Source organism: Aeromonas sp. WP2-W18-CRE-05 (assembly GCF_014168615.1).
Taxonomy (GTDB): Bacteria; Pseudomonadota; Gammaproteobacteria; order Enterobacterales; family Aeromonadaceae; genus Aeromonas; species Aeromonas caviae.
Genome location: NZ_AP021917.1, coordinates 777501 through 835171, shown reverse-complemented (window position 1 = coordinate 835171; position 57671 = coordinate 777501). Strand labels below are relative to the sequence as shown.

Below are 57671 nucleotides of genomic sequence, written 5' to 3'. Positions count from 1 at the left end.
CTCATAGGGCTCCACCAGGGTATAGGTCGGACTCTTGACCTTGCCCTCATGACCCAGTCCCTGCACCCAGCCTCGGGTCAGGGTGGTTTTGCCGGCCCCGAGGGCACCGTGCAGAAATACCGTGGTGGCCTGTTGGCACGCCTTTGCCAGACGGCCACCCAGCGCCACTGTTGCTGCCTCGTCCGGCAGTGTCATCATCAAGGTTTTTGCCATGTTCTTCTTGTTACTTGTTACTGTGTCGGATTGACCAGACGACGGATCCAGGGCAGCAGATCCGATGCCAGCATGCCCCTCTCACCCTCGGCAGCGGCCAGATCGGCGGCCTCTGCGTGGATCACGGCCCCGAGTCGGGTGGCCATGCCCGCAGACCAGCCCTGAGCCAGAAGGGCGGCGATTATACCAGACAAGAGGTCACCCATGCCGCCACTGGCCATGCCGGGGTTGCCCTCGTCGCACAGGGAAATGCGCCTGCCGTCGCAGATGAGCGACCCCGCCCCCTTGAGCAGCACCACGCCACCGTAGCGCTGTTGCAGCCGCGAGACGGCCGCAAACCTGTCCCCCTCGACCTCGGCGATGGTGCAGCCCAGCAGGCGAGCCGCCTCCCCGGGGTGGGGCGTGAGCACCCAATTATCCTGATGACGGGGGACCTGCGCCAGCCAATTCAATCCATCGGCGTCCAATACCAGTGGCACGGCGGCTCCGATGCCCTGTTCGAACCGGGCCCGGCCCCACTCATCCTGACCGAGCCCGGGGCCCAGTACCTGCACCGATGCCCACCCTTCATCCATGTCCGCCGGGCATCCCATCAGCTCGGGTTGAACCAGGCTGGCCGCCGGGCAATCCGGGTGCTGGCGCAGGCGTACCAATCCCGCTCCCGCCCGCAGACAGGCCTGACCCGCCAGCAGGATGGCTCCCTGCATGCCGAGGTTCCCCCCCGTCAGCAGTACCTTGCCGCTGTGTCCCTTGTGAGCCGAGCGCCTGCGCGGGGTCAGCAACCCCTTGAGGCTGGGATAATCGATCCGCTCGGCAGCGGGAACCCATTCCTCCCCCGGCGTCACTCCCAGGGGATCCCGGTCGAGGTGGCCGACTCCGTCTACCCCGTCGGCGGTGAGCATGCCCTGCTTGATGCCGATGAAAGTGAGGGTGCGGGTGGCACGCACCAGTGCGCCCATGGCGCGGCCGGTGTCGGCATTGAGACCGGAGGGGAGATCCACCGCCAGCACGGGCGCGTTCAAGCCATTGATTGTTGCGACGATCTTTGTCATTGACGAGGAGAGGGGAAGCTGGACGCCGGTACCGAGCAGTGCGTCTATGACCAGATCCGGCGGCGGCAGCGTGGCGGGCAGCAGATCCTCGGCCATGGTCACGCTCCCCCCCGATGCGAGCCACTCTTCGGCAGCCCGCCTGGCATCTCCCCTCAGCAGGCCGGGAGCCCGGGCGGCAATCACCAGAGGCTCGAGGCCGATGCGCCGGGCAAGGCGGGCCAGCACGTAGCCATCCCCACCGTTGTTGCCAGGGCCGACGAAGATCCACCACTGACGGCTGTCGGGCCAGTGGTGACAGGCATAGTTGCACAGCGCACTCCCGGCCCGCTCCATCAGCACATAGAGGGGAAGCCCCTCCTGCTCGGCCCAGCGCCGTTCCATGCTGCGGATCTGCTCGGCCCGCCACAGGGGTTGTGCTAGACTCTCCCACTCATTTTTGCGGATAGCGTCCCCGAACACCTCTACCATGACGGTCCCCACGTTTCATCATCCCATGACCCGGCAACTGGCACGCCATATTGCCGCCCTGCGCCTGCCACACTCCTGCAGGCAGAGGGGGGATGCTGCATGACGGCTGCCGAACTTGCGCAACTGGCCCACGATATCAAGCTCTGGGCAAGGGAGCTAGGATTTGACCAGGTCGGCATCGCCGACACCGACCTCACCCTGGAAGAGCCAAGGTTGCAGGCCTGGCTGGATGCCGGTTATCACGGGACCATGGACTACATGGCGCGCCACGGCATGATGAGGGCCCGCCCCCACGAGCTGTTGCCGGGCACCTTGCGGGTCATCTCGGTGCGGATGAACTACCTCCCGTTCGAGGCGGGCTTTGCCGCCACCCTGCGCGATCCCACCCTCGGCTACATCAGCCGCTATGCCCTCGGCCGCGACTACCACAAGGTGCTGCGCAATCGGCTCAAACAGTTGGGGGAGCGCATCGAGCTGCGGTGCGACACCCTGTTGCAGGCGGCGGGACAAACCCTGGGCGAGTGGCGCCCCTTCGTCGACTCGGCCCCTATTCTGGAAAGGCCGCTGGCGGCCAAGGCGGGCCTTGGCTGGGTGGGCAAGCACTCGCTGCTGATCAACGAGTCCGCCGGCTCCTTCTTCTTTCTGGGAGAATTGCTCATCGCCCTGCCGCTGCCCGTGGATACCCCGGTGGAGAAGGAGCTGTGTGGCAAGTGCGTAGCCTGCATCAATATCTGCCCCACCGGTGCCATCATCGCCCCCTATGTGGTAGACGGACGGCGCTGCATCTCCTATCTCACCATCGAGAATGACGGCCCCATTCCCGAGGAGTTCAGGCCGCTCATGGGCAATCGCATCTATGGCTGTGACGACTGCCAGCTCATCTGCCCCTGGAACCGCTATGCCGATGCCAGCCCGGAGCCCGACTTCAGCCCGCGCCCCAATCTGCACCGCCCGCCCCTCTTGACCTTGTGGGGCTGGAGCGAGGCCGAATTTCTCAAGCACACGGAAGGCAGCCCCATCCGCCGCATCGGCTATCAGCGCTGGCGCCGCAACCTGGCGGTGGCCCTTGGCAACGGACCGGCCAGCAGCGAGGTCCTGGCCGCCCTGCAACAGGCGCTGCCTGAGGCGGCGCCCATGGTGGCCGAGCATATCGAGTGGGCGCTGGCGACCCTGGCCAGGCGTCAGCAGGAAGAGAATAAAAAGACGCGATTGCTGATCCGCTGCATCGAAAAAGGTCTGCCGGATCACGCATAAGTGATCTGGCACTTGCCGGATCGCAGCCATTTTTTCATGCTCTGCCGACCATTGAACATCGGCACAATAAAAGGAAGATTCTGATGCAGATGCTGGGAGTAGATATTGGGGGGTCCGGGATCAAGGGCTGCCTGGTCGACACCGAAACCGGGGAGCTGATTGGCGAACGCCACCGCATCGCCACACCGCAACCGGCAACCCCGGCCGCCGTGGCACACACCCTCAAGGCGCTGGTCGAGCACTTCCAATGGAAGGGTCCCGTGGGGTGCGGTTTTCCCGCCACCATCCACAACGGCATCGCCAAGAATGCCTCCAACATCGACAAGAGCTGGATTGAGACCGATGCAGCCCACCTGTTTGCCGATGTGACCGGCCTGCCCTGCCATGTCCTGAACGACGCCGATGCGGCCGGTCTGGCGGAGATGCGCTTTGGCACCGGGCAGGATCGCCAGGGGGTCATCATTCTCATCACCGTCGGCACCGGCATCGGTACCGCCGTCTTCGTCAATGGCCAGTTGCTGCCCAATACCGAGCTGGGCCACCTGATGCTGGAAGGCATGGTGGCCGAACACTATTGCTCCGATGCGGTGCGCAAGCGCGAGGATCTTTCCTGGGGCCGCTGGGGCAAACGTTTCAACAAATACCTGGCTCGCCTGGAGTTTCTGTTCTCCCCCGACCTCTTCATCCTGGGGGGCGGCAGCGCCGCCAAGCTCGACAAGTTCATCGACAAGATTGAGACCCGGGCTCCCCTGGTGGCGGCCGCGAACCTCAACCAGGCCGGCATCATAGGCGCCGCCCTCTATGGCGCGGCCCGGCAAGGGGGCTGACCGCCAGCAACATCAAAAGACCCGGCCCGTGCCGGGTCTCTCCCATCCGGGCTCAGAGATCGTCGAGGCGATGAGCACCGTGTACCAGACGGGTCAGGCGGGATTGGGCCATGGAGGCCAGGGCTTTCAGCAGCGCCGCCGTATCGGGCGTGGGGCACTCCCGGGCCAGACGTTCCAGCTCGCCGATGAGCCTCTCCTCCTGGCGTGACACCAGGGCCACTATCTCCGCGGGCAGGGTTGTGGCGGGCAGCGCCAGACGATCCCCCTCGGCCAGCAGATCCTCCCCAAACCCCTGATCCAGCCAGGTCTCCTTCACCGCGCTTCCCATCTGCTCGCGATAATCGTGCAGATGGGCCGCCGCGGCATCCTCCCGCCCTTGCAGATAGGCCAGCAACATCCTGCTGCGCTCAGCATCCACCCGGGGGATCTGGCGCCCGTAAATGCGCCCTTGCCGATGATGAAGCTCCTCGAGATAGAGCATCAGGTCCTTGATCTGTTGGAATCGCATCTCGCCTCCCTCCTGGCATCCACCTGCAGCCAGTATAGGGAGCTGGCATGTCGACACGGCCACGAACTGGTCATTTATTGTTCTGCATCAAGGAGATGGAAAAGAAAGCAGAAAAAGAGACAGCAGGAGGAAGGGGAAACCGGCAGCGAGGCTGCCCGGACAACCGGGCACCTTGCCCGAAGGGAGGCATCAAATCGACGACATAAAAGATATTTACCAGCTTATATTCGGACTAGAGTCATCAAATCGGAATCTAATATTGATGCTGGTGGTTATACCTCCACACTATAGTCAAATGGCGGGAATCCTTATCCATTTTTTAGACGTCTAGACGTAAAAACATGCGTTGACACAGCCATCCGGACATCTTAGCATCATCCTCCATGATGACAGAGCTACCCAGTGAAACCTCTGCCCAATTTACCCGCCTGTAGCGCCCTGTGCTTTAAGGCTGTTAGCACGGAAGAATCCATGATTAAGTTGATCGGTCTCAACAAAGTCTACGGTAAAGGCAGTGATGCCGTGCACGCCCTGCGTGACGTGAGCCTGCATGTGCCCCAAGGCAAGATCTTCGGGGTGATCGGTGCCTCCGGTGCCGGCAAGAGTACCCTCATCCGCTGCGTCAACCTGCTGGAGCGCCCCACCGAGGGGCAGGTCATCGTCGATGGCCAGGACCTGGTCGCCCTCAGCGAGCGGGATCTGACTCAGGCTCGCCGCCAGATCGGCATGATCTTCCAGCACTTCAACCTGCTGGCCTCTCGCACCGTCTCCGCCAACATCGCCTTCCCGCTGGAGCTGGCGGGCTGGAGCAAGGACAAGATCCAGAGCCGGGTCAGCGAACTGCTGGCCCTGGTCGGGCTGGAAGCCCGTGCCCACGCCTATCCGTCCGAGCTCTCCGGCGGGCAGAAGCAGCGCGTCGCCATCGCCCGTGCCCTGGCACCGGCTCCCAAGGTCCTGCTGTGTGACGAGGCAACCTCGGCCCTCGACCCCCAGACCACCCGCTCGATCCTGACCCTGCTCAAGGAGATCAACGTCAAGCTGGGGCTCACCATCCTGCTCATCACCCACGAAATGGACGTGGTGAAGGGGATCTGCGACGAAGTGGCCATCATCAGCGACGGCCGTCTCATCGAGCAGGGGGAAGTGGCCTGGTTCTTCAGCAATGCCAAGACCCAGCTGGCCCGGGATTTCATCCACTCCACCATCCACCTGGAAGTGCCCCAGGAGTATCAGGATCGGATGAGTAGCGACCGGGTGCCCGGCAGCTATCCCCTGGTGAAGCTCGGCTTTACCGGGACCACGGTGGATTCGCCGCTGATTTCCGAGGCGAGCCGCCGTTTCAACATCGACATCAGCATCCTGAGCGCAGACATCGAATACGCCGGTGGCGTCAAGTTCGGCTTCCTGCTGGCGGAACTGTTCGGGGACGAGGCCCAGTGCGAGGCCACCCAACAGTTCCTCATCGACAACCACATTCAGCTGGAGGTAATGGGTTATGTCCGAAGCAATGATTAATCTGCTGATTTCGGCTCTGGGCGACACCCTCATCATGGTGTTTGCCTCCGCCCTGTTCGGCTGCCTGCTCGGCCTGCCGCTCGGCGTGGCGCTGCACGTGACCAAGGCGGGGCAGATCCTGGCCAATCCGCTGCTCAACAAGGTCCTGGGCGTCATCGTCAACGTCGGTCGCTCGGTGCCCTTCATCATTCTGCTGGTCGCCATCATTCCGTTGACCCGCTTCATCGTCGGCACCAGCATCGGCACCATCGCCGCCATCGTGCCGCTGACCGTGGGCTGCATTCCCTTCATCGCCCGCCTGGTGGAAGGGGCCCTGATGGAGGTGCCTGACGGCCTGCTGGAAGCGGCCAAGGCCATGGGGGCCAAGCCCCTGCAAATCATCGCCAAGGTGCTGCTGCCCGAGGCCCTGCCGGGGATCCTCAACAGCGTCATCATCACCCTCGTCACCCTGGTGAACTACTCCGCCATGGCAGGTGCCATCGGAGGCGGTGGTCTCGGTGATGTGGGTATTCGCTACGGCTACCAGCGTTTCGATCCCACCGTCATGCTGGTCACCGTGGTCATTCTGGTGGTGCTGGTTCAACTCATCCAGAGCGCGGGTGAGCGCCTGGTCAAACAATGTGATCATCGTTAATCGTCGATTTCTGACAGGAGGTTTTTATGAAATTGGGCATCAAATCCGCAGCAGCTGCGCTGCTGGCAACCCTGGTACTGGTCGGCTGCGGCCAGAAGGAAGAGAACAAGACCCTGAAGGTGGGCGCCATCGCCGGTCCCGAGACCGAGCTGGTTGAGACCGCGGCCAAGGTGGCCAAGGAAAAATACGGCCTGACCGTCGAAGTGGTCACCTTCTCCGACTATGTCACCCCGAACGTGGCCCTGAACGACGGCAGCGTCGACGTCAACGCCTTCCAGCACAAGCCCTACCTGGATGCCCAGATCCGTGATCGCGGCTTCAAGCTGGTGCCGGTCGGCAACACCTTCGTCTACCCGATCGCCGGTTACTCCAAGAAGGTCAAGGCCCTGTCCGAGCTGAAAGACGGTGCCCAGATCGCGGTGCCGAACGATCCGACCAACCTGGGTCGTTCCCTGATCCTGCTGGAGAAGCAGGGCCTGCTGAAGCTGAAAGAGGGTGCCGGTCTGGAAGCGACTGTACTGGACATCGCCAGCAACCCGCGCAACTTCAAGATCGTCGAGCTGGAAGCCGCACAACTGCCGCGCTCCCTGGAAGACGTGGACTTGGCCATCATCAACAACACCTTCGCTGGTCAGATTGGTCTGACCCCGACCGAGAATGGCCTGTTTGTCGAAGACAAGGAGTCCCCCTACGTCAACCTGATCGTTGCTCGCGAGAACAACAAGGACGACGAGAAGGTCAAGGAGTTCGTCCAGTCCTTCCAGACCGACGAGGTCTTCAAGAAGGGAACCGAACTGTTCAAGGGCGGTCTGGTGAAAGGTTGGTAATCACTCACTCTGGAAAAAAGGCCACGTCAAGCGTGGCCTTTTTTTTTACCCCCGTTATGATAGCCGCAAGCACGGCAACACGAAAAACAGAGCAACAATGAAGAAATGGTATCTGGCCTACTGCAAACCCAAGGAAGAAGCCCGCGCCCGCGCCCATCTGGCAGCCCAGGGCGTTGAATCCTATTACCCCATGGTCGAGATTGAAAAACTGCGGCGAGGCAAGCGCGTGCCCCAGCGCGAGCCCATGTTCCCCAACTACCTCTTCATCTACGTGGATCTGGAAGAGGTCACCCCGGTCACCCTGAAATCGACCCGGGGCATCAGTCGCATCATCCACTTCGGCAAGGAGTGGACCCCCGTCAGCAGCCAGCTGATCTACCGGCTCATGAGCCGGGACGACAGCGACGAGGCGCGCGCCAGCTATGCCCGTCTGCCGACCCAGGGAGACAAGGTACTTATCGAATCCGGCCCCCTCGCCGGGTTTGAAGCCATCTATCTGGAGCCGGATGGCGAAAAGCGGGCCATCCTGCTGGTCAACCTGCTCAACCAGGAGACCTGCAGCAGCTTCGAAAACCAGGCCTTCCGCCGCCTGGAGTGACCCGTACTGCCGGCAGAAAGAGCCACAGGGCAGTACACAAGACACCATCCCCCTGCTCCCGAACGGTCAGGACCGCACCTGCGTCGTGCATTCTTCCACCACCAGGTTGTCGGGCCGAAAAAAACGGGGCAGACCCAGAGGTCTGCCCCGTTTTTCTCTCCCTTGCGTCAGGCATCCAGTTCGAATCGGCTGATGGCCGATGTCAGTCTCCCCGTCTCCCGGGTCAGGCGGGCGGCGATCTGCTCCCCCTGCTGGCCATGCTCGCTGGACTGATGGCTGAGCCCGGCAATCTCCTCCACCGTGCCCGCCACCTCCTGCGCCGCCCTTGACTGCTGCTCGGTGGCGGTGGCGATGGCGGCAAGCTGGCCGCTGAGATCCTGCACCAGCGTCGCCATCGACTCCAGGGTCTCGGTCACCGAGGCCACGGCACCGCGCCCCTGCTCCACCAGCAGGGTGCCGCTGCCCACGGTATCCGCGGTCTCCCGGGTCTGCTGCTGGATGCTGGCAATGGTCTGGTTGATCTCCATGGTCGATGCGCTGGTGCGGCTGGCCAACTGCCTCACTTCATCGGCCACCACGGCAAATCCCCGTCCCTGCTCACCGGCTCGCGCCGCCTCGATGGCCGCATTGAGTGCCAGCAGATTGGTCTGCTCGGCGATGGTGGCGATCACTTCGGTGACCCTCCCCACCTGCTCGCTCTGGCTGCTGAGCTGCGTCATCGCCTGGTTTGCCTGGGCAATCATGGCACCAATCTGCGCCATGGTGGTCCCCATGCGGGCGAGGGCCTGCTCCCCCTCCCTTGCCTGTTGCTCGGTCTGGCGAGCCGCTCCCGCCGCGTCCGCAATGTTGCCCGCCACATCCCGGGTACTGACCGACATCTGCTCGATGGCGGCTGCCACCGCATCGAGCCGCTGATTCTGGCTTGCCAGATCATCCACGATGGCATTGGTGGTCTGGCCCACCTCGCGGCCAGCCCCTTCCACCTGACCGACCGCCCCCTGGATCTCCCCCACCAGCTCGCGCAACTGTGCCGACATCCGGTTGATGGAGCCCGTGAGCCCTCCCAGCTCATCCTGACGAAGCACGGGCAAGGGGGTGACGGGGAGGCGGCCATCGGCCACCAGGCCCGCCCGTTTCACCAGGCTGGCGACGTCCCGGGTCAGGCGCCGGCTGAACAGCAGGGCCACCAGGGTGCCCAGCAGGATGACGCTGGTGGTGGCGAGCAGCAGGGTGCGGTGAATGGTCTGACTGGCGGCCGCCATCTCCCCCGCCATCTTGTCCACCTCGGCACGGGTATGGGTCACCTGGGTCGCCAGCTGATCCGCCAGCCGGGTCAGGGCGGGCTCTATCTCGGTGGCCATCAGGTGGTTGGCCCTGTCCCAGTCCGGGGCCTGGCGCTTCTCGATCACCTGGCCGACCAGCTCGGCAAAGGGGGCTGACATCTCTTCAAAGAGCGTCCAGAGCCCCTTTTGTGCCTCGGTGAAGTTGGCCTCCTGCTGTTTCAGCTCGGCCACCCGCTGCTGGTGAAACTGGTAGTAGTCCCGGTACTTGTCCAGGTACTCCTTCTCCCCCGAGATGAGGAAATCCCGCAGGGCGGAGAGCGCATTGCCCAGGCTGTTGTAGGCATCCCCCACCTGCTTGAGCAGCAGGCGCCTGTCACCGGGCAACGTCGCCTGGGGCGTCGCCACCTCTTCATTGGCAAAAGACTGCAACTGATCGAGGGCCGACTCCGCCAGGGGGCCGGCCTCCAGCAGCATCAGGGTGTGGGCGGGCAGGTTCTCTTCGGTGTGAGCCAGGGCCCACACCTGTGACTGTGCCCCCTTGAAATCCTTGAGTGCCCGGGTCAGGTCGGGGGTGAAACGCTGGCGATCGATGGCGTGCCAGGCCTCTTCCCACTCCTGCTTGATGCGATCACCCTGTGCCGGATCCTTGCCGAGGATGAGATAGGCCCGCAGGGATGAAACGGTGGCAATCAGGGCTTTCTGGCTCGCCTCGTCCCGCTGCAGGGCGGGCAGGGCCTGGGCCAGCAAGGCATCTTGCGAGCCTTCAATCCGGCCGAGCTGATGATAGACAAGGGCGGAGGAGAGAATGATGAGCAGGTTGATAAAACAGAAGCTCAACAACAACTTGCTTGATATTTTCATGGCCATCCTTGGAATTCGTCGGGCATCCTGCCCGGGATTAGCGTCTGATGAGTGCGGGCAAACGAGCCTGCCAACCCTGATGCCACCCCATCAGCTCCTCGCGGGGCATGGGGCGGGCGGAGAAGAAGCCCTGGCATTGATCGCACCCCAGCTTCGCCAGCAATTGCCAGGTCGCCTCATCTTCGACCCCCTCGGCCACCGATTTCAAGCCCAACTTGCGAGCCAGCTCGATGCTGGACTCGATGATGGCTAGGCGAGAGGGATCTTCATAGCAGCGATCCACGAAGGATCTGTCCAGTTTCAACTCGGTAAAGGGGAGCAGGGCGAGCTGCTGCATGGAGGAGTAGCCGGTCCCGAAATCATCGATGGAGAGACCAAAACCGTGCATCCGCAAGCGGGTCAGCACCTCCAGCGACTTGCCGAGATCCTTGACGAAGGCGCTCTCGGTCACTTCGAGGGTGATGAGCTCGGGGTTGATGCTCCAGCGCTGGCAGTGGCTGAGCAGGGTGTTGCACAGATCCCCCTCGATGAGGGAGGTGGTGGAGAGGTTCATCGACAGGTTCAGGGAGAGCCCGGTCTTCTCCCACAGGTGGCCGTCCCGCAGCGCCTTGCCGATGATCACCTCGGTGAGCGGGTCGATGAGCCCGTTGTGCTCCGCCAGCGGGATGAAACGGGCCGGCGAGATGAGGCCATATTCTGGGTGCTGCCAGCGGGCAAGCGCCTCCATGCCGAGCCACTCCCCGTTGTGAAAACCCACCTTGGGTTGATACCAGGGCAGCAACTGGTCCTGATCCAGCGCCCGGCGCAGCTCATCCAGGGTCAGGTGATAACCATCCTCCTCCTGGCTGCGTACCTGCTGGGGCCGCCAGGCACCGATGAGCTGCGCGATCTGCTGGGGAGACGCGGGTTTCTCGATGCGCCCCAGCACCTGCAGGCCATAGGCCCGGCTCATGCGCAGCACGGCATCGACCACGTCATCCTCCAGGGCGCTGCACAGCACAATGCCGCCGCGGAACCCGCCAAGGGAGAGGCGGCGCAGCAGCGCCATGCCATCCATGCCCGGCATGCGCAGATCACAGAACAGGATGTCGACCCTGTGGTGCTGGCACTGTGCAAGCGCCTCCTCCCCGTCCTGCGCCTCCAGCAGGTTGCCGTAGCCCAGTCCGCGGATCTGGTGCATCAGGGCCTTGCGCTGGAAGTTGTGATCCTCCACCACCATGATCGCCAACTCATGCCGTGCGCTATTCATCGAGCCATAACCCCGTTTCACCTCTGATAGAGTCCATCAATGCCTGTACCGCCCTGGCCAGGTCATCGAGCTTGTCCAGTTGTTTCAATCTGGCCGCCGCCTCCAGCCGGGCCGCCTCCTCTGCCAATGCCTGCTGTCCTACCATGCGCGCGGCCCCCTTGATGCGATGTGCCGTCTCCACCAGCGCCTGGGTATCCTGGCTGGCCAGCGCCAGCCTCATGTCCTCGCCATCCTGCTCGTTGGCTTCCAGGTATTCGCTGGCCATGCTGCGTGCCACCGCCTCATCCCCGAACAGGGTCAACCAGCTTATGCCTGGCAGCTGAACCCTGGCTTGCCGGGGCGCCTCCGAGGCGAGCTGTTCTTCCTGAGTCGGCAACCAGCGTCCCAGGGTCTGGCTCAGGGCATCCAGGCTGTAGGGCTTGAACAGCATGTCGTTCATGCCGGCATCACGCATCTGTTGGCTCGCCTCCTCAGAGGTATCGGCCGTCACCCCGATAATGGGAGCACTGTCCCCGGCATCCCGCAAGGCTCGCGTGAGGGCATAGCCATCCATCACCGGCATGTGGCAGTCGGTCAGCAGCAGGGCGAAGTCCTGCCCCTGCCAGGCGCGCAGCGCCTCCTCGCCATCTTCCACCACCTCGGACTCGAGCCCCAGGATAGCGAGCTGCCTCGTCAGCAATGCCCGGTTGACGGGGTGATCATCGGCCACCAGCACCCGCCCCCTGAGCTTCTCCCCCTCCATCCCCATCGACTGGCTCGCCTGCTGGTTGAACAGTGACTGGCAGGTTTCCAGCAACAGATCGGGGTAGAGGGGCGATTGTCCCAGTCGCCACCAGGCGTTGCCCCCCATGCGCCCCCGCAGGGCCTCATGGGGAGAGAGTACTATGCCCTTGAGGTTCGAACGCTGCAAACAGGCCAGCCAGTCACTGCCAAGGGCCTGCTCCAGGTGATTCTCCTGCGCCAGCAGATGCCCCTCGAGGGGCTGCTGCCAATGGTGTGTCTCCATGCGTACCAGTCTGGCGCCCAGCCTGGCCATCACCGATTCCAGCCCCTCATCCTCCCCAAACCACCACCATACCTGACCGGTCAGGGGCGGCGCTTCCCACTGGCACTCGGCCAGGGGCAGCGTGAAGGTCACGCAGGTGCCCATTCCAGGGGTACTTTCCAGGGTCAGGCTCCCCCCCATTTTCTGGGTGAGTTGATGACAGATGGCAAGCCCGAGCCCGGTGCCGCCAAACCGGCGGTTGGTGTCGGACTCCACCTGCTTGAACGGGATGAAGAGGGTGCGCTGCTGCTCCAGGGCGATGCCTATCCCGGTATCCCGGACCCGGAAGGCCAGCCGGTCGTCTTCATAATCCACCTGGATGGCGATCGCCCCCGCCTCGGTGAACTTCACCGCGTTGTTCAACAGATTGGAGATCACCTGCCCCACCCTTATCCCGTCGATGCAGGCCAGATCCGGCACCGTCTTTCCCCACCGCAGCGTCACGTTGAGCCCTTTGCCATAGGCCAGGGCCGCATGTCCCCGGATGACATCGCAAATCACCGAGGTCAGGCGGCAGTGATGGGGGTGCAGTTGCAACTGCCCGGCTTCCATCTTGGAGAAGTCCAGGATGTCGTTCACCAGATAGAGCAGGTGGTTGGTGGAGGTCGAGATATTGCGCAACATGTAGCGCTGATCGTCATCCAGCGGGCTCATTTGCAGCAGCTCCAGCATGCCGTGCATGCCGGAGATGGGAGTGCGAAGCTCATGACTCATGGTGGCGAGGAAGCGGCTGCGCGCCTGGGTCGCCTCCTCCGCCACCCGCCTGGCCTGGCGCAGCTCCAGCTCCTGGCGCTTGAGCTTGGTGATGTCCTGCACCACGCCGTTCAATATGACCCCTTCAAGCCCCTCCTGGTGAACGAAATGACCACGGATCTGCAAATAGCCCGCCTCCCCCTGGCGCCGGATCTCCACCTCGAGATCCAGCGGCTGCATGCTCAGGGCATGACGATCCACCGTGGCCACGAAGTCCTGGTGCGCCTTGCCTGTCAGCCCCAGGATGGAGGCACCGGTGACCGCCATGCCGACCAGGTCCTCTTCCACCCCCACCATCTCCCTGACCCCTTGCGAGGTGTAGAGGAAGTGCCCCTTGCCCGGCCCAAGCCAGTGATACTGATAGACCAGACCCGGCATGCTGTCGGTGATCTGGGTCAGCCGGGTCTGCGCCTCCTGGGCCGCAAACCGCGCCTGCTCCAGCTCGGTCACGTCGGTCAGCACGGTCAGGATCCCGAGCCGCTTGTCATCGGGCCCCGCAAAGAGCCGCTTGGTGTAGATCATCTGGTGCAGGCGATCGTCATCAAACCGGATCTCGCCCCGTCCATGAAGCTCCTCTCCGCTCTCCCAGACGCTGGCATCCTCCTCCATCACCCTGGCACGGATCGACTCGGGCAATCGATCCTGGAGCAACCGCTCATAGGAGCCCGTCAGGTTCTCCCCGCCGAGAAACATCTGCCGGTACGCCCGGTTCGTCATTGCCACTTCATAGCGCTCGTTGGTCAGCACCACCTGGTTGGGCAGGGCATCCAGCATCATCTGGACAAACATCAACTGCTCTTCGAGCCGCCGCTCGGCCTCCCGCCGCTGGCTGATCTGGCGGCGCAACGTCCGGTTCCAGCCCATGAACAGCAAGAGGCAGAGCAGGAAAATGCCGCCGCCAAGGGAGGACCAGAGCAGCACCGTCTTCGGATCCAGTCCCGTCTGTATGGTCAGGGAGAGCCACTTTTTCTCCAGGGCGGAGAGCTCGTCGGGGGGAATGGCGATCAACACCTTGGTGAGGATCTGCTGCAGCATGGGGTCCTGCAACTGGGTCGCCATGGCGATGGGTACCCGCAGGTCGCTGCCGGAGAAGACCACCTGGTAGCGGTCGCTGAATCCCTTTTGCAGCGACTGCTCCAGGGTGGTGGTGCTCATCAGCACATAGTCGACCTTCTGCTGGTCCAGCAGGGGCAGCAATTCGGCATCGCTGGCCACCGGCACGGCGATGGCCCCCACCTCGCTCAGCAAGACCTGCTCCACCGAGCCCCCCACCATGCCCACCCTGTGCCCTTTCAGTGCCCTGGCGGCGGTGAGCTCGGCCATCCCCTGCCTCGCCACGACCACCCGGTTGATCGACGCGTAGTTGGGGGTAAACCGGGCAAACTGCTGACGCTCCGCGGTGGGAGTCATGGCCGGGATGAGATCCAGCTTGCGATCCTGGAAGAGCGCCATGCTCTGGGCCCAGCTCCGGGTCGGCACCAGGGTGAACTGGAGCCCGGCACGCTGGCTCATCAGTGTCAGCAGATCGGCAATGAGCCCCTTGAGCCGCCCCCTGTCGTCCACCTCGCTCATCCCGGGCCAATCCGGGGCAACCCCGTAGCGGATGACCGGATGTGCTTGCAACCACGCCTGCTCCTGCGGATTGAAGACGATCTCCCTGCTCCTTTTCACCAGGGCATAGTCGAGGATATCCCCCGCCTCCAGAATGGCGCGACGCTCCAAGGGAGAGATATCCTCGAGGGCCCGCTCCAGCAGTCCCTGCAAGACATCATTCCCGGGCGCCACGGCCATGGCGAGGGAGGTATCCCTCATCCAGTCGATCCTGGCCAGCGCCATGCCCGCCATGGCTTGCAGCCTGTTCAGCATGGGCAGCTCGGCCAGATAGGCATCCGCCTTGCCCTCCTTGAGCATGAAGATCGCCTCGTCCCGGCTGTCGGCCGTGATCAGATTCGAGATCCCCAGGCGCAGCAGCTCATCGCAGGCGCTGACACCGAAGACGCAGACCCAGCGCACCCCATAGGCCTCCTCCAGAGAGAGGCTCTCCCGTCCCCCCGTCAACAGCACGGCCCGGGGCAGTGCCATCAGCTCGGAGGTAAATTGCATCTGCAGGGTGCGGGTCGGGCTCGGAGCCACCCCGATCAACATGTCGACCTTGCCATCCAGCAAGGCCTGCTGGACCGCCGCATTGTTGGCATAGGCACGGTAGCGAAGGCTCACCCCCAGCCTGGCTGCAATCTGGGAGGCGAACTCATCCAGGGGGCCGGTGAAGTTGCCGCGCCCATCGGTATAGACATAGGGTGGCCAGGCCGCCGAAGGCATGCCGACGACCAGTTCATCATGGGTGGCAAGCCAGTGCAGTTCGTCCAGGGTGAAGTTGCTCTGGTCCAGTTGCGCCGGCGCAGCCGCAACCATCAGGCTCCAGAAAGCCAGACCACATAGCAGGATGAGACGACAGCAGCGGCGGAACATTATCAACTCCCATACGAAACGGAGGGGGATCATAGAGTGTTTGGCGCAATGTGCGACAACTAAATTGAGACAATGCTCATCAGGAAAGAAAAATGGCAGGCCCAGGCCTGCCATCCACCAGGTCGGGGGCCATGCCCCCTCCCATCAGGTTATTCGGTTCCCGAGCCGGAAACCGGTTTGAAACTCCCGCTCACGGATGTGGGCGATCTGCACATTTTGCCCTTCCAGCCCGATGTCTTTGAGCAGGGCTGGCGAAAGGTGCAGGTAGCTGACGCGACGCTCCAGCCGGGTGATCCTTTTTTGAACCAGGGTCTCTACGTGGCGCAGCAGGGCGAGTTCGATAGACATAATATTCTCCAGTTGAACGTGCGGTTCCCCCGGAGAGAGGTGATCACCCTGCGGGACAACCGCGGGTGATGAAAAAAGCAGGTGTTACCTGTCCCCTCCACGCGGCAAATAAAGAGCACGAGTCTTCGCGCTGCCAGAGCAGCGATCGAACGCAACGTTGAACATGGAATGTTGCATGGTCGTCTCCTTACCGTGTGAAAGTTGAACAAGTTGCCGCAGTGTAAAAAAACACCGAATTTTACGCAATATCTCTCCCACCCATATGGGTGGAATGCGGCCAAAAAGAGGTTCAGTCAAATCCCTGACAACAGCCGGAACTCCTCCAGCGCATAGGTATCCGTCATGCCGCTCACATAGTCGAGCAGCAGCCGCACCCGGTAGTACCACTCCTGCTCGCTCTCCTTTTCGAAACGGGGATCCCGGCTCGCCACCGCCAGTCGATACGCCTTGAGGTGGCGGGCAGAGAGGCGGTGGAACAGCCGTCGGGCAAAGAAGAGCTCGCTCCCGCCGTTGCCTGCGAGCAGCCGCTCGAACTGGCTGGCGGGCAGGGCCAGCAGGCAGGCGTAGGTGGAGAGCACTCCGCGCAGGGCGGCATAGCCTTCCAGCTCCAGCGCCTCCACCTCCGGGCGCATGAACACCAGCTCGCGAGCCACCCGCTTGAGGGTATCGAGTACCCGGGCTGCCGGAGCCTGGCCGTGCAGCAGCGCCTGGGGATAGGCCCCGCTCAGGATCTGATCGTGCTCGGCCACATAGGTATGGGCGGCCAGCGCCACCAGATCCCGGGTCAGATGCTGGCGAAAATGGGGGAAGAACCCCCGACCGGAGGCAAGCGCCTCATCGAGCAGGTCGGCCATGTAACCGCCCTCGTCCGCCTCGCGCAGGGCTGCCAGCAGTTCGCTCTGGGTGAGGATGTGCCTGTCCACCGCATCCTCGAGATCGGCGATGCAGTAGGAGATGTCGTCCGCCGCCTCCATGATGTAGACCAGCGGATGACGGCACCCCTCGGCCAGCCCCAGGCTCTGGCCGAGGGCACGATAGAGGGGTTGTTCGCTGAAGAAGATGCCGCGCTTGCTGGTCCAGCCGTGGTGCTGACCATAGCCCTGGGGATGGTGCAGGCCCGGCAGGGGCTGCTGCGGGTATTTGCACAGCGCCGCCAGTTGCCCCAGGGTGAGGTTCAGCTCATGGAGGCTGTGCACCAGTCGCAGGCTCTGGGCATTGCCGTCAAACACCAGCAGATCCTGGCGAAGGGTTGCCCACTGGGGGCTCGGCAACTGGTCGTGGGCACGGGAGAAGAGGCCGTCCAGCTCCTGGGCAAGCCACTGACTCATCACCTGCTCGCCGAAATGGCCAAACGGCGGGTTGCCGACATCGTGCAACAGGCAGGACATCTCCACCAGATTGATGAAGGCCCCCTCGCACACCACTCCGGCTGGCAACGCCGCCAGGATGCGGCGACTGATCTGGCGACCGGTCTCCTGCACCTCCAACGAATGGGTGAGACGGCTGCGCACCGAGGCTTTCACATCGAGCGGGAAGACCTGGGTCTTCTGCTGCAACCGACGCACCGGCGCCGCCTGCACGATGCGGGTGCGGTCCTGCTCCGTCGCCTCCAGCAGGTCTTCGTCTCCCCAGGGGTGAATGCGCTCGGGGGGGATCAAACGGTCATACATGTCGTGGCTCCTTGCCTGAGGCGTCGTGTCTACGAGAGCAGCCAGCGCCGCAGGCGGGCGATGTCACCCGGGTATTCCCGGCGCAGGGTTTCAATCCAGTCTTCCACGTTCTCCCACCAGGCGGGGTGATCCGGGCTCTGGATAAGCTGGGCCGTCTGCTGCAACCGGCGCAGGCCGATTGAGCCCGCCGCCCCCTTGATCTTGTGGGCCTCCTCCACCACACCGGCCTGATCCCTGGCAATCATGTTGGAGTCGAGCACCGCCATGTAGTCCGGCATCATCTTCTCGAACAGCTCGACGCTGGAGAGCAGCACCGGCTTGCCGACCGTACTGGCGTAATCGGTGAGGAAGGGCAGATCCAGCAGGGCATCCTGATGGTGGACATCGTCCTGCTCGTCCGCCTCGTCCCCGGCGAGATCCGCAAACAGGTGGCCTATCACCTCCCGCACCGCCTTGGAGCCCAGCGGCTTGTTGATCACATCCTGCATGCCGTGATCCCGGTAGTACTGGCGATCGCCGGTGGCATTGGCGGTGAGCGCCACCATGGGGGGCAGGCTGTCGCCGTAGCGCGCGAGCAGTTGCTCCGCCACATCGAACCCCGTCATGTCCGGCAGCTGGATGTCGAGCAGGATCAAGTCGAAATCATCCGGGTTGGCCATGGCCAGCGCCTCTGCACCATCCCGCGCCACCTTGACCTGATGGCCGAGCTTGTTCAGCAGGGCGCAGGCCACAGTCACGTTGAGCTCCACATCCTCCACCAGCAGGATGTCGAGGGAGGGCATCTCGGGCTCCGGGGCCGCGGCCTTGGGCTCGACGCAGTCCACCTCCAGCTCGGCGGTGAAGCAGGCGCCTTCGCCCGGGTCGCTGTCCACATAGAGTTGACCGCCCATGGCCTGCACCAGTTGGCGGGAGACCGCAAGACCGATGCCGGTGCCGGTGGCGTGCTTCTTGCCCTGCACCTGATAGTACATGGCGAAGATCTTCTCCTGCTGGGCACGGGGAATGCCCACCCCGGTGTCTTCCACCTCGAAGTGCAGCGCCAGCTTGCCCGGTTCATCAGCGGCGTGGGCGAGACAGCGTATGGTGACGCCCCCTTCATCGGTGAACTTGACCGCATTGCCCACCAGGTTCCACAGCACCTGACGCAGCCGGGTGCCGTCCGCCATCACGAACTGGGGCATGTCGCCGTCCCGGTCGAAGTGCAGGTAGAGCCCCTTCTGCTCCGCCTGGATGCGCGACAGCGTCTCCAGCTCGTCGAGGAAGGCGGGCAAATCCAGCGGAGCCGGCGCAATCTCCAGCCGACGACGGTCGAGCTTGTCCAGATCGATGATGTCGTTGAAGATGTTGCCGAGCGTCACCGCGCTCAGGTGGATGGTCTTGAGCTGCTGCTGCTGTCTGGCATCGAGGGGCGTATCCATCAGCATCCGGCTTAAGCCGACGATGCCATTGAGCGGGGTGCGCAGCTCGTGGCTGATGGTGGAAATGAAGGTGGTCTTGTCCCGACTCGCCTTCTCCAGCTTGTCCTGGTACTGCTTGCGCTCGGTGATGTCGCGACCAAAGCCGAGCAGGCCGAGCCGCTTGCCGAAGCGGTCGAAGAAGGGCACCTTGCGCAGCTCGAAGTAGGCCTTGCGGCCATCGGGATACTCCAGCCACTGCTCATAGGTGAGCGGCTCGTTCTGGGCGAAGACCTGCTTGTCGGTCTCCACCACCTTGCTGGCGATGTCGTGCTTGTAGACATCGAACGGGGTCAGGCCGATGAGTTCCGCTTCCACCTTGCCGGTGAGCTCCTCCATGGCGCGGTTGCAACCGGAGAACTGCTCGTCCTCGTTGCGGTAATAGACCAGATCGGGGGAGCAGTCGATGAAGGAGCGCAAGAGGGCGGTACGCTCCCCCAGATGCAGCTGGGCCTTCTCCCGCTGGAACACTTCGTTCTCGAGATCCTCGATGGCTTGCTGGCGCAGGGTCTCGGCCCGGTTGGTCTCGGCGATCTGGGCGTTGAGCCGGCTGATGTTCTCCTGCAACTGGCTGTTGAGCTCGAGATCCCGCTCGCGCATGTCTTGCAACTTGCGCACCATCCGGGTCAGCCGTTGGCGGGAGTCCTCCAGCTGATCCACCACGATGGAGAGAAAATAGACGGCCCAGGGGGTCACCAGCAGACCGAAGAAGACAGAGCGCACCAGGTCGACAATGTCCACGGTGCCGCGCAAAAACAGGGTCACCCCCATCTGGATCGACACGGCCAGCACTATGATGGCGGTGGCCAGGAACATGCTGAAGCGCACCAGTCCCAGCTTGGTCATCAGGTCGACGTAATATTGCGCCCAGGATTTGATCTGCTTCATCTCGTTGTTTTCTCCCCTTTTCTTGCGCAAACAGGATACCAGTACGGCGCCATGAACTCTTGTCCGTCGCGTATTCAATTATTGATTAACGTCACACTCCGGCTGGGGTAGCATGCCTGCCATGCCTCAGTCAGCACCGGTTCCACCGGGATACCGGGGCGCACTGTCACCCTTCTCATTCGTTATGTCAGGAGCATACCCGATGCGAAATCATGTTCTGTTGAGCCTTGGCCTGCTGGTCGCCACCACCGCCCACGCCGATCTGGGGGAGATCCCCCGCCAGACCGGCTGGTCCGGTTTTCTGCTGGGCGGGGTCAATGCCGGCAGCCACAAGTCCAACTTCTATGCCGGTGACGACAGCAACAGCCGTATCGATGATCTGGGCTCCCCCGGCCGCGAAAGCGGTCTGAGCCCGCTGCTCAATGCCGATATCCGCTACACCTTCGCCGATACCCGCACCCAGGTCTTCCTCGGCAACCTCATCCAGGACGCGGTGCGCTTCGACTTTACCCAGCAATTCGGTCTGCGCCAGGAGATGGGTGACAAGGGTATCGTCGCCACCTCCCTGGTGTTCAACCTCATGCCGGTGGAAGTGTGGAGCGATCCCTTCGCCACCGGCGTGGATCGCAGCGCCACCGATCTCACCTCGAAAGGGGTGCGCTTTGCCTGGGACAGGATCTGGGGCAGCAACGTCTACGCCACCCTGACCAGCCGGGAAGTGGAGCTCGACGAGGAGCGCAGTGGCCAGCAATATGACCTGACCCACGGCACCCACTACGCCTCCATGCTGAGCCGCAATGGCAAGGTCCACGACCTGGCACTCTCCTACCAGTACCACTTCGGCGGCGACCAGTTGCTGGAGCCCGCCTTCCTCTACAAGGAGGCCCGCCTGGACGGGAGTGCGGAGAGCTTCAAGAACACCGGTCTGCAGCTGACCTATGCCAAGCGTGCCTCCCAGTGGTCCATCGTGAGCAACCTCTACGCCGGCAAGCGCAAGTATGACGAGGCGAATCCCCTGTTCGGCCAGCGCGCCGATGCCAGCGAGTTCGCCCTCAATGGCACCTTCTTCTGGCACAACCTGTTCGGCATCAAACCCCTTGCCGCCACCTTCACCGCGGCCTACTCCAGCGCCGACTCCGACATCGACTTCTACGATGCCGAGGCGCTTCGCTTCAGTACCGGGCTGCTTTACAACTTCTGACCCGTACCAAGCAAGGAGGCCACCCCCGGGGTGGCCTCTTCATTTGCACAACCCTCGACCATCAGATGCCGAGGGAATCCAGCAGATCGTCGTGCTCGTTGCTCGCCGGCGCGGCCGCCGGTGCCGGTTTGGCTGACTGCTTGGCCTGAGCGATCAGCTCGTCGGGATCCACCTCCTCCTGCACGCCGCCATCATGGATCCGGATAAACTCCGTCTTGTCCATGGCCAGCTCCAGATAGAAGATGTTGTTGCTGGCGGTGAAGAAGGTCACCCGGCGGGTCTCGGGATTGTCGAGGTTGGTGTCGACGCTCAGCATCACCTGCTTGTTGAGCGCCAGCATCTTGGGCTGGTTCTGGGTGATGTGGGTCTGCAGCTCGCGCCCCACCTTGGTGGTGAAGCTGCCGACAATCTGGTTCATCAGCTCGCCCATGACGTTGCTCACCTCGTCCGAGGTGTGGGAGATGGCGAGATCCTCCTTGGAGAGCCCCATGCTCAGCATGTAGCTCTGGTAGAGCTCCATGGCCGCGGCGGCGGAGAAGTTGATCACCACCAGCCCGGAGAAGCCGCCGTCAAACAGCACGAAACAGCCGATGTCAGGCTTGAGGCAGGTCTTGCTGATCCGCTGCACCATGCCGGAGAAGCGCACCTGGGTCTGGGTCGCCGCACTCAATACGCTCGTCACCGAATTGCACAGGCTCAGCAGTACGTCCTCTGTGGTCAATACGGCATCATCCTCGGATCTTGTCACTATCATGGAACCTTCCTGCTGATCGAAATAATGGGGCTGTCACTCGTGTCGCCCATGTCACCATGCACCGACGCGATACGCTAACAGATTGCGTGATCCCGGTGCCCAAAGCGCGAGCCACCTCTCACTTGACTGGATTATCAGTCAGAAATGGCTGAAATCCATCCAGGGTAGCCAGACGGGTTTGCCAACTGGCAGCCGCCCCTTGCAAGGCCTGCTCCTCATAGGGAATGGCGGGACAGGCACCCCAGATGGGACCGGGCCAGGCCGCATCCGAGCTGAAGCGGGCCACGTGGTGCAGGTGCAGCTGAGGCACCAGATTGCCGAGGGCCGCCACGTTGATCTTGTCCGGGCCGAGTGCCCGCTCCATCAGGGTGGCGACGGCGCAGGACTCCTGCATCAACTGCTGTTGCTGCTCGGGGGCCAGATGATGGATCTCCCGCAGGTTGGCGACCCGGGGCACCAGAATCAGCCAGGGATACTGGCTGTCTTTGGCCAGCAGGACGCGGCACAGGGGCAGATCCCCGAGTATCCGGGTATCCGCCTGAAGGCGGGGGTGCAATTCAAACATGGGGGCCTCGCTGATCAACATGGGCACATCGGGAATCAAAGATGTGCCCACGTTACTGCAACGGGGAGCAAACTTAAAGGCGCGGCACGGCCCAACCGATGAAGCGCTTGCGAAGCGCGGGGTCCGCCTGCAGGAAAAGCTGTTGCAACTGCCCTTCCAGGGCGCTGGCAGGCACGGAGGAGGCCCGGGGCGTCGCCACGGCGGCCGCTGCCACATCCGCCGCACCGGCGAGCACGGCAGGCCCCTCGCCACGGTTGTACTCCATCAGCCTGGCATGCCAGTCCATGCCGATCTGCATCCCCTGCACCATCATCGTATCCTGGCGCACCTCGAGGGGCTGCCCCCCCGCCACCAGGCCCAGGACAGGGGCCCTGGAGTAGCGTTCCATCCCGGCCTCGTCCGCAGGCACGGGAGCCTGCAGGCGCACCGACTGCCCGCGTGCCTCATAGCGAAGCACCTGGGGCTCGGAGCGAACCTGGCGATCGTTGTCGCTGCTGTTGCGACTCGGGATCACCCCCTCGTAGCGCACCAGCAGTTGCTGCTCTCCGTCGGCCAGCACGGCATGCTGCTCGTCCTGCACCTTGCCTGCGCTCACCGCCAGGATCTGGAAATCCCGGGGCACCTCGACCCTGACCTCGGCCTGCACACCGCCGCAGCACAGCAGCGCAACCCCTGCCCAACCCTGATGACGCTTCATTCCCTGACTCTCCTTTCGCGATGAAGGGCGCAGGGTAGCAGCCCCAGATGACAGAAAAATAACGGGATGCAGGCTCACCCCAGCAGATAATGGGGCCGCTCGGCAAACCACTGGGCCAGCACCTGCTTGAACAGCCGGATCTTGCGCGGCACCCGGCGCTGCTGGGCGTGCAGCACATGGATCGGGTGCAGGCCGGTCTGCCACTCCGTCAGCACGGCCACCAGCTCCCCTCGGGCCAGGCTGGCCTCCACCAGCATCAGTGGACACTTGGCAAAGCCCATGCCCGCCCGGGCCAGTTGCAGCAGGGTGCTGTAGTGGTTGGCCCGCACTCGCCCCTGCACCAGGATGTGCGCCTCCTCCTCCCCCTGGCGAAAGTGCCACTGCTCCCAGTCCGGGTTGTGGCCCTGCAGCAGGCAGGAGCGACCCCCCAGTTCATAGGGAGTGGCGGGGATCCCCTCCCGCGCCAGCAGGGCGGGGCTTGCCACCACCACATCCTTGAGCCTGCCGAGCGACAGGGCCACCAGGTTGTCGGGGATCAGCTCCATGGCCCGCAGGGCGATGTCATTCTCCCCCTGGCTCATGTCGATCATGGCATTGGTGAAGTTGAGCTCGACCTGGACGCCGGGGCACAGCTCGGCAAAACGGGCGAGCAGCTCGCTCACCATGCGGTCCCCCGTGCTGACCGGGCAGGTGAAGCGCAGGCGGCCGCTGTCCTCCTCGGTCAGGGCGCGGATCCCCTCCTCCGCCTCCCGGGCCAGGGCGAAGATCTCGCCGGCCTGCTGGTGAAGCACCCGCCCCGCCTCGGTCAGGCTGAGTCTGCGGGTCGTGCGCTGGAGCAGCTGGGCATTGAGGGCGGACTCCAGGGCGCTGACATGGCGACTCAGCATCCCCTTGCTCACCCCCAGGGCATCGGCAGCGGCGGAGAAACTGCCCCGTTGCACCACTTCATAGAAACTGGCCAGGTGGGTGATATCCATCATTAGCACCAATATGGAAACAATGGGTTCATCATAAGCGCTTTTTCTCCCTTTTTATCCCGCTATCATCAACTCATCTCAACCAGGAGCGATAGATATGAAGATTGTGATTGTGGGTGCCTCCGGCACCATTGGCGCCGCCGTCAGCGAACTGCTTGCCCAGGATCACCAGGTGATCCGGGTCGGTCACAGCCAGGGGGATGCCAGAGTGGACATGCGCGACCCCGCCTCCATCCGGGCGCTCTTCGAGCAGATTGGATCCTTCGATGCCCTGGTGGTCGCCAGCGGCAGCGTCGCCTTCAATGCCCTGACCGAGATGACGGACGAGCAGTGGCAGGTGGGGCTTCAGAGCAAGCTGATGGGCCAGATCAACCTGACCCGGGCCGCCATTGCCCACCTGAGCGACCGTGGCTCCATCACCCTCATCAGCGGCATTCTGAGCGAGGAGCCCATCCACTGGGGGGTGAGCGCCACCACCATCAACGGTGCCATCGAGCACTTCGTGAAAGGTGCCGCCTGCGAGCTGCCAAGGGGCATTCGCATCAACGTGGTCAGCCCCACCGTGCTGGAAGAGTCCATGGGCAAGTATGCCGACTTCTTCCCGGGCTTCGTGCCGGTACCCGCCGCCCGGGTGGCCCAGGCCTACAAGAAATCGGTACTGGGGGTACAGACCGGTCAGATCTTCCGGGTCAATGGCTGAGCGCTCCGGACAACCCAATGAAAACGGGCCCCGTCATGGGGCCCGTTTTGTCATCTGCGTTGCAAGCGCCTCCCCTGCCACCGGCAAACGTTTGTTCACCTGCGGCAAAAAAAGCGGTCGGCCTCAGTCGATCAGGCCGTACTGCTCCCGCAGTACCTCGATGATCTCCTGCTTCGGATTGGCACTGCGTACCAGCGGCTGACCGATGATCTTCTCGGCGATCCCCACATAGGTGCGGGAGATATCCATCATCACCTCGGTGGGCAGCTTGTTGTCACGGGCCAGGGCGAAGCGCTCGGGCATGCGGTTCTTGTTGAGCAGGATGTCCGGATCCGGGAAGTGGTTCAGCAGCCACTGGCGGAAGCCCTCTTTGGACTTCTCGATGATCTCGCCGCCGCGAAGGGCTGCGCCGTCCCAGATGCGGGAGCTGTCGGGGGTGCCCACTTCATCCATGTAGATGAGTTTCTCGCGACCGGCGGCATCGGTCACGTAACCGAACTCGAACTTGGTGTCGACGAAGACCTGATCCAGGGCAGCCAGCGCCTCGCTGATGACGTTGAAGCCCTCTTTGAGCAGCGCCTCGTAGCGGTCGATGTCCGCCGGGGAGCGGAAGCCGAAGGCCTGATGGTGGCGCTCGATGTCGCCGCGGGAGACGTTGACGTCGTCCGCTTCCGGCACGCCATCCAGCCCCTTGAGGATCCCCTTGGTGGACGGGGTAATGAGGATCTCGGGCAGCTTCTGATCCTTCTTGAGCCCTTCCGGCAGGGTGATGCCGCAGAATTCCCGCTCACCATCCTTGTAGGCACGCCACATGGAGCCGGTGATGTACTGGCGGGCGATGGCCTCGATCATCACGGGACGCGCCTTTTGCACGATCCAGACGAAGGGGTGCGGGATGTCCAGGATGTGGCTGTCCGCCAGTCCCTTCTCCTTGAACAGCTTGAACCAGTGGCTGGAGATGGCGTTGAGCGCCGCGCCCTTGCCCGGGACGCCGTTCAGCCCGTCCACCCCTTGCCAGATGCAGTCGAAGGCCGAGATGCGGTCGCTGATCACCATGAGGGCGAGGGGCGTATCGGCCGGCACATCATAGCCTTTCTCTTTGATGAGTCGGGCACTGTCTGCGGGGGTCAACCAGTAGACGCTGCGCACTTTGCCGGAATGGACAGGTTTATCGGTACGGATCGGCAAATCGTCGTTCACCGCCAATACTTGATCTGCAAGACTCATGGCTAATAACACTTCCTGTTGTGGGACTAGTAAGACAGGCGCACAGGCCCCTGTCTGTGGGGGATTCACATCATCAAGCCCGAAGGCTCCTTGCCATCGGCCCGACACGCAGGCCCTGCGGCGAGCCGGGCATAACAAAACAGGGGCGCGAGGCCCCTGTTTTCATGCTTATTTTGTTCCCTGATCGGCCAAGCCCTTGGCAAAGGCCTCGGACAGGCTGATGTACATCTGGGAGATGACACCGGATGCGACAGGTTTCTTGTCCTTGTCGAACAGGGTGATGGAGGTCTTGCCGCCCGTCATCTCGCCGAGCTGGAAGCGATACTTGTCTTCCTCGAGCTTGAAGGGCTCCGCTCCCTTGGCCTTCCAGAACTCGCTGTCCGGCTCGTCGTACTCCACGTCGATCCAGCCCAGAGACTGCTGGGTGTCCTTGATGGTGAAACCATAGGCAGGCAGCACCTGATTGAGGCGACGCCACACCTGGTCAAACGACCCTTCGGCAATCCAGGCGCTCAGCTCGTTGTTGTCCAGACCCAGCTCCAGCCCCATGCCATCGCTGGACTTGTGCTGTTCACGGGCCTTGAGCTGCTTGTCGTAATAGAGGGAGAACTGGTTCAGGGCGCGGGTAGCATAACGCTGGGCGTCCGCCGGCGTCAGCACAGTGCTGGTCTCGCCGTCGATGGTCTCTTCGTGATCCAGCACCCGTACCGACATCTTGATGGCGTGGCGCTGCACATCGTTGCGCAGGGTGAACTGGTAACGCTGACGGATCTTGAAGTCATCGTCATCTTCCGCCCAGCCATCGAGCACCGCCGAGTTGTCAAACCAGCCGGTCTGCAAGACGCCGTCCTGTTGATCCAGCTTCTCGGTGGTGACCTTGTGTTCGGCCAGGAAGTTCATCAGGAAGGCCCAGGTATCGCGCTCCACGCTCTGGGAGGTGCTGAGGGCATAGAAGGCGACGGTCGGCTCGCTGGCATTGGCCACCACCTGGCTGCCGGGCACCACGGTGAGCAACTGGGCAGGCGGACGCACGTCCACCTTGGCCCCGAGGGCGCCCTCACGGCTGCTCTCGGGCAGGGCCGGAATGTCGAAATTGCTGTTAAAGGCGGGGGTACTCAACCCGGCGGGCACAAGGAAGGCGCGGCCTTCGAGGCGGCTCTCTTCATACTCGAAGCCACGGTTGGCCATTTTGCGTTCCTGGGGTGAGCTGCAGGCAGCCAGCACGGCCACCGTCGCGACACTCAGTACCAGGCGCACTGCATTTCCCTTTCCATTTGCTTTAAACACTCGCCATCAACTCCGCAGTCGTCAGTGCTCGCGTCATCGCCGCTTCCCCCTCGGGGGTGAGATCGGTCAGGGGCAGACGCAAGGTCGCCGTCGCCATCAATCCCAGCCGGGCACAGGCCCATTTCACCGGGATGGGACTCGGTTCACAGAACAGAGTCTGATGCAACGGCATCAATCGATTGTTGATGTCATGAGCCTGCCCGGCATCACCGGCCAGGGCAGCACGACACATGTCGGCCATCTGGGGCGCCGCAATATTGGTGGTGACCGAAATGACACCATCGCCCCCTTGCAGCATAAAATCACATCCGCTGGCGTCATCGCCACTATAAAGCGCAAAATCCGGCCCGCACAGTTCGCGCAGCAGCGGGGTACGGCCAAGATCGCCAGTCGCTTCTTTCAAACCTATGATGCCGGGCACCTTGGCCAGACGGGCCACCGTCTCGGGTTTGAGGTCACAGCAGGTGCGACCGGGCACATTATAGAGAATTTGAGGCAGACCACTAGCCTCGGCGATCGCACAATAGTGACGATAGAGGCCTTCCTGGGTGGGTTTGTTGTAATAGGGGGTCACCGAGAGACCCGCCACCACGCCCATGGTGGCGAAACGCCGGGAGAGGGCGATGGCGTGAGCAGTATTGTTGGAGCCGCAGCCCGCGATGACGGGAATGCGTCCGGCGGCGTATTCCACCGTCTTCTCAACCACGGCGATATGTTCCTGCTCGCTCAGGGTGACCGACTCTCCCGTGGTTCCCACGGCGACAATGGCGCTGGTCCCGGCATCCACATGATATTCCACCAGCGCTGCCAGACTGACCCAATCGATGTCGCCCGAGGGCAGCATGGGGGTAACGAGCGCAACAATACTACCGCGTAACATGGATAATTCTCCCGATTTTCAGGGGCGTAATGGTAAAGCTGCCCCTTTTGAAAAACAAGGGAGGCACGGGACAAGCCGTGTTACCATCCGGCACAAAACGTATGAATGCACGAGCGCACAAGAGGCCTCACGGCAGGGTGCCGGCACCCGCGGTCAACGCATTCTCAATAATGGACGAGAGACGATTTATGACTCACTACCTGGTCGTAACGGCCATCGGCACGGACAGGCCTGGCATCGTCAATGAGGTGACCCGTCACGTCAGTGGCTGCGGTTGCAACATTGTCGACAGCCGTCTTGGCATCTTCGGCAACGAATTCACCTTCATCATGCTGCTGTCCGGTGACTGGAACAGCCTGATGCAACTGGAAATCAGCCTCCCACTGCGCAGCCAGGAGTGGGATCTCATCACCATGATGAAACGCACCGAGCGCCACCACTCCCTGCAATATGACATCAGCGCCAGCGCAGAGGTGCTGATCCGGGATCAGCCGGGCATCGTAAGTCAGTGCACCCAGTTCTTCAGCGATCACGGCTGGGACATCCAGGCCATGCAGACCATCACCTTGGAACAGCAGCCCTTCAACCTGCTCAAGGCGAACTTTCAGTTGAATCTCTCCAAGCAGGGAGAAGAGCCTGGCTCGAAGACAGCCTTCGCCGATTTCTGTCGTGGACTGGGCGCCGAGTCGTTCGAATTCATCGTCAATCACAAGTACGCCTGACGGCGTTTATCCGAGGAGACCCCATGTCACCACTAGAAGCTGGTACCCAGGCCCCCGATTTCTCCCTCTCCGATCAGGACGGCAATCAGGTTCGCCTCGCCGACCTGCGCGGCAAGAAGGTGCTGATCTATTTCTACCCCAAGGCGATGACCCCGGGTTGCACCACCCAGGCCTGCGGTCTGCGCGACGTCAATAGCGAGCTGGCTGCCCTCAATGTGGTGGTGCTCGGCATCAGCCCGGACAGCGCCAAGCGCCTGAAAAAGTTCGAGGAGCGCGACAACCTCAACTTCCGCCTGCTGGCCGATGAGGATCACGCGGTGGCCGATGCCTTTGGCGTCTGGGGCCCGAAGAAGTTCATGGGCAAGGAGTATGACGGCATCCATCGCCTGAGTTTCCTCATCGACGAAGAGGGCAAGGTTGCCCATCGCTTCGACAAGTTCAAGACCAGCGATCACCATCAGGTGGTGCTCGACCTCGTCAAGGGCTAAGCCGCCAGCGGCAATGTTGCAGGGCTCGCCATGGCGGGCCCTGCTCGTTTCACTACGGCATCAGCCCCACTCTCTGGCGGCTCACCAGGGCGCCTCTTCCCCCCTTTTCTCGCCAACCTCCCCTCTCAGATCAAAAAATTCATCCTGGATATGGGTTAACGTGACCCCAGATTCATTTTCCAGCGAGACAGCCCATGAACATGAGCCACACCGAACGCCTGATCCTGAGCAACCAGTACGAGATCCTGGCCAAACTCAATCCGGAAAAGGCGGCGTTTTACCAGCGTGCCAGCACCATCGTCGAGCGCGGCTACTGCCTGCAGATCCTCGAGCTGGAGAAGAGCTTCGGCCATCTGGATCTCGCCACCTGCCAGGAGGTGCTGGACACCCTGGAGCTGCACCATGCACTGGCCATCTCCTGGGGCAACCTGGATGCCAGCGCCCGGGCCGATGTCAACGAGAGCCGCCTTGCCTTCAACGGCTACAGCCGCAGCCAGGAGCGGGAACTGGCGGATTACGTCTGCTTCCTGCTGGAAGTGGACAAGCGCTTCCCCGAACTGCCCTGCCCCTGTGACGAGCTCTCCAGCGACATCGCCATGCGGGACAAGTACCAGCGCATGCTGGCGGTCTGGCGTCAGTGCCCCCGTCAGTACAAGCTCTCCATCCAGGAGATCAGCAAGGTGCTGGCCGCCTGAATGTGAAAAAGGCGCCTGAGGGCGCCTTTGTCGTCAGTCTGACTTCGGAAAGTCATTCGTAGAGGAAGGATTTGTCCAGCTGCTTGAAGGCGGCGTTGAGGGTATCGGCCAGCTCTTCGTAGCGGGGACGGGCCACCAGCTGACGTTGACCGCCCTGCTCGTTCATCTTGCCGTTTATCTCCCGATACCAGGTGGCGAGGGAGGGGGGCAGCCGGGTATCGGCGCGCTGGCCGAGCCAGTAGTACCCTTGCAGCGGCAGGCTGAGCAGGAAGAGCACGGACGCCATCACGGAGGGCCAGTAATGAAGCTCGCCAAACTGGAACTGCACCATGACGCTGAGCACCGCCAGTGCCGGGATCACCTTGAGGGCGAATTCGGTGGCCTTGATCACCCGATTCTCCGGGAACATGGAATTAAGCTCGGGACGGCGCGGCCAAAGAGTCATATAATGACGGCCTTGCTGTAATTTAGTTCCAAAAATGTTCATGCTCATGCTACCTCCGAGCTCTTTTCGAACGCATTAACGGCAAAACCTCGACAATATTTGAGAGGTAATAACAAAGGTTGAGGATGACTTTGTTATTTTTCAACAATCAGGTTATCCTTTGTACGCCCATTTTTAAGCTGGGGCACGGCCACTGACCAGTCAGGGACGTCTGAATTTCGGGTCTTGTATCACTATACAAGGGGCAAGCAACAGATTGCCAACCCTCATAAGGATAAGTTGATAGTTTTTGGACGCACCGCGTCCGGCGCATCCTCCAACCCAACCCAATCTGCGATAGGATTTATTCATGAGTAAGCTGGTTCTTGTTCTTAACTGTGGCAGCTCGTCCCTGAAGTTTGCTGTCATTGACGCAACCACCGGTGATGACCTGCTGTCCGGCCTGGCCGAATGCTTCAACCTCGACGACGCCCGCATCAAGTGGAAGCTGAACGGCGAGAAAGGCAACGCTGATCTGGGTGCCGGTGCCGCTCACCAGGAAGCGCTGGACTTCATCGTTCACAAGATCCTGCCGCTCAACCCGGAACTGTCCAAGAACCTGATCGCCATCGGCCACCGCGTGGTACACGGCGGCGAGCGTTTCACCTCCTCCGTTCGCATCTGTGATGACGTCATTGCCGGCATCGAAGCCGCCATTCCTTACGCACCGCTGCACAACCCGGCTCACCTGATCGGTATCCGTGCCGCCCTGAAGGTCTTCCCGGAACTGGCCGAGAAGAACGTCGCCGTGTTCGACACCGCCTTCCACCAGACCATGCCGGAAGAAGCCTTCCTGTACGCCCTGCCGTACAAGCTCTACAAAGAGAACGGCATCCGTCGCTACGGCGCCCACGGCACCAGCCACTACTACATCAGCCTGGAAGCGGCCAAGCAGCTGAACAAGCCGGTGGAAGAGCTCAACATCATCAACTGCCACCTGGGCAACGGCGGCTCCGTCTGCGCCATCAAGAACGGCCAGTCCGTCGACACTTCCATGGGCCTGACCCCGCTGGAAGGCCTGGTGATGGGTACCCGTTCCGGTGACATCGATCCGGCCATCATCTTCTTCCTGCACGACAAGCTGGGCATGAGCGTTGCCGAAATCAACACCATGCTGACCAAGGAATCCGGCCTGCAGGGTCTGACCGAAGTCACCTCCGACTGCCGTTTCGTTGAAGACAACTACGACAGCAAGGAAGAAGCCAAGCGCGCCATGGACGTGTACTGCTACCGTCTGGCCAAGTACATCGGTGCCTACGCCGCCGCCATGGACGGTCGTCTGGATGCCGTGGTCTTCACCGGTGGCATCGGCGAGAACTCCGCCCCGATCCGTGAGATCACCCTGAACAAGCTGGGCCTGCTGGGCTTTGACGTCGACCACGACGCCAACCTGAAGGCTCGCTTCGGCAAGGGCGGCGAGATCACCAAGGCTGGTTCCACCAAGGCCCTGGTTATCCCGACCAACGAAGAGTGGGTCATCGCCCACGACGCGCTGGAACTGGTCGGCGCATAAATTAGCTGTAGAGCAAGGCCGCCCCAGGGCGGCCTTTTCCTGATCCCAAAAAATGAACAAGGGGTAATAAGTGGCACGCACTATTATGCTCATCCCGGTCGGCACTGGTGTCGGCGTAACCTCCGTGAGTCTTGGCGTCGTTCGCGCCATGGAACGTCACGGTGTCAATGTCAGCTTCTTCAAACCGGTCGCCCAGCCGCGTCCGGGTGAAACCGGTACCGAGCGCTCCACCGCCGTGATCCGCGCCGCTGCCAACATCAACCCGCCCGAGCCGTTCGCCCTCTCCTACGCCGAGAACATGATCACCTCCAGCAACACCGACATCCTGCTGGAAGAGATCGTGGCCCGCTTCGAAGAGCACGTGAAGACCAGCGGTGCCGAAGTGGTGGTGATCGAGGGCCTGGTTCCGACCGACAAGCAACCCTTTGCCAACAAGCTGAACTACGACGTCGCCAAGGCGCTGGACGCCGACATGGTGTTCGTGACCCATCCGGGCAACGACTCCAGCCAGAAGCTCAAAGAGCGCATCGAGCTGGCCTGCTCCAACTTCGGTGGCGTCAACAACCCGCGCATCGTGGGCTGCGTCATCAACAAGGTGGGTGCCCCGGTTGACGAGCACGGCGTGACCCGTCCCGACCTGACCGAGATGTTCGAAGCGCACCACCACGGCGCCGATACCGGCCACAACCTGGAAGTGCTGCAGGTCTTCGGCAAGAGCCCGCTGCGCATCCTCGGCTGCATCCCCTGGAACACCCAGCTGATCGCCCCGCGCGCCAAGGATCTCGCCAAGCACCTGGCCGCCAAGATCATCAACAAGGGTGAGCTGGAAAGCCGCCGCCTGCAGACCGTGACCTTCTGCGCCCGCTCCATCCACAACATGATCGAGCACTTCCGTCCAGGCAGCCTGCTGGTGACTTCCGGCGACCGCTCCGACGTCATCGTCTCCGCCTGCCTCTCCGCCATGAACGGCGTCAAGCTGGGTGCCTTGCTGCTGACCGGCAACTACCATCCGGAACCCCAGGTGATGGCCCTGTGCCAACAGGCCATGGCCACCGGTCTGCCGATCATGATCACCGGCACCAACACCTGGCAGACCGCCGTCAGCCTGCAGAACTTCAACGTCGACATCCCGGAAGATGACCGCGAGCGTATCGAGCTGGTGCAGGACTACGTTGCTGGTCACATCGACAAGCACTGGATCGAGTCTCTCTCCGCCAAGTCCACCCGCTCCCGTCGCCTGAGCCCGCCGGCCTTCCGCTATCAGCTGACCGAGCTGGCCCGTCAGGCCAACAAGCGCGTCGTGCTGCCGGAAGGGGAAGAGCCGCGCACCATCAAGGCGGCCGCCATCTGTGCCGAGCGCGGTATCGCCCGTCCGGTGCTGCTGGGCAACCCGGACGAGATCCGCCGCGTCGCTGAACAGCAGGGCGTGATCCTGACCGACCGCGTCGAGATCATCGATCCCGTTGCCGTACGCGAGCGTTACGTGGCCCGTCTGGTCGAGCTGCGCAAGAACAAGGGCATGACCGAAGTGGTTGCCCGCGAGCAGCTGGAAGACAACGTGGTACTGGGTACCATGATGCTGGAGCGCAACGAGGTCGACGGTCTGGTATCCGGTGCGGTGCATACCACTGCCAACACCATCCGTCCGCCGATGCAGATCATCAAGACCGCCCCGGGCTCTTCCCTGATCTCCTCCATCTTCTTCATGCTGCTGCCGGATCAGGTGCTGGTCTACGGTGACTGCGCCATCAACCCGGATCCCACCGCCGAGCAACTGGCCGAGATCGCCATCCAGTCCGCCGACTCCGCTGCCGCCTTCGGCATCGAGCCGCGCGTGGCCATGATCTCCTACTCCACCGGCACCTCCGGCGCCGGCGCGGATGTGGAGAAGGTGCGTGAAGCGACCGAGCTGGCCAAGGCCAAGCGTCCCGACCTCATCATCGACGGCCCGCTGCAGTACGATGCGGCCATCATGGAGAACGTCGCCAAGTCCAAGGCACCGAACTCCCCGGTTGCCGGCAAGGCCACCGTGTTCGTGTTCCCGGATCTGAACACCGGCAACACCACCTACAAGGCGGTACAGCGCTCCGCCGAGCTGGTCTCCATCGGCCCCATGCTGCAAGGCATGCGCAAGCCGGTCAACGACCTCTCCCGTGGCGCCCTGGTGGACGACATCGTCTACACCATCGCCTTGACCGGCATCCAGGCAGCCCAGGCCGAGTAATCGACCCGCAGTCCGATGCAATGAAAAACCCGCCGAGAGGCGGGTTTTTTTATGGCTCGCGCCCAGAAATGTTGATCAGCAAGATCAGGTCGGGATCCCGTCCGGATCTACGGACAGATCCGCGTTCCGCCCTTGGCAAGGCACGAGGGATAAGCAAACGCTCACACCCTCGCCAGGGGATTGCACAAATGCGATCCAGCCAGGATCAAATTGAAATATCCTTTTAAGATCATGCAACTAACGCCAGACACACCGCTAATCTACAGAGTTTTCCACAGCTTTTGTGGATAGTTTACCGATCATTTGAAAGAAAATGACAGGTGAAGACCCTCCCTTCTCCCTTCTCTTTCACCCCCTCGATAGCCCCCTGATGCTGTGGACTGCATCCCTACCAGCGCCCCCACGCTGCCAGACACGAAAAAGGGCTCCGAAGAGCCCTTGAACAGCTATTTTCACATCCGGCCACATCAGGGACGCAGGGATTTGTCCGCCCGGGAGATGCCGCAGACACCGGAGCGCACCACTTCGATGATCTCGTTGGTCTGGGCAGCCGTCTTGATGAAGGCGTCCAGCTTTTCGCTGGTCCCGACGAGCTGCACCGTGTAGAGCTCGGGGGTGACGTCGACGATCTGGCCACGGAAGATGTCCGCCAGCCGCTTCAGTTCGTCACGGGCACCACCGGCGGCGCGCGCCTTGACCAGCGCGATCTCCCGCTCGATGTGCTCCCCTTCGCTGAGATCGCACACCTTGAGCACGTCCACCAGCTTGTGCAGCTGCTTCTGGATCTGCTCCAGTACCCGCTCATCCCCCATGGTGACGATGGTCATGCGGGACAGGGTGGGATCCTCGGTGGGGGCCACCGTCAGGGTCTCGATGTTGTAGCCGCGCTGGGAGAAGAGGCCTACCACACGGCTCAGGGCACCGGATTCGTTCTCCAGCAGAACGGAAATTATATGTCTCATCAGGTTCTCTCCGTCTTGCTCAGCCACATCTCGTCCATGGCGCCAAATTTGATCTGCATCGGATAGACGTGCTCGTCCGGATCGACCGAGATGTCCATGAACACCAGTCTGTCCTTCATGGCAAAGGCCTTCTCCATGGCGCTCTCCAGCTCCGCCGGATCGCTCACCGCGATGCCGACGTGGCCATAGGCTTCCGCCAGCTTGACGAAGTCAGGCAGGGATTCCATGTAGGAGTGGCTGTGGCGGCCACCGTAGAACATCTTCTGCCACTGCTTGACCATGCCCAGCGCACGGTTGTTGATGGAGATGATCTTGATGGGCACCCCGTACTGCATGCAGGTAGAGAGCTCCTGAATGTTCATCTGCACCGAGCCGTCGCCGGTGACGCAGCAGACCACGGCTTCCGGGTTGGCAAACTGGGCGCCCATGGCGGCGGGAATGCCAAAGCCCATGGTGCCGAGACCGCCGGAGTTGATCCACTGGCGCGGTTTGGCAAACGGGTAGTAGAGGGCGGCAAACATCTGGTGCTGGCCCACGTCGGAGGCGACGAAGGCCTCCCCCTTGGTCACCTTGTAGAGAGTCTCGATGACCTGCTGCGGCTTGATCAGGGTGGGATGGGTCTCGTAGGCCAGGCAGTTGCGGGAACGCCACTGGTTGATCTGCTCCCACCAGTCCGCCAGCGCCTGCTTGTCGTTGTCAAAGCCGCACTCGCGGATCACTTCCAGCATCTGTTCCAGCACGGTTTCCACCGAGCCGACGATGGGCACATGGGCCTGTACCGTCTTGGAGATGGAGGTGGGGTCGATGTCGATGTGGACTATGGTAGCGTTGGGGCAGAACTTGGCTACGTTGTTGGTCACGCGATCATCGAAGCGGGCACCCACGGCGAAGATGAGATCCGCGTTGTGCATGCTCTTGTTCGCTTCGAAGGTACCGTGCATCCCCAACATGCCGATGAATTGCGGATGGGTGCCGGAGAAGGCGCCCAGCCCCATGAGCGTGGTGGTCACCGGCAGGTTCAGCAGCTCCGCCAGCTTGGTCACCAGGTGATCCGCATTGGCGTTGATGGCGCCGCCACCCACGTACATGACCGGGCGGCTCGCCTCGGTCAGCAGCTTGGCAGCCCGCTTGATCTGACCCTTGTGTCCGGCCTTGGTCGGATTGTAGGAGCGCAGGGAAACGGACTCGGGATACTGATAGGGGAACTTCTCTTTCGGATTCTGCACGTCTTTGGGCAGATCCACCACCACCGGCCCCGGGCGGCCACTGGCGGCAATGTAATAGGCCTTCTTGATGGCCTCGGGAATGTCGCTGGCTTTCTTGCACAGGAAGCTGTGCTTCACCACCGGGCGGGAGATGCCGATCATGTCGGTCTCCTGGAACGCATCCTCCCCGATCATGCTGGTCGGCACCTGGCCGGACAGGATCACCAGGGGAATGGAATCCATGTAGGCGGTGGCGATCCCCGTGATGCAGTTGGTGGCGCCGGGACCCGAGGTCACCAGCACAGTGCCCACCTTGCCGGTGGAGCGGGCATAACCGTCCGCCATGTGCACTGCGGCCTGCTCATGCCGCACCAGGACATGCTCCATCTTGCCGTTTTCGAAGAGAGCGTCATAGATGTCGAGCACTGAGCCACCAGGGTAGCCGAAAACGTGCTCAACTCCCTGATCTTCCAGCGCTCTAACCACCATCTGGGCGCCTGATAACATCTCCATGATAAAGCCCTCCAGGCTTTGCTCCGTTAAGCGAAAGCTATCGACAGTCCGCTGCTTCCCGGCAGCGCCGATCCGAGTCTTGTTGTTGTCTGCAGGCAGATCAGGCGAGTTCGGAGCCGTCGATAGTAGAAAAATAGGGGTTTTCCATCATTCACCCGAAAAGCGGGTGAAAAACCAACTTAACCCGCCCGTGAACGCTTGTCCACGGCTTTGTCTGGCCATAACAGTCATAAATTTCAAACAGCTATTAACATTCAGTGACTTGGCCACCAGACGGGCAACAAAGAGGGGCCCTGGGGGGAACAACCAGCGGATCATGCTGCCCGCGTCGGTGAGGAACAAAATAAACGGCCCACCCCGAGGGGGTGGGCCGTCAAAAACTGGCTGGTTTCACTGCTCGTCTTCGGGTTCTGCCAGCCAGATCTGCTGATCCGGATCCGTCTCTTCGCAGACCGAAATGCTGACACCCATGTCGAGCAGCTCATGCAGGGTGAGATTGTCTGCCAGGGTCATGGTGTCGCCGTTTTCATTGGTAAAGCGCATGGTGTCCGTCCTCTCCGTGGTGGGATCGACTCAGTTTAGTCAAAGGCGCTGAGTTGGGATAACCAGGGACGCTCTTGGCCGGTACGGCTGGCAAGCTCCCCCAGGCTGTCACACACCTCCTCCGGAAAGAGAGTCCTGCCCCAGAGGCGGCGGGAGAGCGCCCCCACCTCCTCCCCGGCCCCGGCCAGCAACCAGTCGGCCAGCTCTCCTGCCACATCGGGATAGCGTACCCTGCCAGGAGAAGGGGCCTCCAGCCAGCTTCGCACCGCATTGGCATCCAGGCTGTCCATCAACTGGGCCAGCCCCATCAGCTCCAGGGTCCTGCCGTTGGTCAACTGCTCGAACTGGCCACCCAGGGGTTTGACCAGCAGCTTCTTGCCAAGGGAGAGCGCCTCGGAGGCAAGCTCGAATCCCGCATTGCTGATGACCCCGCGACAACCGGCCAGCGCCAGCTTGAACCCCTCTCTTGCCTGAGGTTCAAAGCGGATGTTGCGCCACTCGCTGCGCTTGCGCACCTCGGGATGGAAGCAGATGAACGACTGCGTGCTGAAACGCGACAACAGGGCCGCGATCGTCTCTGTCTGCTCGAATGGCAGATAGACCAGGATCTGCTGGTTGTCCGGCACCGGCTCGAGGGGATCGACGATGGGAGGCAGCAGGGGCTGGCCGAAATGGAACCAGTGCAGTCCCAGGGACTGGCGTACCGGCGCAAAATGGCGCATCAGCTGGCGGTTGAAGCCGCTCTCTCCCCAACGTGGGATCGGCCAGTCGAAGCTCGCCTGATGGCTGATGGTGAGGCTGGGTTTGCCCCAGCGGCGAGCAGCATGGGCACTGAGCGGCTCGAAGTCGCTGATGACCAGATCGTACTCGCGACAATCGAGGGCACGCAGATCTTGCCAGAAACGCAGGGGAGAGAGTCCCTTGAGAGTGCGCCAGCCCGAGATGCGCCCCTGATGGCTGGCGAAAGTGATACCGGGGAAGGTGCGATAATCCCCGAACTCCCCCATCTCGAAGTAGCCGTCGGCGGCGCGCCCGCTGAACAGATAGTCCACCGCCACGCCCCTGCTCTTCAATGCGCGCGCCAGGGTCCGGCTACGACTGATGTGGCCGTTGCCGGTCCCCTGAACGCCGAACAGTATCCTCATCCCTGGCTCCAACCCAGCGCCCAGAGGGCGCAACCACCGCCAAGCAGCGCCCCGGCCACCAGATCACTCAGATAATGCACCCCGAGCAGCAGGCGGGACGCCCCCACCAGCGCGGCCCAGACAAACAGCAGCGGTGCCCAGAGCGGGAAACTGGCGGCCACTACGGTCGCCATCAGAAAGGCGGCCGCAGTATGGCCAGAGGGCAGGCTGTAACGATCCGACGGGGTGATGAAGACAGGCAGCCCTGCCGGGCGCTGGCGTTTGAGGGCATTCTTGAGCAGCAGGTAGAGCGGCAACTCGAGGGCAAACGCCCAGAGCGCCACCCTGACCGCCTCCTGCCCGGCGCTCCCCTGCCACCAGAGCAGGCAGGCCGCCACGGCATAGAGGGGGCCGTCACCGGTACGGGAGACAAGCCGGCTTATCCTGGCCTGCGGCTGATTGTAGGGGTGGAGCAGGCAGACACGGCACACCCGCAGGTCCCATTGCTGGATCTTGTTCATCACGGCCCTCCCTTGCATCCTGAGTGCAGACTAGGAGGGCGGCATGACACTTCGTTGACGCCCAGATAACAGATTGATGAAAAAAAGGGCCCAGGGGCCCTTTTTCATCCGTCATCCCGAAAAAGTCAGTTCAGGGCACCGCGCAGGCCGTTTTCCATCAGGCGGCAGTTGTGGGCCGCGAGGCGGCTCATGAAGTGCTCGTCCACCGTCAGACCAAACACCTGTTCGTAGAGATCCTTCATCACGAAAGGCTGCCACATCATGCTGAGGAAAGAGATCTTCAGCATCTCGGGGTCCAGGTTGTCCGCCAGCTGGCCGTTGGAGCGCATGGATTCGAGCAGGGCATCGAACTGGGGAAGTTGGCGATCCAGCAGGCGGCTCAGCACAAAATCACGCCCCGGGCTCTTTTCAGTGGACAATGCGCTGGAGATGGCGGAAGTCAGCTCGCTGTTGGGCGCCATCACCTGATAGTAGGTGTTGAGCAGATCGGTCAGGCTGCGGTTGCTGCTCTCGTCGTGCCAAGCTTGCTCAAGGGGCTCGGCCACATCCCCCAGCACCGCCTTGTAGAGGCCTTCCTTGCTGCCGAAGTAATAGTGGATCATCGCCAGATTGGAGCCTGCCAGCTCGGCAATCTCGCGGGTCGTCACCTTGCTGTAGGGGGTGTTGAGAAAACGTTCGCGTGCGGCGGCAAGCAGCTTGTCACGAATGTCGGAACGTCCGACTGGACGGCCAGGTCTGCGTTTTTCCATGGAATACCTCAGATAATTCAGCAAGGGCTGATAAGTCGATCTGATTGTGCGGGTGATCGAGTACAGCAGGAATGACCAGATAATCAGGCATGAACCGAATATGGGACAAGAGAATTTGCACTCCTTTACAATCCGATTAAATAAACCAGTGGATTGAACCTGTCCATTCCGGTTGACACAGCATAAAAATCTCGTTATTGGTAGTAGCGTTATCGACTGGAAGGATTGAGACATCATGCGTATTGCCGCTCCGCTACTACTGCTCTCCCTAATCGCGACTCCTCGCGCGGGATCCTTGTAGCCGGGCTAAGGCATAGCCGGAATTTACAGAAACCCGTGCACCCCGCACGGGTTTTTTTATGCCATGCAGGATGCACGCAGCGAACTTAGGAAGAGGGAAGTCACATGTCAGATCGGGTCATCATATTCGACACCACCTTGCGTGATGGTGAGCAGGCGCTGTCGGCCAGCTTGACGGTCAAGGAGAAGCTGCAGATCGCCCAGGCGCTGGAGCGGCTCGGTGTCGATATCATGGAAGTGGGTTTCCCCGTCTCCTCCCCCGGCGATTTTCAATCGGTTCAGACCATCGCCCGCCACATCAAGAACAGCCGGGTCTGCGCCCTGGCTCGCGCCCTGCAAAAAGACATCGATGCCGCCGGCGAAGCCTTGAAAGTGGCAGAGGCGTTTCGCATCCACACCTTCATCTCCACCTCCTCCATCCACGTGGAGAGCAAGCTGAAAAAGAGCTTCGAAGACGTGCTGGAGATGGGGGTCGGCGCCATCAAGCACGCCTTGCGCTACACCGATGACGTGGAGTTCTCCTGCGAAGATGCGGGCCGCACCCCGATAGACAACCTGTGCCGCATGGTGGAAGCCGCCATCAAGGCCGGCGCCCGCACCATCAATATCCCGGATACCGTGGGCTACACGGTGCCGACCGAATTCTCCGGCATCATCCACACCCTGTTCAACCGGGTACCCAACATCGACAAGGCCATCATCTCGGTGCACTGCCACGACGATCTGGGCCTCTCGGTGGCCAACTCCATCAGTGCCGTGCAGATGGGGGCCCGCCAGATCGAGTGCACCATCAACGGCATCGGCGAGCGTGCTGGCAACTGCTCCCTGGAAGAGGTGGCAATGATCCTGAAGACCCGCGCCGACCTGCTCGGGGTACACACCAACATCCGCCACAGCGAGATCCACCGCACCAGCACCCTCGTCAGTCAAATCTGCAACATGCCGGTGCAGCCCAACAAGGCCATCGTCGGCGCCAACGCCTTCTCCCACAGCTCAGGCATCCATCAGGATGGCGTGCTCAAGGCGAAGAACACCTATGAAATCATCACCCCCGAGAGCATCGGTCTCACCCAGAACAACCTCAACATGACCTCCCGCTCCGGCCGCCACGTCATCAAGCACCGGATGGAGAGCATGGGCTACGCCGAGAGCAGCTACGACCTCGACGATCTCTACGCCAAGTTCCTCACCCTGGCAGACAAGAAGGGCCAGGTGTTCGACTACGACCTGGAGGCCCTCGCCTTCTTCAGCCAGATCCACGAGGAGCCCGAGCACTTCAAGCTGGAGTACCTCGGCGTGCAGAGCGGCAGCTCGGTGCTCGCCACCGCCTCGGTCAAGCTCAAGGTAGGCCAGGATCTGGTGTGCGAGGCCGCCACCGGCAACGGCCCGGTGGATGCGGTCTACCAGTGCATCAACCGCATCACCGGCTACGAGATCCGCATCGATAAATACGAACTCAAGGGCAAGGGCGAGGGCAAGAACGCCCTCGGCCAGGTGGACATCGTCGCCGAATACAAGGGGCGCAAGTTCCACGGCATGGGGCTGGCCACCGACATCATCGAATCCTCGGCCCAGGCCCTGGTCCACGTGATCAACAGCATCTGGCGCGCGGATCAGGTGGCCGAGCAGATGGAGCGCAACAACCCCATCAAATCGGAAACCGTCTGAGCCCGCCGCCGGACAAGATGACAGCATGACATGGGGAGACCGGGGCCAGGGCAGTGGCCCGGACCGGCCTCCCGGATGAAACGGAATCACACTATCAAGACGGAGAGAGTATGAGCAGTTATCGGATCGCAGTATTGCCGGGTGACGGCATTGGCCCGGAAGTGATGGCAGAGGCCATCAAGGTACTGGAAAAGGTGCAGACCAAATTCGGCTTCTCCCTCGACTATGACCGTCACGACGTCGGCGGCATCGCCATCGACAACCACGGCACACCGCTGCCCCAGAGCACGATCAAAGGCTGCGAAGCGGCCGATGCGGTGCTGTTCGGATCGGTCGGTGGCCCCAAGTGGGAGCACCTGCCGCCCAACGATCAGCCGGAGCGCGGCGCCCTGCTGCCCCTGCGTGCCCACTTCAAACTGTTCTGCAACCTGCGCCCGGCTCGCATCTACACCGGTCTGGAGCAGTTCTCCCCGCTGCGTGCCGACATCTCCGATCGCGGCTTCGACATCGCCTGCGTGCGCGAGCTGACCGGCGGCATCTATTTCGGCCAGCCCAAGGGGCGTGAAGGGGAAGGCGCCACCGAGAAGGCCTTCGACACCGAGGTGTACCACCGCTTCGAGATCGAGCGCATCGCCAAGATAGCGTTTGAATCGGCCCGGGTGCGCAAGGCCAGGGTCACCTCCATCGACAAGGCCAACGTGCTCGCCTCCTCCATCCTGTGGCGCGAGGTGGTGACCGAGGTCGCCAAGTCCTACCCGGACGTGGCCCTGAACCACATGTACATCGACAACGCCACCATGCAGCTCATCAAGGATCCGTCCCAGTTCGACGTGCTGCTCTGCTCCAACCTGTTCGGTGACATCCTCTCCGACGAGTGCGCCATGATCACTGGCTCCATGGGCCTGCTCCCCTCCGCCAGCCTCAACGAATCCGGCTTCGGCCTGTTCGAGCCGGCCGGTGGCTCGGCCCCGGATATCGCCGGCAAGGGGATTGCGAATCCCATCGCCCAGATCCTCTCCGCCGCCCTGATGCTGCGTTACAGTCTCGGCCAGGAAGCCGCCGCCCAGGCCATCGAGCAGGCCGTGGCCCAGACCCTGGCAGAAGGCTATTTCACCGCCGACCTGCATCAGGCCAGCGCCACGCACCCGGTGCAGAGCACGGCCGACATGGGCAGCCAGATCGCCGCGCGCATCTGATCCCACGGCATCGATAACAAGGAAACCGAGCAATGTCCAAGACCCTCTATCAGAAAGTGTTCGACGCCCACGTGGTGCGGGAAGTGGAAGGGGAAACCCCTCTCATCTACATCGACCGTCATCTGGTGCATGAAGTGACCAGCCCCCAGGCATTCGACGGCCTGCGCGCCATGAACCGCCAGCTGCGTCGCCCGGATCTGACCTGGGCCACCATGGATCACAACGTCTCCACCACCACCAAGGACATCGCCGCCTCCGGCGAGATGGCCCGCATCCAGATGGAGACACTCGCCGCCAACTGCAAGGCGTTCGGGGTTCGTCTCTATGACTTGAACCACAAATATCAGGGTATCGTCCACGTGATGGGCCCCGAGCTCGGCATCACATTGCCCGGCACCACCATCGTCTGCGGTGACTCCCACACCGCCACCCACGGCGCCTTCGGGTCGCTCGCATTCGGTATCGGCACCTCCGAAGTGGAACACGTGATGGCCACCCAGACCCTGAAACAGGGCCGTGCCAGGACCATGCGTATCTCTGTCAACGGCAAGCTGGCCGCAGGCATCAGCGCCAAGGACGTGGTGCTCGCCATCATCGGCAAGGTAGGTCATGCAGGCGGGACCGGCTACGTGGTGGAGTTCGCCGGTGAAGCCATCGAGGGGCTCACCATGGAAGGGCGCATGACGGTGTGCAACATGGCCATCGAGCTCGGCGCCAAAGCGGGCATGATTGCCCCCGACCAGACCACCATCGACTACATCCGTGGCAAGGAGTTCGCTCCCAAGGGGGAGGCGCTGGAACAGGCCATCGCCTACTGGCTGACCCTCAAGAGCGACGAAGGTGCCCACTTCGACGCCGAAGTGGTGCTCGACGCCGCCGACATCGCCCCGCAAGTGACCTGGGGCACCAACCCGGGCCAGGTGATCGCCGTCAATGAGCCCATCCCTGCACCGGAATCCTTCGCCGATCCGGTGGAGCAGCAGTCCGCCCGCAAGGCCCTCGCCTACATGGACCTGCAACCGGGCCAGAAGCTCTCCGACGTGGCCATCGACAAGGTGTTCATCGGTTCGTGCACCAACAGCCGCATCGAGGATCTGCGCGCGGCTGCCGCCATCGCCCGCGGTCGCAAGGTGGCCGCCGGGGTACAGGCCCTGGTGGTGCCGGGCTCCGAGCAGGTGAAGGCACAGGCCGAGGCCGAGGGGCTGGACAAGATCTTCATCGAGGCAGGCTTTGAGTGGCGTTTGCCCGGCTGCTCCATGTGTCTGGCCATGAACAACGACCGGCTGCAACCGGGGGAGCGCTGCGCCTCCACCAGCAACCGCAACTTCGAGGGGCGTCAGGGTCGTGCCGGTCGCACCCACCTGGTGAGCCCGGCCATGGCCGCCGCCGCCGCCGTCACCGGCCGCTTCGCCGACATTCGTGCGCTGTAACGACAAGGAGAACATGATGACAGGTTTCAAACAGCATAAAGGGATCGTCGTTCCCCTCGACAGCGCCAACGTCGACACCGACGCCATCATTCCCAAGCAGTTCCTGCAGAAAGTGAACCGCATCGGCTTTGGCAAGCACCTGTTCCACGACTGGCGCTTTCTGGACGATGCAGGGGAGCAGCCCAACCCGGAGTTCGTACTGAACAAGCCGCAATTCGCCGGTGCCAGCATCCTGCTGGCCCGCGAGAACTTCGGCTGCGGCTCGAGTCGCGAGCACGCCCCCTGGGCGCTGGCGGACTACGGCTTCAAGACCATGATCGCCCCGAGCTTTGCCGACATCTTCTACGGCAACGCCATCAACAACGGCATGGTGCCGGTTCGCCTGAAGGAGGAGGAGGTCGACGCCCTGTTCCAGCTGGTCGCCGCCCAGCCGGGCATCGAGATCGAAGTGGATCTGGAGGCCAACCAGGTGCGTGCAGGCAGCCTCACGTTCGGCTTCGAAATCGACGAGTTCCGTCGCTACTGTCTGCTCAACGGGCTGGATGCCATCGGTCTGACCCTGCAGCACGAGGCCGCCATCAGCGCCTTCGAGGCGAAGCAGCCAAGCTGGATTTGACGAACCTGCGACAAGAAAGCGAGTAGAATCAACAGGGAGCCGAGGCTCCCTGTTTTATTGTCGGGTCGCTGTACAAAGCCCGCCACCTCTGCATGTCCGACAGGAGACACCTATGTCCGCAAGGGGCGCCCTTTCATTGCTCTGCCTGCTGCTCAGCCTCCCGGCCCTGGGCGGACAGACCTCTTTCACCAACAGTGGCGGTCAGCTCAACGTCGGCTGGCAGGACAGAGAGGGCAAGGCGCAGCAGCTCAGCTACCGGCTGGAGGCGGGCAAGCTGCCCCCTCTCATCGCTTACCGTCCGGCCAGGATGCAGGAAGACGTACTGCAAAGCCTGCTGCAACAGGCCCCCCTGGCGTTCCCCGAGGTGCAGTTCTCCCTCGTTCGCCCCGCCATGAGCCTCAGCATCAAGAGCCGCAACGCCGACAAGGCGCGGGAAGCCTCCCAATGGGTCAAGCCCGAGCAGGCCAAACTGGAGGCCGCCTGGCTCACGCAGCACTACTTCCAGCCCTTCACTGCCCCCGACGGCGCTCCCGCCATCAAGCAGGATCATGTGCGCATCGCCCTGGAGAGCCGGGACGAACTGGCCCCGTTGATGGAGCAGCTCAAGCAGGAAGGGGCCACCGAGACCGAGGCGCGCCAGAAGACGGTGGCCCACATGCTCGACTTCATCCAGGCCATCCCCTATCAACTGCTCGACAGCCAGTCGGGCCGCTCTGGCAAGGGGTTTCTGAGCCCGCGCCAGGTGCTGGAGCAGAACCGGGGGGATTGCGACAGCAAGGTGACCCTGATGGCCGCCCTGCTGGCCCAGGGGTATCCCGATCTCAAGCAGGCCATGGTGTTCGTGCCGGGACACGCCCTGCTGGGGGTGGCCCTGCCAGCCAAACAGGGGGAGGCCACCTTGAGCCGGGCGGGGGAAACCTATCTGCTGATGGAGCCCACCGGCCCGGCCCAGCTGCCCATGGGCCAGCTCGCGCCCACCAGCAAGACGCTGGTCGACAGCGGCCAGTTGAGCGTGCAGCCGGTGCAGGATGAGGGGAAATGAGACAGGCCAGCCCATGGCTGGCCTGTCTCGAGGAGGACGGGCGCCCGGCTCTCAGGTGAGGGAGAGAAACTCCAGCGCCAGCAGGAGACCGTCTTCTTCCTCCAGCACCCGCACGATGCGGGCCTGGGCCTCGAAGGGAGGCAGAAGATTGCTGCTGGTCGCCAGGCTCACCCGGATGGGCTGGGCCAGATCGAACGCGTGCTTGTTCACTTCGACCCCCATGCCGTTGGCGCTGAGATCCCGGCAGACCCCCTCCAGCACCTGCTGATGCTGGAACAGGGTGACGGGGGCATTGATGACCATGCGCTGGAAGGCACGTCTTTCCTTGGTGCTGGTGATCACTGGGGACTTCCTCCTTGATGGTGGCTCGCACGATGCGGCCCACGAAACATAGTGCTGGCCTCCCCCCAGGAACGCCAATACAATGCGATGCGTTGCTCAAACGGGGTGCGGTTTACCGCTGAGATTATACCCGTGAACCTGATCCAGATAATGCTGGCGGAGGAATTTGAGGCATGGCGCGCGTTTTTTGTGCCCTCATCCGCCGGCGCTCACCACACGCGAGGTGCCATTGATGAGCACCCCGATACCCACAGGAGTGCCATTGATGAAGACCCTGCTGCTGATCGCCACCAGCCTGCTCTCTGCCCAGGCGTTTGCCGCCGACACCCTCACCGTCTACACCTACGGCTCCTTCGCCGCCGAATGGGGGCCGGGTCCCAAGATCAAGCAGGCCTTCGAGAAGGAGTGCGGCTGCACCCTCAATCTGGTACCCCTCGAGGATGGCGTCGCCATCCTCAACCGGCTGCGGCTGGAAGGCCAGCACAGCAAGGCCGACATGGTGCTGGGGCTGGACGATGCCCTCATCAGCGAGGCCAAGCAGAGCGGCCTGTTCGCCCCCCATTCCACCAGGCTCGATGGCCTCAAGGTGCCGGGTGGCTGGCAGGACGACACCTTTGTCCCCTATGACTACGGCTACTTCGCCTTCGTCTATGACAGCAACAAGCTCAAGCAGCCCCCCAAGAGCCTGAAGGAGCTGGTGGCGCGCCCCGATATCAAGGTGATCTATCAGGATCCCCGCACCTCCACCCCGGGTCAGGGGCTGATGCTCTGGATGAAGTCGGTCTACGGTGATGAGGCACCGACCGCCTGGGCGCAACTGGCCAAAAAGACGGTCACCGTCACCAAGGGGTGGTCAGAGGCCTACGGCATGTTCCTCGACGGCGAGGCGGACATGGTGCTCTCCTACACCACCTCCCCCGCCTATCACCTGATTGCCGAGAGCAAACCCCAGTACCGGGCGGCCGCGTTCGAGGAGGGTCACTACCGCCAGGTGGAAGTAGCAGCCAAGCTCAAGGGCGCCACACAGGGCAAACTGGCTGACCAGTTCCTGCAATTCATGGTGAGCCCCGCCTTCCAGAACGAGATCCCCGGCGGCAACTGGATGTATCCGGTGACAGACGTGGCGCTGCCCAAGGGGTTCGAACAGATGATCACCGTAGCTAAGCCACTCACCTTCAGCTCTGACGAGGTAGCCGCCAACCGCAAGGGGTGGATCCGCGAATGGCTGCAAGCCGTCACCCAGTGAGTTCAGGTCGTCGCACCCTCTGGTGGCTGCCCGGCAGTGCAGCCACCCTGGTCATCCTGCTGCTCTCCATTGGGCCGCTGGTCGCCCTGTTGTGGCAGGCGGGGGCCCTCTCCCCCCGCGCCCTGCTAGGCGATCCCTACTTGCGCCACGTGCTGGGTTTCAGCCTCTGGCAGGCACTGCTCTCCACCCTGCTGAGCCTGGGGCTTGCCATCCCGGTGGCCAGAGCCCTGGCGCGACGCCGTTTCACCGGACGCCGCCTGCTGCTCAAGCTGTTCGGCCTCTCCTTGGTACTGCCGGTCATCATCGCCATCTTCGGCATGGTGGCGGTGCACGGTCGCCAGGGCTGGCTGCCGCAACTGCTGCACGGCCTGGGCCTGGATCCCGGCAACTACCTCTATGGCCTGTTCGGCATCCTGCTGGCCCATGTCTTCTTCAACATGCCCCTGGCCGCCCGCCTCATCCTGCAGAGCATAGAGAGCATCCCCGAGTCCTCCTGGCGCCTCGCCAGCCAGCTCGGCATGCGCTCCTCCCACATCTTCCGGCTGCTGGAGTGGCCGCTCATCCGCGGCATCTTGCCGGGGCTCGCCAGCCTCATCTTCATGCTCTGCTTCACCAGCTTCACCACAGTGCTGGCGCTCGGGGGCGGCCCCAAGTCCACCACACTGGAGGTGGCTGTCTACCAGGCGCTGCGCTTCGACTTCGATCTCGCCACCGCTGGCGGGCTCGCCCTGGTGCAACTGCTGCTGACCCTGGCCCTGCTCCTGCTGCAACACAAGCTGCAGACCACCCCGGCCAGTCGCCTCACCAGCCGTCGCCCCTGCCTGCGTCCCGACAGACACCAGAAGGGCAGCGCTCTGGTGGATGGCCTGGCCCTGACCATGGGGCTCGCCATCTTCCTGCCGCCCCTGCTGGCCATCGTGGTCGCCGGGTTCAACCCCGGTCTGCTGGCGGCGCTCGGCTCACCCCGGCTGTGGCAGGCAGGGGGGCAGTCCCTGGGCATAGCCCTGGCGGCGGGCTCCCTGGCCACTTTGCTCGGCGCCGGGCTGCTGCTCACCAGCCGGCATCTGAGGGTGCGGGATCGCAAACGGCGGGCCGCCGCCCTGTGGGAGGCCAGCGGCTCCATGATCCTGATGATCCCGGCGGTGGTGCTCTCCACCGGCCTCTTCATCCTGTTCATGCCCTTCACCGACGTCTTTGCCCTGGGCCCCTGGCTGGTGGTGCTGGTCAACGCCCTGATGGCGCTGCCCTATGTGCTGCGCACTCTCTCGGCCCCCATGCAACTGGTGGTGCGCCAGTACGATCGGCTGGCGGACAGCCTGGGGGTGCGCGGCCTGCATCGCCTGCGCCTGGTGGAGTGGCCCCTGCTGCGCCGTCCGCTGGCCCTGGCCATGGCGCTCTCGATGATATTGTCCCTAGGGGATCTCGGGGCCATCGCCATGTTCGGCAGCCAGACCCTCACTACCCTGCCCTGGCTGCTCTATCAGCAGCTCGGCAGCTACCGGCTGACCGAGGCGGCCGCCACCGCCCTGCTGCTGCTCACCCTCTGCTTCTCCCTGTTCTGGCTGGTGGAGCGGGGACTGGGAGGCAGGCATGTGGATCACTGATCCCCGGCGGCATTGCCGCCTCCCTGCCCCCAGGATCCGGCCGGGCACGTCCCTGGGGCGCCCCTTGTGGCAGTCACTCACGCTGCCTTTCATCAATTTTTCTTACTTGTTGTTCTATAAAACGACATTCAGGAGCCAAACATGCTGGTAATTGAGGAACTGGTCACCAGTTATCCCGACTGGCAGGTGACCTTCAGTGCGACCTTGCCCAAGGGGGAGATCACCGCCCTCATCGGTCCGAGCGGCGCCGGCAAGTCCACCCTGCTCGGCATGATCGCGGGCTTCGTGCCGGTGGAGTCGGGCACCCTCACCTTCGACGGCCAGGATCTGCTGTCACTGGGCCCCGCCGAGCGCCCGGTCACCACCCTGTTCCAGGATCACAACCTCTTCCTGCACCTGTCGGTGTTCGACAACATCGCCATCGGCCTGCATCCCGGCCTGCGCTTGAATCCGGCCCAGAAAAGGCTGGTGCAGGAGGCCGCTGACAAGGTGGGCCTGGGGGAGATGCTGACGCGCCTGCCGGAGCAGCTCTCCGGCGGCCAGCAGCAGCGGGTGGGGCTGGCCCGCGCCCTGGTGCGGGGCAGGCCGCTGCTGCTGCTGGACGAGCCCTTCTCGGCACTCGATCCGGCCCTGCGGCGGGAGATGCTGGCGGAGGTCGCCCGCCTCGCCTGCGAGCAGGGCATCACCGTGCTGATGGTCTCTCACAACCCCGAGGATGCCCAGCTCATCGCCGATCAGGTGCTCTTCATCGACGCGGGACGCATCGCCTTGCAGGGCAAGCCGGATATTCTGCACAGCAGCGATCACCCCGGGCTGCTGCGCTACCTGGGCCGCGCTCTGGCGCCACAGTGAAGGGCTGACAAGCTGATGGTCTCTCCCTGTCGTTCCCAGGAGGATGCCCAGCTCATCGCCGATCAGGTGCTCTTCATCGACACGGGACGTATCGCCTTGCAGGGCAAGCCGGATATCCTGCACAGCAGCGATCACCCCAGGCTGCTTCGCTACCTGGGCCGACCGAGAGAGACATGAGATAGAAGGGATCAAAAAAGGGAAGCCACCTGGCTTCCCTTTTCATGAGTGGCCAGTTGGCCGGGGATCAGAGGTTTTCCTCAGCAAACGAAGCCAGCCGGCTGCGCACCACCCCGTTCAGGAAGATATTGGCACTGCCGTCGAAGTCCTTGAACCGCTCGACGATGTAGGTCAGCCCCGAGGTCACCGGGCTCAGGTAGTTGGAGTCGATCTGAGCCAGGTTGCCGGAGCAGACGATCTTGGTCCCCTCCCCGCAGCGGGTGATGATGGTCTTGATCTGGGACGCGGTCAGGTTCTGGCACTCGTCCAGCAGCACGAAGGTGTTCTGGATGCTGCGCCCGCGCATGAAGTTGACCGATTTGAACTGGATGTTGGCCTTCTCCATGATGTAGCTGAGGGACCCGCTCATGTTCTCGTCCTGCTTGTGCAGCACCTCCAGAGTGTCGGTGACCGCCGCCAGCCAGGGCATCATCTTCTCTTCTTCGGTGCCGGGCAGGAAGCCGATGCTCTCGGCGATTTCCGGGGTATTTCGAGTGACGATCACCTTCTCGTAGATCCCCTTCTCGATCACCAGCTCCAGCGCCGCCGCCATGGCGAGCAGGGTCTTGCCGCAGCCCGCCGGGCCGGTCAGGATCACCAGGTCGATGTGCGGATCCAGCAGGGCATCCAACGCCATGCCCTGATAGACGTTCTTGGGATGCACCCCCCAGGCCTTGCGGGACATCAGCCGCTCGCGGCCGAGATCTTTCAGGCGGATCTTGTTGCCGTCGTGGCTCAGCACCCGCGCGGCAAAGAAGTTCTCCTCGTCCAGGAGGTACTGGTTGACGTGGACTCCCTCCAGCAGATTGGCATCGATGACGTGGACCGTATCGCGGCCATGGGTTTCGCTGTCACACTCACCGACCCGCTCCCAGAAGCTGCCAGGCACCACCTGGAAGCCCTTTGCGAGCAGGCGGATGTCGTCGATAAGCTGGTCGCTGCGGTAATCCTCCACATGGGCAAGACCTGCTCCCTTGGCCTTGAGGCGCATGTTGATGTCTTTGGTGACCAGCACCACCTGACGCTTCATCTCGTGCTTTTGCAGATAGAGGGCGGCGTTGATGATGCGGTTGTCCGCCTCCTTGTCGGTGAACACCTCGGCATCCTGGGGCAGATGGTGGTCGCTGAAGATGGAGATACGGCCGCTCGCCTCGCCGGCCAGTGCCACTCCTTGCACTATCTGCTCCGGAGTCGCATCGCGGAACACATCTTCCAGGGCACGGATGGCGATGCGGGCATCACGGCTGACGTCCTTCTGGCGATCCTTGATGTTGTCGAGCTCTTCGAGCACCGTCATGGGGATGAGCACGTCGTGCTCTTTGAAGGAGTAGATGGCGAGGGGTTCGTGAAGCAGAACGTTGGTATCCAGGATAAACAGCTTTCGGTCCGTGTTGTCCATAAGCATCCTCCTTGGCACTGAAGGTGCCACGTGTGTGAATCTCAGATGTCATTGAAACCACACGGCCGTGACAGTTTTATTACCCCCAACGCTACGCCCGAATTTACCGGTGCGCAACAAATCGCTGCCATCATGGGCGTCGTTCGAACATAAAATCAGCAACGAAAAGGCCGGCATGTCGCCGGCCTTTGGTGGCAATCAGCCCCTCAACCGCACTTGGAATCCCCGCAGTTGAGACAGGTCATGCAGCCATCCTTTTGCACCAGCGCCTTGGTGTGGCACTTGTAGCAGAGCGCGGCACTGGGTGGGAAACCGCTGCCCGCCGACTGCTCTTCTGCCTGTTGCTGTGCCTGCAATTGCGCCTGCTTCTCGGCCAGGAACGCCTGCTGGTGCTCGTCCAGCCCGGGCACCTTGAGCATGCCGATCTCGGTGAGATGGGTTTCGATCACGTTGCCAATTTCGGCGATGAGCGAAGGTACGTACTTGCCCTTGTTCCAGTACCCCCCCTTGGGATCGAACACGGAGCGCAACTCCTCCACCAGAAAGGTGACGTCCCCTCCCTTGCGAAACACCGCCGAGATGATGCGGGTCAGCGCCACTATCCACTGATAGTGCTCCAGGCTCTTGGAGTTGATGAAGATCTCGAACGGGCGCCGGGTCTCGTGCACCGTGCCCTCGTTGAGAATGATGTCGTTGATGGTGATGAACAGCGAGTGCTCGGAGACGTGCTCCGGCGTCTTCAGCTTGTAGGTGGTGCCCATCAACCGTTCCGGGCGCAGCACGGTTTCATGCATGTGCACCACGTCATCCTGGGGCGTCGGCGCATCTTGCGGCTCATCCCGGGTTTTTACCTTGTAGGCGACGATTTTTCTGTCGATCTTCTTGACCATGTCTCGTCCTCAGAACTTGCCGTAATAGCCTTCTTTCAAGGCGTCATAGAGGTTGGCGGCGGTGTGCAGCTCGCCATCGTATTCGATCTCCTCGTTCCCCTTCGCCGTGATGACGGTGCCATCTTCCAGGGTAAACTCGTAACTTGTGTTCTCCAGATCCTTCTCCTTCACCAGCACGCCCTGGAAGGCGGCCGGGTTGAAGCGGAAGGTGGTACAGCCCTTGAGGCCGGAGTCCGAGGCATAGAGGTAGATATCCTTGAACTGCTCGAACGGAAAATCGGTCGGCACGTTGGCGGTCTTGGAGATGGAGGAGTCAATCCAGCGCTGAGCCGCCGCCTGGATATCCACGTGCCCGGTCGGCGTGATGTCGTCCGCGGTGATGAAGTAATCCGGCAGGCGGCTACCTTCCTCCTCGGCATAGGGCATGGCGGCCGGGTTCACCAGCTCGCGATAGGCCAGCAGCTCGAAGGAGTAGACATCCACGCTCTCCTTGCTCTTCTTGCCCGGTTTGATGACATTGCGGCTGTAGTGGTGGGCAAAGCTCGGCTCGATGCCGTTGCTGGCGTTGTTGGCGAGCGACAGGGAGATGGTACCGGTCGGCGCTATGCTGCTGTGGTGGGTGAAGCGTCCGCCCACCTCGGCCAGCTCGGCTACCAGAGCGGGATCCACCTCGGCCACCTGCTGCATATAGCGGCTGTAGCGGGCATGCAACACCTTGCCCTTCACCTTGTCGCCGAGCTTGATGCCATCTGCCGCCATTTCGGGGCGCAGACGCAGCATCTTGCCGGTGACTTCGAACTCCTGCTCCATGATGGGGGCCGGCCCCTTCTCCTTCGCCAGACGCAGAGACTCCTGCCAGCCGGTCATCGCCAGCTCCTGAGAGACCTGTTCGGTGAAGGCGACGGAGGCCGCAGAGCCGTACTTGATGCGCAGCATGGTGAGGGTCGAGCCCAGCCCCAGGAAGCCCATGCCGTGGCGACGCTTGGCGGTGATCTCCTCGCGCTGCTTGGCCAGCGGCAGCTGGTTTATCTCCACCACGTTGTCGAGCATGCGGGTGAAGATGGCCACCACCTTGCGAAACGCGGGCCAGTCGAAGGCGGCCTGCTCGGTGAAGGGATCGCGCACGAAGGTGGTCAGGTTGACCGAGCCCAGCAGGCAGGCCCCATAGGGCGGCAGAGGCTGTTCACCGCAGGGGTTGGTGGCACGGATCTCTTCGCAGAACCAGTTGTTGTTCATCTGGTTCACCTTGTCGATCAGGATGAAACCGGGCTCCGCATAGTCGTAGGTAGAGGTCATGATGACGTTCCACAGCTTGCGCGCGGGCAGGGTCTTGTAGACCTTGCAGGCCACCTGACCCAGCTCGTTGATCACCACACCCTCCTTGTTGGGCCAGTCCGCCCAGACCACCCTCGCAGGGTCATCCAGCGCGATGCCATCCTGCTCCACCTCCTTGGCGGTGTAGGGGAAGATCAGTTGCCAGGGTGCATCCTCTTTCACCGCACTGACGAACTCTTCGGTGATGAGCAGGGAGAGGTTGAATTGACGCAGCCGACCATCCTCCCGCTTGGCCTGGATGAACTCGACGACGTCGGGGTGACGGATATCCATGGTGCCCATCTGGGCGCCACGACGGCCACCGGCAGAGGATACGGTAAAGCACATCTTGTCGTAGATATCCATGAAGGAGAGCGGCCCGGAGGTATAGGCCCCCGCTCCCGAGACGAAGGCTCCACGCGGTCGCAGGGTCGAGAAGTCGTAACCGATGCCGCAACCCGCCTTCAGGGTCAGCCCCGCCTCGTGCACCTTGCCGAGGATATCGTCCATCGAATCCTCAATGGTGCCGGAGACGGTGCAGTTGATGGTGGAGGTCGCCGGCTTGTGCTCAAACGCCCCGGCGTTGGAGGTGATACGGCCCGCCGGAATGGCACCATTGCGCAGGGCCCACAGGAAGGGTTCATACCAGGTGTCGGGTTCGCGCTCCTGCGCAGCCAGCGCGCGAGCGACACGCTGGTAGGTCTCGTCGATGGTTCCGTCGATGGGGGCGCCATCCTTGCTCTTGAGACGATACTTGCTGTCCCAGATCTCGAGAGACGTCTCCTGCAGAGGGATCTGGCGGATGGCGGTGACGCCCTCCAGTACCGGAATGGATTTAGCCATGGTCAATCAACCTCCTGTGAATGGGGCAATATCGTGACAAGAATACTACCAGTAGTAAATTTAAGAATTTAAAACACTATATATTGTGATTTATCCGTCATGAGGGCGCCGATTCTATCCTAAAAAAATGCCCCGGCCAGCAGATTTCTGGGCCAGGGCATTTAACCAGTTCAATTTCCGAGAGATTTAAAGCGAGAGACTATCTCAGGGTTTCTTGACGTATACGCTCGGTGTCTCACCCGCCATATTCAGATAGAACTCATAGACGCCATCCGCCTCGGGCGAGAACTTCATGTCCTCATACTTGGAGCACGGATTGACCGGTACAGGTTCCCCGCCGAGCACGGCAACGCCATCGCTCGGGCTCTTGTAACCGAAGTTGGTGCCACAACTCCAGCCGGAGTCGGCAAACTTGAACTTGTAAGGAGCCCACTCTTTCTTGAGCGTCCCCTTGGCCATGTAGAGCTTGTCGGCAACCTTGACGACCTTGCTTTCGTCGGTGGCCATCCAGTCGTTCATCTCACCACGCAGGTAGATGGACTTGCCGCCGAAGTCGCTGTTGTCCGCCGCTGCCTGCTCTGCACCACCATTGGATGCGCAACCGCCTAATACCAGGGTTCCCGCCGCCAGCATCATCGTTACTGTTCTTTTGAACATGTGTCCATTCCTCAAATTATTGTGATTCCTTGGTCCATCGATGTGGACCCGGGAATTAAACCAGAGCAGGCATGACAAGAAAGGTAGAAGCATCACATTCTGTGCTTTTTATATCCAGAATGCGGGTCTTCGAATAGATATTGAGCAGAGACAGGCCGCAAACAAGTAGATATTGGCTGGGATGATGAATGCGAGTATCAGAAAACACGGCGGGAAACAGCACCATAGTGCCCGTTTGCCCTCCAGTGAGGGCTGAATTTCAGGCAATAAAAAACCCCGCTCGAGTGAGCGGGGTTTCTTGTATTGGGTGCCTGGCAGTGTCCTACTCTCGCATGGCGAATGCCACACTACCATCGGCGCTACAGCGTTTCACTTCTGAGTTCGGCATGGGGTCAGGTGGTTCCACTGCGCTATTGCCGCCAGGCAAATTCTTAATCCAGAAAGCTGATGTGTATAACGACTTCGCTAGTTTGCGTTGTCATTACCACTGAATTCGTAAGTAGTTCGCTCATTCGCTACAAGGCCAGAAACACTTCTTGGGTGTTGTATGGTTAAGCCTCACGGGTAATTAGTATGGGTTAGCTCAACGTATCGCTACGCTTACACACCCCACCTATCAACGTTGTGGTCTCCAACGGCCCTTTAGGACCCTCAAGGGGTCAGGGATGACTCATCTCAGGGCTCGCTTCCCGCTTAGATGCTTTCAGCGGTTATCGATTCCGAACTTAGCTACCGGGCAGTGCCACTGGCGTGACAACCCGAACACCAGAGGTTCGTTCACTCCGGTCCTCTCGTACTAGGAGCAACTCCCTTCAATCATCCAACGCCCACGGCAGATAGGGACCGAACTGTCTCACGACGTTCTGAACCCAGCTCGCGTACCACTTTAAATGGCGAACAGCCATACCCTTGGGACCGACTTCAGCCCCAGGATGTGATGAGCCGACATCGAGGTGCCAAACACCGCCGTCGATATGAACTCTTGGGCGGTATCAGCCTGTTATCCCCGGAGTACCTTTTATCCGTTGAGCGATGGCCCTTCCATTCAGAACCACCGGATCACTATGACCTACTTTCGTACCTGCTCGACCTGTCCGTCTCGCAGTTAAGCTGGCTTATGCCATTGCACTAACCTCCTGATGTCCGACCAGGATTAGCCAACCTTCGTGCTCCTCCGTTACTCTTTGGGAGGAGACCGCCCCAGTCAAACTACCCACCAGGCACTGTCCGCGGCCCAGATTCAGGGCCTGCGTTAGAACATCAAACATACAAGGGTGGTATTTCAAGGACGGCTCCAGCGCAACTGGCGTCACGCCTTCAAAGCCTCCCACCTATCCTACACATGTAGGTTCAATGTTCAGTGCCAAGCTGTAGTAAAGGTTCACGGGGTCTTTCCGTCTAGCCGCGGGTACACCGCATCTTCACGGCGAATTCGATTTCACTGAGTCTCGGGTGGAGACAGCATGGCCATGGTTACACCATTCGTGCAGGTCGGAACTTACCCGACAAGGAATTTCGCTACCTTAGGACCGTTATAGTTACGGCCGCCGTTTACCGGGGCTTCGATCAAGAGCTTCGCTTGCGCTAACCCCATCAATTAACCTTCCGGCACCGGGCAGGTGTCACACCCTATACGTCCACTTTCGTGTTTGCAGAGTGCTGTGTTTTTGATAAACAGTCCCAGCCATCTGGTCACTGCGACTCCCGACAGCTCCATCCGCAAGGGACTTCACCATCAAGAGCGAACCTTCTCCCGAAGTTACGGTTCTATTTTGCCTAGTTCCTTCACCCGAGTTCTCTCAAGCGCCTTGGTATTCTCTACCCGACCACCTGTGTCGGTTTGGGGTACGATGACTTGTAATCTGAAGCTTAGAGGCTTTTCCTGGAAGCAGGGCATCAATGGCTTCCGCACCGTGGTGCGTTCGTCTCGTGTCTCAGTGTTGTGTCTCCGGATTTGCCTAGAAACACCACCTACGCACTTTCACCAGGACAACCGTCGCCTGGCCCACCTAGCCTTCTCCGTCCCCCCATCGCAATTACAAGTCGTGCAGGAATATTAACCTGCTTCCCATCGACTACGCCTTTCGGCCTCGCCTTAGGGGTCGACTC

At 62.0% G+C, this 57671-nt stretch carries 49 protein-coding genes, 2 rRNA genes, 1 pseudogene and 1 riboswitch (2 of these 53 cut by a window edge); of the genes and pseudogenes, 22 read left to right on the top strand and 30 right to left on the bottom strand.

The genetic code is table 11. The features are described 5' to 3' along the window. Both tsaE and H7R73_RS04075 read right to left on the bottom strand, forming a co-directional pair. On the bottom strand, window positions 1-213 hold the beginning of the coding sequence (gene tsaE / locus H7R73_RS04080) for a tRNA (adenosine(37)-N6)-threonylcarbamoyltransferase complex ATPase subunit type 1 TsaE (protein WP_041214593.1). It extends 261 nt beyond the left edge of the window; 213 of the gene's 474 nt are visible here — the first part of the coding sequence; the start codon lies at window positions 211-213; its stop codon lies off the left edge, out of view. Between the two features lie 17 nt (window positions 214-230). Continuing rightward, a complete protein-coding gene (locus H7R73_RS04075; RefSeq protein WP_103260757.1) occupies window positions 231-1733 on the bottom strand; it encodes an NAD(P)H-hydrate dehydratase in 1503 nt (500 codons plus the stop codon). 99 nt (window positions 1734-1832) lie between these two features. Here H7R73_RS04075 and queG point away from each other — a divergent pair, with 99 nt between their 5' ends. Beyond that, window positions 1833-2987 (top strand): tRNA epoxyqueuosine(34) reductase QueG, encoded by a 1155-nt coding sequence (gene queG, locus H7R73_RS04070; RefSeq protein ID WP_103260758.1) that lies wholly within the window; start codon window positions 1833-1835, stop codon window positions 2985-2987. Window positions 2988-3070: 83 nt separating this feature from the next. Beyond that, window positions 3071-3814 (top strand): polyphosphate--glucose phosphotransferase, encoded by a 744-nt coding sequence (gene ppgK / locus H7R73_RS04065; RefSeq protein WP_010673187.1) that lies wholly within the window; start codon window positions 3071-3073, stop codon window positions 3812-3814. 52 nt (window positions 3815-3866) lie between these two features. On the opposite strand, the gene H7R73_RS04060 is transcribed toward ppgK, so the two are convergent. Further along, window positions 3867-4322, bottom strand: a complete 456-nt coding sequence (locus H7R73_RS04060) for a hypothetical protein (protein ID WP_103260759.1) — start codon at window positions 4320-4322, stop codon at window positions 3867-3869. Between the two features lie 471 nt (window positions 4323-4793). Between H7R73_RS04060 and metN the strand changes: the two genes are divergently transcribed. The 4 genes from metN (at window position 4794) to rfaH (ending at window position 7896) form a co-directional block, all read left to right on the top strand. Beyond that, on the top strand, window positions 4794-5837 hold the full coding sequence (metN, locus tag H7R73_RS04055; protein ID WP_039040957.1) for a methionine ABC transporter ATP-binding protein MetN: 1044 nt from the start codon (window positions 4794-4796) through the stop codon (window positions 5835-5837). Then, window positions 5818-6471 (top strand): methionine ABC transporter permease, encoded by a 654-nt coding sequence (locus H7R73_RS04050; RefSeq protein WP_029313844.1) that lies wholly within the window; start codon window positions 5818-5820, stop codon window positions 6469-6471. The genes metN and H7R73_RS04050 overlap by 20 nt, the downstream gene beginning before the upstream one ends. Before the next feature lie 26 nt (window positions 6472-6497). Beyond that, window positions 6498-7298 (top strand): methionine ABC transporter substrate-binding lipoprotein MetQ, encoded by an 801-nt coding sequence (gene metQ / locus H7R73_RS04045; protein ID WP_010673183.1) that lies wholly within the window; start codon window positions 6498-6500, stop codon window positions 7296-7298. 97 nt (window positions 7299-7395) lie between these two features. After that, complete coding sequence (gene rfaH / locus H7R73_RS04040) at window positions 7396-7896, top strand: transcription/translation regulatory transformer protein RfaH (protein WP_010673182.1); 501 nt, start codon at window positions 7396-7398, stop codon at window positions 7894-7896. Window positions 7897-8063: 167 nt separating this feature from the next. Here rfaH and H7R73_RS04035 read toward each other — a convergent pair whose 3' ends face one another. The 6 genes from H7R73_RS04035 to arcB form a co-directional block, all read right to left on the bottom strand. Further along, window positions 8064-10040, bottom strand: coding sequence for a methyl-accepting chemotaxis protein (locus tag H7R73_RS04035; protein ID WP_103260760.1), 1977 nt, complete (start codon window positions 10038-10040; stop codon window positions 8064-8066). 37 nt (window positions 10041-10077) lie between these two features. Next, window positions 10078-11289, bottom strand: coding sequence for an EAL domain-containing response regulator (locus H7R73_RS04030; RefSeq protein ID WP_041214588.1), 1212 nt, complete (start codon window positions 11287-11289; stop codon window positions 10078-10080). Next, window positions 11282-15556 carry a transporter substrate-binding domain-containing protein gene (locus tag H7R73_RS04025; RefSeq protein WP_182951481.1) on the bottom strand — a complete coding sequence of 1425 codons (4275 nt, stop codon included), beginning with the start codon at window positions 15554-15556 and terminating at the stop codon, window positions 11282-11284. Before H7R73_RS04025 ends, H7R73_RS04030 begins: the two co-directional genes overlap by 8 nt. Before the next feature lie 144 nt (window positions 15557-15700). Further along, the gene (locus tag H7R73_RS04020; protein ID WP_080768051.1) at window positions 15701-15904 is read right to left on the bottom strand and encodes a hypothetical protein; all 204 of its coding nucleotides are present in this window, start codon (window positions 15902-15904) and stop codon (window positions 15701-15703) included. 293 nt (window positions 15905-16197) lie between these two features. Next, entirely contained in the window at window positions 16198-17574 is a 1377-nt protein-coding gene (gene dgt / locus H7R73_RS04015; RefSeq protein WP_103260761.1) for a dGTPase, read from the bottom strand. 29 nt (window positions 17575-17603) lie between these two features. Further along, window positions 17604-19916, bottom strand: coding sequence for an aerobic respiration two-component sensor histidine kinase ArcB (gene arcB / locus H7R73_RS04010; protein ID WP_039040952.1), 2313 nt, complete (start codon window positions 19914-19916; stop codon window positions 17604-17606). Window positions 19917-20118: 202 nt separating this feature from the next. Between arcB and H7R73_RS04005 the strand changes: the two genes are divergently transcribed. Further along, window positions 20119-21117 (top strand): DUF2860 family protein, encoded by a 999-nt coding sequence (locus H7R73_RS04005; protein ID WP_103260762.1) that lies wholly within the window; start codon window positions 20119-20121, stop codon window positions 21115-21117. 61 nt (window positions 21118-21178) lie between these two features. Here H7R73_RS04005 and H7R73_RS04000 read toward each other — a convergent pair whose 3' ends face one another. The 4 genes from H7R73_RS04000 to H7R73_RS03985 all read right to left on the bottom strand — a co-directional run bounded on the left by H7R73_RS04000 (window position 21179) and on the right by H7R73_RS03985 (window position 24110). Beyond that, window positions 21179-21871: a DUF3334 family protein gene (locus H7R73_RS04000; protein ID WP_029313837.1), complete on the bottom strand. Its 693-nt coding sequence runs from the start codon at window positions 21869-21871 to the stop codon at window positions 21179-21181. A gap of 118 nt (window positions 21872-21989) precedes the next feature. Beyond that, window positions 21990-22436 (bottom strand): HIT domain-containing protein, encoded by a 447-nt coding sequence (locus H7R73_RS03995; protein ID WP_039040966.1) that lies wholly within the window; start codon window positions 22434-22436, stop codon window positions 21990-21992. Between the two features lie 73 nt (window positions 22437-22509). Continuing rightward, window positions 22510-23133 carry a DUF2057 domain-containing protein gene (locus H7R73_RS03990; RefSeq protein WP_103260763.1) on the bottom strand — a complete coding sequence of 208 codons (624 nt, stop codon included), beginning with the start codon at window positions 23131-23133 and terminating at the stop codon, window positions 22510-22512. A gap of 74 nt (window positions 23134-23207) precedes the next feature. Then, the gene (locus H7R73_RS03985) at window positions 23208-24110 is read right to left on the bottom strand and encodes a LysR family transcriptional regulator (protein ID WP_182951480.1); all 903 of its coding nucleotides are present in this window, start codon (window positions 24108-24110) and stop codon (window positions 23208-23210) included. Window positions 24111-24207: 97 nt separating this feature from the next. Between H7R73_RS03985 and H7R73_RS03980 the strand changes: the two genes are divergently transcribed. Further along, complete coding sequence (locus tag H7R73_RS03980; RefSeq protein ID WP_043152536.1) at window positions 24208-24810, top strand: short chain dehydrogenase; 603 nt, start codon at window positions 24208-24210, stop codon at window positions 24808-24810. Window positions 24811-24933: 123 nt separating this feature from the next. On the opposite strand, the gene H7R73_RS03975 is transcribed toward H7R73_RS03980, so the two are convergent. The 3 genes from H7R73_RS03975 to dapA form a co-directional block, all read right to left on the bottom strand. Then, window positions 24934-26037 carry a phosphoribosylaminoimidazolesuccinocarboxamide synthase gene (locus tag H7R73_RS03975; RefSeq protein ID WP_182951479.1) on the bottom strand — a complete coding sequence of 368 codons (1104 nt, stop codon included), beginning with the start codon at window positions 26035-26037 and terminating at the stop codon, window positions 24934-24936. A 168-nt stretch (window positions 26038-26205) separates the two neighbouring features. Beyond that, window positions 26206-27324, bottom strand: coding sequence for an outer membrane protein assembly factor BamC (gene bamC, locus H7R73_RS03970; protein WP_103260765.1), 1119 nt, complete (start codon window positions 27322-27324; stop codon window positions 26206-26208). Then, entirely contained in the window at window positions 27317-28204 is an 888-nt protein-coding gene (dapA, locus tag H7R73_RS03965) for a 4-hydroxy-tetrahydrodipicolinate synthase (protein WP_042881197.1), read from the bottom strand. The genes bamC and dapA overlap by 8 nt, the downstream gene beginning before the upstream one ends. Before the next feature lie 188 nt (window positions 28205-28392). Here dapA and H7R73_RS03960 point away from each other — a divergent pair, with 188 nt between their 5' ends. The 3 genes from H7R73_RS03960 to H7R73_RS03950 all read left to right on the top strand — a co-directional run bounded on the left by H7R73_RS03960 (window position 28393) and on the right by H7R73_RS03950 (window position 30109). Further along, complete coding sequence (locus tag H7R73_RS03960; protein WP_010673166.1) at window positions 28393-28926, top strand: glycine cleavage system protein R; 534 nt, start codon at window positions 28393-28395, stop codon at window positions 28924-28926. Between the two features lie 23 nt (window positions 28927-28949). Then, entirely contained in the window at window positions 28950-29414 is a 465-nt protein-coding gene (gene bcp, locus H7R73_RS03955) for a thioredoxin-dependent thiol peroxidase (protein ID WP_010673165.1), read from the top strand. Between the two features lie 194 nt (window positions 29415-29608). Continuing rightward, window positions 29609-30109: a YfbU family protein gene (locus tag H7R73_RS03950; protein ID WP_039040945.1), complete on the top strand. Its 501-nt coding sequence runs from the start codon at window positions 29609-29611 to the stop codon at window positions 30107-30109. 52 nt (window positions 30110-30161) lie between these two features. On the opposite strand, the gene yfbV is transcribed toward H7R73_RS03950, so the two are convergent. Then, a complete protein-coding gene (gene yfbV, locus H7R73_RS03945) occupies window positions 30162-30602 on the bottom strand; it encodes a terminus macrodomain insulation protein YfbV (protein WP_029313829.1) in 441 nt (146 codons plus the stop codon). A gap of 301 nt (window positions 30603-30903) precedes the next feature. On the opposite strand from yfbV, the gene H7R73_RS03940 reads away from it, so the two are divergent. Beyond that, window positions 30904-32106 (top strand): acetate kinase, encoded by a 1203-nt coding sequence (locus tag H7R73_RS03940; RefSeq protein WP_010673162.1) that lies wholly within the window; start codon window positions 30904-30906, stop codon window positions 32104-32106. 70 nt (window positions 32107-32176) lie between these two features. Further along, a complete protein-coding gene (gene pta / locus H7R73_RS03935) occupies window positions 32177-34330 on the top strand; it encodes a phosphate acetyltransferase (protein ID WP_041211116.1) in 2154 nt (717 codons plus the stop codon). 467 nt (window positions 34331-34797) lie between these two features. Here the strand turns inward: pta and ilvN are convergent, their stop codons facing one another. The 6 genes from ilvN to H7R73_RS03905 all read right to left on the bottom strand — a co-directional run bounded on the left by ilvN (window position 34798) and on the right by H7R73_RS03905 (window position 39947). Further along, entirely contained in the window at window positions 34798-35292 is a 495-nt protein-coding gene (ilvN, locus tag H7R73_RS03930; RefSeq protein ID WP_010673160.1) for an acetolactate synthase small subunit, read from the bottom strand. Further along, entirely contained in the window at window positions 35292-37010 is a 1719-nt protein-coding gene (locus tag H7R73_RS03925) for an acetolactate synthase 3 large subunit (protein ID WP_010673159.1), read from the bottom strand. The genes ilvN and H7R73_RS03925 overlap by 1 nt, the downstream gene beginning before the upstream one ends. Before the next feature lie 390 nt (window positions 37011-37400). Then, window positions 37401-37553 (bottom strand): hypothetical protein, encoded by a 153-nt coding sequence (locus H7R73_RS03920; RefSeq protein WP_010673158.1) that lies wholly within the window; start codon window positions 37551-37553, stop codon window positions 37401-37403. A 35-nt stretch (window positions 37554-37588) separates the two neighbouring features. Next, window positions 37589-38698 (bottom strand): MJ1255/VC2487 family glycosyltransferase, encoded by a 1110-nt coding sequence (locus H7R73_RS03915; RefSeq protein WP_029313827.1) that lies wholly within the window; start codon window positions 38696-38698, stop codon window positions 37589-37591. Continuing rightward, window positions 38695-39198, bottom strand: a complete 504-nt coding sequence (locus H7R73_RS03910) for a phosphatase PAP2 family protein (RefSeq protein ID WP_010673156.1) — start codon at window positions 39196-39198, stop codon at window positions 38695-38697. Before H7R73_RS03910 ends, H7R73_RS03915 begins: the two co-directional genes overlap by 4 nt. A gap of 125 nt (window positions 39199-39323) precedes the next feature. Next, window positions 39324-39947 carry a TetR/AcrR family transcriptional regulator gene (locus H7R73_RS03905; protein WP_010673155.1) on the bottom strand — a complete coding sequence of 208 codons (624 nt, stop codon included), beginning with the start codon at window positions 39945-39947 and terminating at the stop codon, window positions 39324-39326. 405 nt (window positions 39948-40352) lie between these two features. Here H7R73_RS03905 and leuA point away from each other — a divergent pair, with 405 nt between their 5' ends. The 5 genes from leuA (at window position 40353) to H7R73_RS03880 (ending at window position 46199) form a co-directional block, all read left to right on the top strand. Then, window positions 40353-41915 carry a 2-isopropylmalate synthase gene (leuA, locus tag H7R73_RS03900; RefSeq protein WP_103260766.1) on the top strand — a complete coding sequence of 521 codons (1563 nt, stop codon included), beginning with the start codon at window positions 40353-40355 and terminating at the stop codon, window positions 41913-41915. 110 nt (window positions 41916-42025) lie between these two features. Continuing rightward, complete coding sequence (leuB, locus tag H7R73_RS03895) at window positions 42026-43111, top strand: 3-isopropylmalate dehydrogenase (protein WP_041211114.1); 1086 nt, start codon at window positions 42026-42028, stop codon at window positions 43109-43111. 32 nt (window positions 43112-43143) lie between these two features. Next, the gene (gene leuC / locus H7R73_RS03890; protein WP_041211113.1) at window positions 43144-44541 is read left to right on the top strand and encodes a 3-isopropylmalate dehydratase large subunit; all 1398 of its coding nucleotides are present in this window, start codon (window positions 43144-43146) and stop codon (window positions 44539-44541) included. A 16-nt stretch (window positions 44542-44557) separates the two neighbouring features. Beyond that, window positions 44558-45157, top strand: a complete 600-nt coding sequence (gene leuD / locus H7R73_RS03885) for a 3-isopropylmalate dehydratase small subunit (RefSeq protein WP_039041180.1) — start codon at window positions 44558-44560, stop codon at window positions 45155-45157. 112 nt (window positions 45158-45269) lie between these two features. Further along, complete coding sequence (locus H7R73_RS03880; RefSeq protein WP_103260768.1) at window positions 45270-46199, top strand: hypothetical protein; 930 nt, start codon at window positions 45270-45272, stop codon at window positions 46197-46199. A gap of 51 nt (window positions 46200-46250) precedes the next feature. On the opposite strand, the gene H7R73_RS03875 is transcribed toward H7R73_RS03880, so the two are convergent. Continuing rightward, complete coding sequence (locus H7R73_RS03875; RefSeq protein WP_039041182.1) at window positions 46251-46541, bottom strand: PilZ domain-containing protein; 291 nt, start codon at window positions 46539-46541, stop codon at window positions 46251-46253. A 91-nt stretch (window positions 46542-46632) separates the two neighbouring features. After that, a riboswitch (TPP riboswitch) is annotated at window positions 46633-46723 on the top strand. Window positions 46724-46806: 83 nt separating this feature from the next. On the opposite strand from H7R73_RS03875, the gene thiB reads away from it, so the two are divergent. From thiB to H7R73_RS03855, 4 genes and pseudogenes are all read left to right on the top strand, one after another. Then, window positions 46807-47787 (top strand): thiamine ABC transporter substrate binding subunit, encoded by a 981-nt coding sequence (thiB, locus tag H7R73_RS03870; RefSeq protein WP_042016675.1) that lies wholly within the window; start codon window positions 46807-46809, stop codon window positions 47785-47787. Then, the gene (thiP, locus tag H7R73_RS03865) at window positions 47763-49391 is read left to right on the top strand and encodes a thiamine/thiamine pyrophosphate ABC transporter permease (protein WP_042016674.1); all 1629 of its coding nucleotides are present in this window, start codon (window positions 47763-47765) and stop codon (window positions 49389-49391) included. Before thiB ends, thiP begins: the two co-directional genes overlap by 25 nt. 141 nt (window positions 49392-49532) lie before the next feature. After that, the gene (thiQ, locus tag H7R73_RS03860) at window positions 49533-50243 is read left to right on the top strand and encodes a thiamine ABC transporter ATP-binding protein (protein ID WP_039041185.1); all 711 of its coding nucleotides are present in this window, start codon (window positions 49533-49535) and stop codon (window positions 50241-50243) included. Between the two features lie 12 nt (window positions 50244-50255). Then, window positions 50256-50420: pseudogene (locus H7R73_RS03855) on the top strand (thiamine ABC transporter ATP-binding protein); the annotation flags it as partial. 67 nt (window positions 50421-50487) lie between these two features. Here the strand turns inward: H7R73_RS03855 and H7R73_RS03850 are convergent. From H7R73_RS03850 to H7R73_RS03825, 6 genes are all read right to left on the bottom strand, one after another. Then, the gene (locus H7R73_RS03850) at window positions 50488-51858 is read right to left on the bottom strand and encodes a PhoH family protein (protein WP_010673145.1); all 1371 of its coding nucleotides are present in this window, start codon (window positions 51856-51858) and stop codon (window positions 50488-50490) included. 206 nt (window positions 51859-52064) lie between these two features. Beyond that, a complete protein-coding gene (locus H7R73_RS03845; RefSeq protein ID WP_103260769.1) occupies window positions 52065-52748 on the bottom strand; it encodes a TSCPD domain-containing protein in 684 nt (227 codons plus the stop codon). Between the two features lie 9 nt (window positions 52749-52757). After that, window positions 52758-54905 carry an adenosylcobalamin-dependent ribonucleoside-diphosphate reductase gene (locus H7R73_RS03840; RefSeq protein WP_103261183.1) on the bottom strand — a complete coding sequence of 716 codons (2148 nt, stop codon included), beginning with the start codon at window positions 54903-54905 and terminating at the stop codon, window positions 52758-52760. A 204-nt stretch (window positions 54906-55109) separates the two neighbouring features. Continuing rightward, window positions 55110-55562, bottom strand: a complete 453-nt coding sequence (locus H7R73_RS03835; protein WP_029313820.1) for a pullulanase — start codon at window positions 55560-55562, stop codon at window positions 55110-55112. A 309-nt stretch (window positions 55563-55871) separates the two neighbouring features. Next, window positions 55872-55986 (bottom strand): 5S ribosomal RNA (gene rrf, locus H7R73_RS03830). A gap of 123 nt (window positions 55987-56109) precedes the next feature. Then, window positions 56110-57671 (bottom strand): 23S ribosomal RNA (locus H7R73_RS03825); it runs 1326 nt beyond the window's last position.

Coding starts and splice junctions, on each gene's coding strand:
- yfbV (WP_029313829.1), bottom strand. CDS start 30,602: ATGAGCATGAACATTTTTGGAACTAAATTACAGCAAGGCCGTCATTAT.
- bcp (WP_010673165.1), top strand. CDS start 28,950: ATGTCACCACTAGAAGCTGGTACCCAGGCCCCCGATTTCTCCCTCTCC.
- leuA (WP_103260766.1), top strand. CDS start 40,353: ATGTCAGATCGGGTCATCATATTCGACACCACCTTGCGTGATGGTGAG.
- H7R73_RS04020 (WP_080768051.1), bottom strand. CDS start 15,904: ATGTCTATCGAACTCGCCCTGCTGCGCCACGTAGAGACCCTGGTTCAA.
- H7R73_RS03905 (WP_010673155.1), bottom strand. CDS start 39,947: ATGGAAAAACGCAGACCTGGCCGTCCAGTCGGACGTTCCGACATTCGT.
- H7R73_RS03915 (WP_029313827.1), bottom strand. CDS start 38,698: ATGAGGATACTGTTCGGCGTTCAGGGGACCGGCAACGGCCACATCAGT.
- leuD (WP_039041180.1), top strand. CDS start 44,558: ATGACAGGTTTCAAACAGCATAAAGGGATCGTCGTTCCCCTCGACAGC.
- H7R73_RS03840 (WP_103261183.1), bottom strand. CDS start 54,905: ATGGCTAAATCCATTCCGGTACTGGAGGGCGTCACCGCCATCCGCCAG.
- H7R73_RS03910 (WP_010673156.1), bottom strand. CDS start 39,198: ATGAACAAGATCCAGCAATGGGACCTGCGGGTGTGCCGTGTCTGCCTG.
- H7R73_RS03850 (WP_010673145.1), bottom strand. CDS start 51,858: ATGGACAACACGGACCGAAAGCTGTTTATCCTGGATACCAACGTTCTG.
- H7R73_RS04035 (WP_103260760.1), bottom strand. CDS start 10,040: ATGAAAATATCAAGCAAGTTGTTGTTGAGCTTCTGTTTTATCAACCTG.
- H7R73_RS03975 (WP_182951479.1), bottom strand. CDS start 26,037: ATGAGTCTTGCAGATCAAGTATTGGCGGTGAACGACGATTTGCCGATC.
- rfaH (WP_010673182.1), top strand. CDS start 7,396: ATGAAGAAATGGTATCTGGCCTACTGCAAACCCAAGGAAGAAGCCCGC.
- H7R73_RS04075 (WP_103260757.1), bottom strand. CDS start 1,733: ATGGTAGAGGTGTTCGGGGACGCTATCCGCAAAAATGAGTGGGAGAGT.
- H7R73_RS03980 (WP_043152536.1), top strand. CDS start 24,208: ATGAAGATTGTGATTGTGGGTGCCTCCGGCACCATTGGCGCCGCCGTC.
- H7R73_RS03990 (WP_103260763.1), bottom strand. CDS start 23,133: ATGAAGCGTCATCAGGGTTGGGCAGGGGTTGCGCTGCTGTGCTGCGGC.
- dapA (WP_042881197.1), bottom strand. CDS start 28,204: ATGTTACGCGGTAGTATTGTTGCGCTCGTTACCCCCATGCTGCCCTCG.
- H7R73_RS03920 (WP_010673158.1), bottom strand. CDS start 37,553: ATGCGCTTTACCAATGAAAACGGCGACACCATGACCCTGGCAGACAAT.
- thiP (WP_042016674.1), top strand. CDS start 47,763: ATGGCTGCAAGCCGTCACCCAGTGAGTTCAGGTCGTCGCACCCTCTGG.
- H7R73_RS03950 (WP_039040945.1), top strand. CDS start 29,609: ATGAACATGAGCCACACCGAACGCCTGATCCTGAGCAACCAGTACGAG.
- H7R73_RS03960 (WP_010673166.1), top strand. CDS start 28,393: ATGACTCACTACCTGGTCGTAACGGCCATCGGCACGGACAGGCCTGGC.
- ppgK (WP_010673187.1), top strand. CDS start 3,071: ATGCAGATGCTGGGAGTAGATATTGGGGGGTCCGGGATCAAGGGCTGC.
- H7R73_RS03845 (WP_103260769.1), bottom strand. CDS start 52,748: ATGGTCAAGAAGATCGACAGAAAAATCGTCGCCTACAAGGTAAAAACC.
- H7R73_RS03985 (WP_182951480.1), bottom strand. CDS start 24,110: ATGGATATCACCCACCTGGCCAGTTTCTATGAAGTGGTGCAACGGGGC.
- thiB (WP_042016675.1), top strand. CDS start 46,807: ATGAAGACCCTGCTGCTGATCGCCACCAGCCTGCTCTCTGCCCAGGCG.
- H7R73_RS04060 (WP_103260759.1), bottom strand. CDS start 4,322: ATGCGATTCCAACAGATCAAGGACCTGATGCTCTATCTCGAGGAGCTT.
- H7R73_RS04025 (WP_182951481.1), bottom strand. CDS start 15,556: ATGTTCCGCCGCTGCTGTCGTCTCATCCTGCTATGTGGTCTGGCTTTC.
- metN (WP_039040957.1), top strand. CDS start 4,794: ATGATTAAGTTGATCGGTCTCAACAAAGTCTACGGTAAAGGCAGTGAT.
- H7R73_RS03995 (WP_039040966.1), bottom strand. CDS start 22,436: ATGTTTGAATTGCACCCCCGCCTTCAGGCGGATACCCGGATACTCGGG.
- H7R73_RS04050 (WP_029313844.1), top strand. CDS start 5,818: ATGTCCGAAGCAATGATTAATCTGCTGATTTCGGCTCTGGGCGACACC.
- H7R73_RS03880 (WP_103260768.1), top strand. CDS start 45,270: ATGTCCGCAAGGGGCGCCCTTTCATTGCTCTGCCTGCTGCTCAGCCTC.
- H7R73_RS04000 (WP_029313837.1), bottom strand. CDS start 21,871: ATGATAGTGACAAGATCCGAGGATGATGCCGTATTGACCACAGAGGAC.
- H7R73_RS04030 (WP_041214588.1), bottom strand. CDS start 11,289: ATGAATAGCGCACGGCATGAGTTGGCGATCATGGTGGTGGAGGATCAC.
- thiQ (WP_039041185.1), top strand. CDS start 49,533: ATGCTGGTAATTGAGGAACTGGTCACCAGTTATCCCGACTGGCAGGTG.
- H7R73_RS04005 (WP_103260762.1), top strand. CDS start 20,119: ATGCGAAATCATGTTCTGTTGAGCCTTGGCCTGCTGGTCGCCACCACC.
- dgt (WP_103260761.1), bottom strand. CDS start 17,574: ATGTATGACCGTTTGATCCCCCCCGAGCGCATTCACCCCTGGGGAGAC.
- H7R73_RS03940 (WP_010673162.1), top strand. CDS start 30,904: ATGAGTAAGCTGGTTCTTGTTCTTAACTGTGGCAGCTCGTCCCTGAAG.
- leuC (WP_041211113.1), top strand. CDS start 43,144: ATGTCCAAGACCCTCTATCAGAAAGTGTTCGACGCCCACGTGGTGCGG.
- queG (WP_103260758.1), top strand. CDS start 1,833: ATGACGGCTGCCGAACTTGCGCAACTGGCCCACGATATCAAGCTCTGG.
- metQ (WP_010673183.1), top strand. CDS start 6,498: ATGAAATTGGGCATCAAATCCGCAGCAGCTGCGCTGCTGGCAACCCTG.
- leuB (WP_041211114.1), top strand. CDS start 42,026: ATGAGCAGTTATCGGATCGCAGTATTGCCGGGTGACGGCATTGGCCCG.
- arcB (WP_039040952.1), bottom strand. CDS start 19,916: ATGAAGCAGATCAAATCCTGGGCGCAATATTACGTCGACCTGATGACC.
- H7R73_RS03835 (WP_029313820.1), bottom strand. CDS start 55,562: ATGTTCAAAAGAACAGTAACGATGATGCTGGCGGCGGGAACCCTGGTA.
- H7R73_RS03925 (WP_010673159.1), bottom strand. CDS start 37,010: ATGGAGATGTTATCAGGCGCCCAGATGGTGGTTAGAGCGCTGGAAGAT.
- ilvN (WP_010673160.1), bottom strand. CDS start 35,292: ATGAGACATATAATTTCCGTTCTGCTGGAGAACGAATCCGGTGCCCTG.